40 protein-coding genes (1 of these 40 running past the window's edge) are annotated in these 57,671 nt (G+C 47.5%); 16 read left to right on the top strand and 24 right to left on the bottom strand.

Annotation, left to right across the window (positions count from 1 at the left end):
* The 5 genes from F8C67_RS04045 to F8C67_RS04025 form a co-directional block, all read left to right on the top strand.
* Nucleotides 1–1,641 carry the 3' portion of a serine/threonine protein kinase gene (locus F8C67_RS04045; RefSeq protein ID WP_151666532.1) on the top strand. 681 nt of this gene lie to the left of the window's left edge, so only the last 1,641 of its 2,322 coding nucleotides appear in the window; its start codon lies beyond the left edge, outside the window; it ends in the stop codon at nucleotides 1,639–1,641.
* 77 nt (nucleotides 1,642–1,718) lie between these two features.
* On the top strand, nucleotides 1,719–2,441 hold the full coding sequence (locus F8C67_RS04040) for a PP2C family protein-serine/threonine phosphatase (protein WP_170266354.1): 723 nt from the start codon (nucleotides 1,719–1,721) through the stop codon (nucleotides 2,439–2,441).
* A 358-nt stretch (nucleotides 2,442–2,799) separates the two neighbouring features.
* Nucleotides 2,800–4,605: an excinuclease ABC subunit UvrC gene (uvrC, locus tag F8C67_RS04035; protein WP_151666530.1), complete on the top strand. Its 1,806-nt coding sequence runs from the start codon at nucleotides 2,800–2,802 to the stop codon at nucleotides 4,603–4,605.
* Nucleotides 4,598–6,757 (top strand): patatin-like phospholipase family protein, encoded by a 2,160-nt coding sequence (locus F8C67_RS04030; protein ID WP_151666529.1) that lies wholly within the window; start codon nucleotides 4,598–4,600, stop codon nucleotides 6,755–6,757. The genes uvrC and F8C67_RS04030 overlap by 8 nt, the downstream gene beginning before the upstream one ends.
* Before the next feature lie 45 nt (nucleotides 6,758–6,802).
* Nucleotides 6,803–9,034: a patatin-like phospholipase family protein gene (locus F8C67_RS04025; RefSeq protein ID WP_151666528.1), complete on the top strand. Its 2,232-nt coding sequence runs from the start codon at nucleotides 6,803–6,805 to the stop codon at nucleotides 9,032–9,034.
* On the opposite strand, the gene cls is transcribed toward F8C67_RS04025, so the two are convergent.
* Nucleotides 9,031–10,470, bottom strand: coding sequence for a cardiolipin synthase (cls, locus tag F8C67_RS04020; protein ID WP_151666527.1), 1,440 nt, complete (start codon nucleotides 10,468–10,470; stop codon nucleotides 9,031–9,033). The two genes, F8C67_RS04025 and cls, sit on opposite strands and share 4 nt — an antisense overlap.
* A gap of 66 nt (nucleotides 10,471–10,536) precedes the next feature.
* On the opposite strand from cls, the gene F8C67_RS04015 reads away from it, so the two are divergent.
* Together F8C67_RS04015 and F8C67_RS04010 are read left to right on the top strand one after the other, a co-directional pair.
* Nucleotides 10,537–11,223, top strand: coding sequence for a class I SAM-dependent methyltransferase (locus F8C67_RS04015; protein ID WP_151666526.1), 687 nt, complete (start codon nucleotides 10,537–10,539; stop codon nucleotides 11,221–11,223).
* Entirely contained in the window at nucleotides 11,220–11,882 is a 663-nt protein-coding gene (locus F8C67_RS04010) for a nitroreductase family protein (protein WP_151666525.1), read from the top strand. Before F8C67_RS04015 ends, F8C67_RS04010 begins: the two co-directional genes overlap by 4 nt.
* Nucleotide 11,883: 1 nt before the next feature.
* Here the strand turns inward: F8C67_RS04010 and F8C67_RS04005 are convergent, their stop codons facing one another.
* The 11 genes from F8C67_RS04005 to F8C67_RS03955 all read right to left on the bottom strand — a co-directional run bounded on the left by F8C67_RS04005 (nucleotide 11,884) and on the right by F8C67_RS03955 (nucleotide 24,040).
* Complete coding sequence (locus F8C67_RS04005; protein WP_151666524.1) at nucleotides 11,884–12,990, bottom strand: T9SS type A sorting domain-containing protein; 1,107 nt, start codon at nucleotides 12,988–12,990, stop codon at nucleotides 11,884–11,886.
* 836 nt (nucleotides 12,991–13,826) lie between these two features.
* The gene (locus F8C67_RS04000; RefSeq protein WP_151666523.1) at nucleotides 13,827–15,374 is read right to left on the bottom strand and encodes a flotillin family protein; all 1,548 of its coding nucleotides are present in this window, start codon (nucleotides 15,372–15,374) and stop codon (nucleotides 13,827–13,829) included.
* Nucleotides 15,375–15,393: 19 nt separating this feature from the next.
* The gene (locus F8C67_RS03995; RefSeq protein WP_151666522.1) at nucleotides 15,394–15,975 is read right to left on the bottom strand and encodes an NfeD family protein; all 582 of its coding nucleotides are present in this window, start codon (nucleotides 15,973–15,975) and stop codon (nucleotides 15,394–15,396) included.
* Nucleotides 15,976–16,297: 322 nt separating this feature from the next.
* A complete protein-coding gene (locus tag F8C67_RS03990) occupies nucleotides 16,298–17,491 on the bottom strand; it encodes a hypothetical protein (protein ID WP_151666521.1) in 1,194 nt (397 codons plus the stop codon).
* A complete protein-coding gene (locus F8C67_RS03985; protein WP_151666520.1) occupies nucleotides 17,488–18,513 on the bottom strand; it encodes a DUF4421 family protein in 1,026 nt (341 codons plus the stop codon). The genes F8C67_RS03990 and F8C67_RS03985 overlap by 4 nt, the downstream gene beginning before the upstream one ends.
* An 18-nt stretch (nucleotides 18,514–18,531) precedes the next feature.
* A complete protein-coding gene (locus tag F8C67_RS03980; protein ID WP_151666519.1) occupies nucleotides 18,532–19,230 on the bottom strand; it encodes an ABC transporter ATP-binding protein in 699 nt (232 codons plus the stop codon).
* Entirely contained in the window at nucleotides 19,227–20,243 is a 1,017-nt protein-coding gene (locus F8C67_RS03975) for a DUF4421 family protein (RefSeq protein ID WP_151666518.1), read from the bottom strand. Before F8C67_RS03975 ends, F8C67_RS03980 begins: the two co-directional genes overlap by 4 nt.
* On the bottom strand, nucleotides 20,240–21,475 hold the full coding sequence (locus F8C67_RS03970) for an ABC transporter permease (protein ID WP_151666517.1): 1,236 nt from the start codon (nucleotides 21,473–21,475) through the stop codon (nucleotides 20,240–20,242). The genes F8C67_RS03975 and F8C67_RS03970 overlap by 4 nt, the downstream gene beginning before the upstream one ends.
* A gap of 9 nt (nucleotides 21,476–21,484) precedes the next feature.
* Entirely contained in the window at nucleotides 21,485–22,696 is a 1,212-nt protein-coding gene (locus F8C67_RS03965; RefSeq protein ID WP_151666516.1) for an ABC transporter permease, read from the bottom strand.
* Nucleotides 22,697–22,707: 11 nt separating this feature from the next.
* Nucleotides 22,708–23,457, bottom strand: coding sequence for an outer membrane lipoprotein-sorting protein (locus tag F8C67_RS03960; protein ID WP_151666515.1), 750 nt, complete (start codon nucleotides 23,455–23,457; stop codon nucleotides 22,708–22,710).
* On the bottom strand, nucleotides 23,444–24,040 hold the full coding sequence (locus tag F8C67_RS03955) for a TetR/AcrR family transcriptional regulator (RefSeq protein ID WP_151666514.1): 597 nt from the start codon (nucleotides 24,038–24,040) through the stop codon (nucleotides 23,444–23,446). The genes F8C67_RS03960 and F8C67_RS03955 overlap by 14 nt, the downstream gene beginning before the upstream one ends.
* Nucleotides 24,041–24,230: 190 nt before the next feature.
* Between F8C67_RS03955 and F8C67_RS03950 the strand changes: the two genes are divergently transcribed.
* Complete coding sequence (locus F8C67_RS03950) at nucleotides 24,231–24,644, top strand: BrxA/BrxB family bacilliredoxin (protein ID WP_151666513.1); 414 nt, start codon at nucleotides 24,231–24,233, stop codon at nucleotides 24,642–24,644.
* A 305-nt stretch (nucleotides 24,645–24,949) separates the two neighbouring features.
* On the opposite strand, the gene F8C67_RS03945 is transcribed toward F8C67_RS03950, so the two are convergent.
* From F8C67_RS03945 to F8C67_RS03935, 3 genes are all read right to left on the bottom strand, one after another.
* Complete coding sequence (locus F8C67_RS03945; RefSeq protein WP_151666512.1) at nucleotides 24,950–27,451, bottom strand: T9SS type A sorting domain-containing protein; 2,502 nt, start codon at nucleotides 27,449–27,451, stop codon at nucleotides 24,950–24,952.
* A gap of 30 nt (nucleotides 27,452–27,481) precedes the next feature.
* Complete coding sequence (locus tag F8C67_RS03940; RefSeq protein WP_151666511.1) at nucleotides 27,482–30,457, bottom strand: T9SS type A sorting domain-containing protein; 2,976 nt, start codon at nucleotides 30,455–30,457, stop codon at nucleotides 27,482–27,484.
* Nucleotides 30,458–30,605: 148 nt separating this feature from the next.
* Nucleotides 30,606–31,976 carry a T9SS type A sorting domain-containing protein gene (locus F8C67_RS03935; RefSeq protein WP_151666510.1) on the bottom strand — a complete coding sequence of 457 codons (1,371 nt, stop codon included), beginning with the start codon at nucleotides 31,974–31,976 and terminating at the stop codon, nucleotides 30,606–30,608.
* A 138-nt stretch (nucleotides 31,977–32,114) separates the two neighbouring features.
* Here F8C67_RS03935 and F8C67_RS03930 point away from each other — a divergent pair, with 138 nt between their 5' ends.
* Nucleotides 32,115–33,980 carry an alpha-amylase family glycosyl hydrolase gene (locus F8C67_RS03930; RefSeq protein WP_151666509.1) on the top strand — a complete coding sequence of 622 codons (1,866 nt, stop codon included), beginning with the start codon at nucleotides 32,115–32,117 and terminating at the stop codon, nucleotides 33,978–33,980.
* 29 nt (nucleotides 33,981–34,009) lie between these two features.
* Nucleotides 34,010–35,413 (top strand): ArnT family glycosyltransferase, encoded by a 1,404-nt coding sequence (locus tag F8C67_RS03925; RefSeq protein WP_151666508.1) that lies wholly within the window; start codon nucleotides 34,010–34,012, stop codon nucleotides 35,411–35,413.
* Here F8C67_RS03925 and F8C67_RS14390 read toward each other — a convergent pair.
* The 9 genes from F8C67_RS14390 to pfkA are packed head-to-tail and all read right to left on the bottom strand — an operon-like array spanning nucleotide 35,410 to nucleotide 47,217.
* The gene (locus F8C67_RS14390; RefSeq protein WP_223277507.1) at nucleotides 35,410–37,215 is read right to left on the bottom strand and encodes an MFS transporter; all 1,806 of its coding nucleotides are present in this window, start codon (nucleotides 37,213–37,215) and stop codon (nucleotides 35,410–35,412) included. The two genes, F8C67_RS03925 and F8C67_RS14390, sit on opposite strands and share 4 nt — an antisense overlap.
* Nucleotides 37,216–37,230: 15 nt before the next feature.
* On the bottom strand, nucleotides 37,231–37,605 hold the full coding sequence (locus F8C67_RS03915) for a methylglyoxal synthase (RefSeq protein ID WP_151666507.1): 375 nt from the start codon (nucleotides 37,603–37,605) through the stop codon (nucleotides 37,231–37,233).
* Nucleotides 37,605–39,023: an alpha-amylase family glycosyl hydrolase gene (locus tag F8C67_RS03910; protein WP_151666506.1), complete on the bottom strand. Its 1,419-nt coding sequence runs from the start codon at nucleotides 39,021–39,023 to the stop codon at nucleotides 37,605–37,607. Before F8C67_RS03910 ends, F8C67_RS03915 begins: the two co-directional genes overlap by 1 nt.
* Before the next feature lie 3 nt (nucleotides 39,024–39,026).
* The gene (locus F8C67_RS03905) at nucleotides 39,027–41,357 is read right to left on the bottom strand and encodes an alpha-amylase family glycosyl hydrolase (protein ID WP_170266353.1); all 2,331 of its coding nucleotides are present in this window, start codon (nucleotides 41,355–41,357) and stop codon (nucleotides 39,027–39,029) included.
* A gap of 10 nt (nucleotides 41,358–41,367) precedes the next feature.
* A complete protein-coding gene (locus tag F8C67_RS03900) occupies nucleotides 41,368–43,686 on the bottom strand; it encodes a family 65 glycosyl hydrolase domain-containing protein (protein ID WP_151666504.1) in 2,319 nt (772 codons plus the stop codon).
* An 8-nt stretch (nucleotides 43,687–43,694) separates the two neighbouring features.
* Nucleotides 43,695–44,345, bottom strand: coding sequence for a beta-phosphoglucomutase (gene pgmB / locus F8C67_RS03895; protein WP_151666503.1), 651 nt, complete (start codon nucleotides 44,343–44,345; stop codon nucleotides 43,695–43,697).
* On the bottom strand, nucleotides 44,342–45,217 hold the full coding sequence (locus F8C67_RS03890; protein WP_151666502.1) for an ATPase: 876 nt from the start codon (nucleotides 45,215–45,217) through the stop codon (nucleotides 44,342–44,344). The genes pgmB and F8C67_RS03890 overlap by 4 nt, the downstream gene beginning before the upstream one ends.
* Before the next feature lie 24 nt (nucleotides 45,218–45,241).
* Nucleotides 45,242–46,234 carry a type I glyceraldehyde-3-phosphate dehydrogenase gene (gap, locus tag F8C67_RS03885; RefSeq protein ID WP_151666501.1) on the bottom strand — a complete coding sequence of 331 codons (993 nt, stop codon included), beginning with the start codon at nucleotides 46,232–46,234 and terminating at the stop codon, nucleotides 45,242–45,244.
* Nucleotides 46,234–47,217 (bottom strand): 6-phosphofructokinase, encoded by a 984-nt coding sequence (gene pfkA, locus F8C67_RS03880; protein WP_151666500.1) that lies wholly within the window; start codon nucleotides 47,215–47,217, stop codon nucleotides 46,234–46,236. The genes gap and pfkA overlap by 1 nt, the downstream gene beginning before the upstream one ends.
* A 137-nt stretch (nucleotides 47,218–47,354) precedes the next feature.
* On the opposite strand from pfkA, the gene F8C67_RS03875 reads away from it, so the two are divergent.
* The 6 genes from F8C67_RS03875 to F8C67_RS03850 all read left to right on the top strand — a co-directional run bounded on the left by F8C67_RS03875 (nucleotide 47,355) and on the right by F8C67_RS03850 (nucleotide 57,501).
* Nucleotides 47,355–48,092, top strand: a complete 738-nt coding sequence (locus F8C67_RS03875) for an NUDIX hydrolase (RefSeq protein WP_151666499.1) — start codon at nucleotides 47,355–47,357, stop codon at nucleotides 48,090–48,092.
* A gap of 18 nt (nucleotides 48,093–48,110) precedes the next feature.
* On the top strand, nucleotides 48,111–50,924 hold the full coding sequence (locus tag F8C67_RS03870; RefSeq protein ID WP_151666498.1) for a DUF4961 domain-containing protein: 2,814 nt from the start codon (nucleotides 48,111–48,113) through the stop codon (nucleotides 50,922–50,924).
* Between the two features lie 702 nt (nucleotides 50,925–51,626).
* Nucleotides 51,627–54,731, top strand: a complete 3,105-nt coding sequence (locus tag F8C67_RS03865; protein WP_170266352.1) for a SusC/RagA family TonB-linked outer membrane protein — start codon at nucleotides 51,627–51,629, stop codon at nucleotides 54,729–54,731.
* An 11-nt stretch (nucleotides 54,732–54,742) separates the two neighbouring features.
* The gene (locus F8C67_RS03860; protein WP_170266351.1) at nucleotides 54,743–56,128 is read left to right on the top strand and encodes a RagB/SusD family nutrient uptake outer membrane protein; all 1,386 of its coding nucleotides are present in this window, start codon (nucleotides 54,743–54,745) and stop codon (nucleotides 56,126–56,128) included.
* Nucleotides 56,129–56,138: 10 nt separating this feature from the next.
* Nucleotides 56,139–56,624 (top strand): DUF5004 domain-containing protein, encoded by a 486-nt coding sequence (locus tag F8C67_RS03855; RefSeq protein WP_151666495.1) that lies wholly within the window; start codon nucleotides 56,139–56,141, stop codon nucleotides 56,622–56,624.
* Between the two features lie 4 nt (nucleotides 56,625–56,628).
* Complete coding sequence (locus tag F8C67_RS03850; protein ID WP_151666494.1) at nucleotides 56,629–57,501, top strand: hypothetical protein; 873 nt, start codon at nucleotides 56,629–56,631, stop codon at nucleotides 57,499–57,501.
* Nucleotides 57,502–57,671: the final 170 nt, after the last annotated feature.

The raw sequence follows: 57,671 nt of genomic DNA, 5'->3' as shown, positions 1-57,671 counted from the left end.
AACAAGCGCTCCGTGATTGGCAACCGACTCAATCAAGTTGGATTCCGCGAACTCGTTGCTTTCGGGGAGGCCGGTGGTTCCTTCCGTGCTCCGTTTGATCCTTCGCAAATAATCTATGAAGACGCCCGAGTAAAATCGATTTACGAAAGGCCAATCGTGTGGGCGGGCAATCCACTTTACAATGATTCTGCCCAACTCATCGGGTACTTTGGTGTGGGTCGATATGCAGATGAAGGCTTCTCCGACATCATTAGTATTGCCGAGGTAGGTAAGACAGGTGAAACCTATGCGTTCAATCGCAACGGACTCATGCTCACACAAAGCCGATTTGCTGAGCAACTGCAAACAATTGGAATTCTTCCCGAAGGAAACAATCCGAAATCGGCTCTGAAAGTGTCATTGCGAGACCCTGGCGGCAACCTATTGGAGGGTTATAAGCCAGACGGACCACGCGGAAGTCAACCCTTTACGCGTCCCGTAGCACTCGCCCTTGCCAGCATAGAAGATACCTCGGTTGCCACCATGGCCGTCGTGACTGAGCCCTACCGAGATTATCGGGGTGTAACCGTAATTGGCGCCTACCACTGGTTCCCCGAGTACAATTTTGGTCTTGTTACTGAAGTGGACTACGAAGAGGCCTTCTCGCCACTCGTTTATATCGATAATACCTTCCTAGTTCTCATTCTGATTTTGGCCTTGGTTATTACTTATTCCCTGTACTCTTCACTGCGCTTCTTAGGTTTGAAACGCAAAGTCGGTGAAGCCGTGCAACTAGGTCAATACACCTTGGTGAGAAAAATTGGCGAGGGTGGAATTGGCGAAGTTTATCTGGCAGATCATGCGCTGCTGAAGCGACCAACAGCCATCAAAATATTGAAAGCCGATCACGTTTCCTCTGAAGTCATTGAACGCTTTGAGCGAGAGGTACAATTGGCCTCGCGACTTACCCATCCAAATACCATTGAGATTTATGACTTCGGCAGAACGAACGAAGGCGTATTCTACTATGCGATGGAACTTCTGAACGGATTTACGCTCGCTCAAGTAGTTCAAATGCAAGGCGAAATGCCGGTGGCTAGAGTACTTCACATACTTCGTCAGGCTACGGCCTCCATTGCTGAAGCACACAGCATCGACCTTATTCACCGCGACATCAAGCCTCAAAACATCATGTTGGTACAACGAGGTGGTGAACACGACGTGGTAAAGGTTCTCGACTTTGGCTTGGTGAAAGACTTGACGGCTGATGAAGCTGAACAAACACGCACTACTCAGCTTACAGGAACCCCATTGTACATGGCACCGGAACGGATTAAATCTCCAACCACAAGCGATAAGCGGAGCGACCTGTACGCGTTGGGCGCAGTTGCATACTACCTATTGGCGGGAGAGGCTCTATTCCGGTATTCGACTGAAATTGACATTATGTACCAGGTGGTGAATACGGATCCGGAACCACTTCACAAAGTGAATAAAGAAGTACCTAAAGACGTCAGCAATTTTGTGCAGAGTTTGTTGGCTAAAGATCCAGATGAACGACCTCAATCCGCCAAAGAAATGCTTCAGGGTCTCTCGAAACTTTCGTCAAAACATACCTGGACGGAAGAAGATGCTGAAAAATGGTGGGCTAGATTTAAATGATATACGGAAATCGCTTTCACTTGTCGCGTTATATAACGAAGACTCAAGGAAGTACAACTTAGAACATAGTGCGTCTGGTGCATTACATACTCAGTCATCCCGGTAAAAGAAAAAGCAATGAAGACAGTGTCTTTCCCGAACACGTGAACGGTGTTGGGGCAAGGTCGTTTATTGTGTGCGACGGTGTTGGTGGTCATCGCAATGGCGAGATTGCCTCGGGTATTGTAAGCCGCGAAGTTGGACAGCGATTAGTGATGCACGAAGCACCTGGCGAGCGTGAGATTTTAGAGGCCATCGACCATGCCGAGAAGAAGCTTGCAGAGCACAGTGATGATTTTCCTGACTGCAAGGGAATGGCATCGACGCTAGTTGGATTTCACCCCATTGATGATGAAAAGGGCTATGCCTATTGGGTAGGAGACAGTCGACTCTACCACATCCGCAATTCGGAAATCGTTTTTAAAACGAAGGATCATAGCTTGGTTCAAATGATGGTGGATAGTGGCGAAATGACCGAGGCAGAAGCGCTAAGCAGCCGCTCCAAGAACGTCATTATGCAGGCCATTAACGACGGAAGAAGAAAAGCAGAGCCAGAAATTGCATTGTTAGAAGACTTGCGTGAAGGCGACTATATCCTTCTTCTTTCAGACGGCATTTTGGAGGGATGTACGGAGGATGACCTTATTCTTCACCTCAATTCCAACCCACTTAAAGAAGCGGTAACCGAAATCCGCAAGAAGTGCGAAGTTCACTCGAACGACAATTTCTCGCTCATCGCTATAGAAATTCACCACGCATAAAAAAAGGAGCTTCTACCTCAATTGGCTCCGCGGTGAAGAAAGGCTCGGTCTTTAAAAGGCTCAGAAAATCAAAGACAGATTCCGCAAAGTTTCCTAGGTATCAGCTCCTATCGCTTGCACAGGAACGCGCGCTTGACGATCCTAATGGACTGTCGCGCAGAACAAACGTATGCAAAAAATAGTAAGTGTACTATTTACACTTAGAAAAAATTTTTATCTTGCACCCGGTTAAGCAACGAATTCTACGGATTCGACTCATGGGTTAGAGAAAGCCGGGACACTCGGTTTTCTCTTTTTTTATTTCCGAAAACCCCATAAACCCTAGTGTTTGAGCCATCCTCTTCCCTATCTTTGAGTGATGAGCGCCAAATCTGAACACATTCAGAACCTTCTCAAGACACTACCCAATAAGCCAGGTGTTTACCAGCACCTCGATGCAGAAGGAAAAATTCTTTACGTCGGTAAAGCAAAGAATCTCAAAAAGAGAGTAAGCAGCTATTTCACCAAATCACATGACAATGCACGCACGTACATGTTGGTGAAAAAAGTGAAGGACGTTCGCACCATTGTGACCGAAACGGAATTTGACGCTCTCTTGCTCGAGAACAACCTCATCAAAGAATACCAGCCCAAGTACAACGTCAACCTTAAGGACGACAAGACGTACCCATGGATTTGCATCAAAAATGAGCGCTTTCCGAGAATCTTCTCGACCCGCAACCCCATAAAAGACGGAAGCGAATACTTTGGTCCGTATGCCTCCGTTCGCGTCATGCGAACCGTTCTCGACTTGATTCGTCAGCTTTACAAACTTCGCACGTGTAACCTGAATCTCGCTCGTGAAAACATCGAATCCGGCAAGTACAAAGTGTGCCTTGAGTACCACATTAAGAACTGCTTAGGCCCGTGCGAGGGATTAGAGTCGGAAGAAGAATACAACGCCGATGTAGAATCAGCCCGGGAAATAATCAAAGGCAACATATCGGCCGTGATCCGACACCTCAAGGAGCAGATGCAGAAACATGCGGAGGAACTGCAATTTGAGCTAGCTCAAAGTGTAAAGGAGCGCATCGATTTGCTCCAGAAGTACCAGGCCAAGAGTACGGTTGTGAACCCGTCCATTACGAATGTGGATGTATTCACTGTAATGAGCGATGCCGAATATGGCTATGTAAACTACCTCAAGATCAATGAGGGAGCCATCGTTCAGGCACACACTGTAGAGCTCAAAAAGAAATTGGAAGAAACGGATAGCGAACTCCTCGAACTGAGTATCCCAGAAATTCGTCAACGATACAACAGCACCTCAAAAGACATCTACTTGTCGCATGAAGTAGAACTCGAGATTCCCGAAGTGAAAATTCACATTCCACAGCGGGGTGACAAGAAGCAGTTGATTGATATGAGCTTGCGCAATGCGCGCTACCACAGAGCGGAAAGGCTCAAGAACATTCAAATTGTGGATCCCGATCGACACACCAACCGTATCATGCAGCAGATGAAATCTGACTTGCGTTTGAGTGAGGAGCCGCGACATATTGAATGTTTCGACAACTCCAATATTCAAGGTTCACATCCTGTAGCGGCTTGTGTAGTTTTCAAAGACGGCAAGCCCGCGAAGAAAGACTATCGCCATTTCAACATTAAAACGGTTGAAGGCCCCGATGACTTTGCCAGTATGGAAGAAATCATACATCGCAGATATAGTCGCTTGCTGCAAGAAGGCGAAGACTTACCTCAACTAATTATTATTGATGGCGGTAAGGGACAACTTGGATCGGCCCTCAAAAGCCTCGAATTACTCGGACTGAGAGGGAAGATTGCCATCATTGGAATCGCCAAACGCTTGGAAGAAATATACTTTCCCGGTGATTCGGTACCCCTTTACCTCGATAAGCGGTCTGAAACACTAAAAATCATTCAACAAGCCCGAAACGAAGCCCATAGATTCGGTATCACTTTCCACCGCAAAAAGCGGAGTAAAGCTGCGGTAAAAAGTAAGCTTGAAGATATACCAGGGGTAGGTCCCGCGACAATTCAGCAGCTCCTCAAGAAATACAAAAGCGCCAAGCGCGTTGAAGGAGCATCAAAAACCGAACTAGAAGAATTAGTTGGGACGTCTAAAGCACAAAAAATTTGGTCGTACTTTCATCCTGATGCGTAAGCTACTCGGCATACTTCTCCTCATCGCGCTCTCATACACTTCCCATGCTCAAGAGCGCCCAAAAATCGGCCTTGCACTCAGCGGTGGAGGAGCAAAATCGATGTGCCATATCGGCGTGCTTCGCGAATTAGAATCCTACGGAATTCGTCCAGATTACATCACCGGAACCTCCATGGGGGCCATTATTGGAGCGATGTACGCCCACGGTTTTTCGCCAGATCAAATCGAGCAAATGCTCGCCACAGTAGATTGGGAAGCTCTACTTAACAACAACATCCCTAGGTACCACAGGTCGTATCTCGACAGAAAAAGTGAAGATCGATATACCTTCAGTTTATCGGTCGACAGCAACGGAATTGGACTTCCAGATGCTTTGAATTCTGGTCAGTATGTTCTCTCTACACTCTCCTACCTCTTCCAAGAAGTACACGACGACACCCTCTTTACAGATTTTCAGATTCCGTTTACTTGCGTGGGAACCGACCTCGAAACGGGTGAGATGATTGTGTTCGACCACGGAGATTTGCCTGCCATTCTACGCGCTAGCTCCGCCTTCCCATCCATCTTTTCACCTTACGAAATCAATGGTCGCCTTCTCGTAGATGGCGGCGTGAGAAACAACATTCCAATAGAGCTGCTTAAAGATCGAGGTATGGACTTCATCATCGCTTCGGACGCCCAAGCAACGCTTTACCAAAGGGAAGAACTCAACGACATGGTCACCATTCTCGAGCAGGTAGGGAGCTTTCCGAACATGACCTACTTCGAGGAGCAGAAGAAATACGCGGATATCATCATCCACCCACCTTTAGAGTCGTTCAACATTGTGAGCTACGAGTTCACCGATTCCATCATATTACTGGGAGCATTAGAGACCCAGAAGTACAAGGAGATTCTGTTGCCTCTTGGCGCTTCAACGCCTCTCCCTCCTATGCGCCCACCTTTTCCAAAAGACAGTTTGTACATCTCTTCTATTTACATCACAGGTAACGAAGAAACGTCCGAACGATTCATCAAATCTACCTTGGGAATTGATGAAAATTCACCTGCAGAAACGGAAGACCTCCGGGCTGGAATTGAAAAGCTTTATGGAAGTAACTTCTACGAGCACGTCGATTATCGACTGCACCGAAACTCATCTGGAGGTCATGATTTACAAGTGATTCTTCATGAAAAAGATTCAAATCAAGAGGTTCATCTTGGCGTTCATTACGACGATGATTTCAAGATTGGCGTCCTCTTCAATCTTACCGTCCGGAACGCACTCCTCAAAAACTCGAAATTTTCATTCGATGCCGTGCTTAGCGAGAATCCAAGAGGTGAATTGAGCTATATTTTTGAAAGAGGATTTATCCCAGCTTTGGGATTGAAAGTGGACTTTCATCAGTTCGATTCAAGGGTGTATGCAGATAGAAATCCCATCACTGAATACACCTACACTGATTTTAGTACAGAGGTGTTTATTCACTCAACGCTTTGGGATGTATACACCATTGGAGGTGGTGTTCGCCTTGAGAATATCGACATTAGTGAACCTATTTTGCGTTCGGAGATTCAAGAGTCCAATGCCACATATCTCAATTACTTCGGATTCATTGAATTTGATTCATTCAACAGAACGTATAAACCCAATAGTGGATTTTCCTTAGAGGGTGAGATAAAGTTGATTTCCGAGCAAGTTGACTTTTCTACCTACCTAGAACCTACCTCTGTAGTGCACCTGTCTTACGATCAGGCGTATAAGTTTAGCGACCGCTGGGGAGCAAGAACGAGAGCCCTTGGCGCCGCAACGCTGGGTCCAGACGCTCCATTTCCCTACTCCATATTCCTCGGGAGTATGGGCGAGAATTACACACAACACATCTTCCCTTTCATCGGGTACAGATACATGGAATTGTTCGGTAGAAATGCACTTACGTTGAGAGCTGACCTTTGGTACGAAGCTTTCGACAACCACTTTTTTACCGTTCATGCCAACGTTGGAAAACTAGAAGCTACAATCAACGATTTGTTCTCGTCGGATGTCCTACTCGATGGTTACGGTCTCTCTTACGGCTACAACAGTGCCATTGGCCCGCTCGAGCTTTTCATTACCAAAAGTACCAACCACTCCGAGCTCTTCACATATGTGCGATTGGGATTCTGGTTCTAGTCGATAAGAATCAATATCTTCACGAGGCCTCCAAACTGACTATACATGACCTTGAGAAGAATACTATTCGTTTTCGGGATATTCCTCATCTCTGGATTATCTCTATCTGCACAGGATCGCCCAAAAGTTGGACTCGTGCTCAGCGGCGGTGGGGCCAAAGGCTTCGCTCATATAGGCGTACTTGAAATCCTCGATTCATTAGGGATTCCGGTTGACATGGTTGGCGGCACCTCCATGGGCTCCATCATGGGTGGATTGTACGCCATCGGGCATAGTCCAAATGATCTTGCGGACATTGTTACCAACACGAACTGGACCTTCATTACGAACCCGAATCCAGAACGAAAGTATCTTTCGGCCTACGATAAGAACACCGACGAACGATACATTCTCACCCTCAACGTAACTAGACATGGGCTGGTAATTCCATCGGGGTTGAACCCTGGGGAACAGATTATTAACCTACTGAGCGATTACACAATTGGCTATCACGACGAGCTCGATTACACCACGGACCTCCCTATCCCTTTCGTGTGTATTGCCACCGATCTAAATACAGGTCAGGAAATGGTTATGCGCGAAGGTGTTCTTCCCTTGAGCATGCGCGCAAGCATGAGTATCCCATCGTTGTTCAATCCATTTCGATACAGGAATAAATACTTGATTGACGGGGGAACCGTAAACAACTTCCCTGCGGATCACATCGCCGATCTTGGTGCAGATATCATTATTGGCGTTGACGTACAAACCACCTTCGCAGATTCGCTTTCGAACCCTACTTTCTTGAAGGTTTTGGAGAAAACGAGCATGTATGTAAACGCCATGACCACAAAAAATAGGGAGAACCTTTGTGATCTAATTATCCATCCAGATATGACGGGCTTCGGCGTAACCTCTTTTGATGATGCAGCCGCCATCATAGAATCAGGTCGGCAAGCCGCTAGACTCCACATGGATAAACTTCTGGCTATTAGAGAACAACTGGGAGGTCCACAACCCAAGCCAATGGAACCGTACTTAGCTCCATCTAAAATCCGAATTGATGACTTGGAGGTTAAGGGAATCTACGATACCAGAGAATCGATTTTGAGAGGTAATCTCGGGTTTGAAATTGGAGATACCGTAACCTTCGATGAAATTGATGAAGCCATGCTGCGCTTACACGGCACGAGACTTTACAGCTTGGCGAATTACCGTGCCGTTCAAAGAGGCGAGAATACCGTTCTGGTAGTTACCGTAGTCGAGAAACCAAGTCAAGTGAAAACGCGTGTAGGCCTCCGATACGACAGCGACTTCGAGACCTCCGCTATGATAAACCTGACCTCTAGAAACCAACTCTTTAGCGGGTCATATTTTAGTCTGGATCTAGTTGCCAGTAGCAACCCGAGGCTCACGGCGACCTATCTATGGGACTATGGTAATCTGCCCGGTTTTGGAATGGACCTCCGCTATTGGTACTATCAAAGCGACTTACGTCTGTTGGACGTGAACTTAGGTCAGCTCAACACCAGCGATTTTAGAGCGAGAGCTTATTTCACGAAATCTGTTAAAAGATCGACCTACTTTAAGCTGGGTGCCGGCTATCACGAGGTTGGACTATCAAGCCCGGTAACATCATTGGAAAACGTGCTGGATTCCGAGGATGCATCACTTAAAAACCTAGAGATCTTCTTCTCGGGCACATATGACGATCGGAATCGCTCCAACTATCCTACGAGTGGAGCATTTTTGGAGCTGGAAGCGATGGCCTATGCTACCACAGACAGAAGTCTAGATGAACTTCCATTGTGTGTCGATTTGAACTATGAGCACAACATCCCCCTATCCGATAAACTCACATTGAGGAACACGATGTATCTCAATGCCAACATGTTTACACCAGCTGCTTCGTATCCTTACATGGCAAATTTTGGAGGGTACGGACAAAACTACATCAACAACAACATCAAGTTTTACGGATATCACTTCTCGTCCTTCACCTTGGCTTACAACAGTGCAGACAGGGAAGCGCTCTTCTTTGGAAACCATTCCGTAATGGAGCGCATAGACTTCCAGTATGAGCTATTCAAAAATCAATTCATACTAGCTGGAATCAATGGCGCCTATGTAGTGCAGGACATCACACAACCTTTCGATGATCACATTGCCACGGCCATTGGCGGATTTGCCTTCGAATACGGTTTAAATACATTGATTGGTCCAATTTCCGTTGCCGCACACAAGAGCACGGAACGCAACGATTGGCAATTGTATTTGAACGTCGGGTTCTGGTTTTAGAGCAGCGGAGCAACCAATCTGGCCAAGCTTTCAGAAATACGTCTCCGCCACACCCGACGCTCCCAACGCTCCAAGGTAATTTGCCTGCATTCCTTTAGGTCTGTGTAGAAATCGTTTCGCAATTGTTCGGTCACCTCCGGGTCATACATCATTGCATTGATTTCGAAATTGATATCGAAAGAGCGATAGTCCATGTTTGACGTGCCGACCGTACAAAGACGATCATCAACAACCATAGTTTTGGCGTGTATGAAACCTTTCTCGTACAGATACACTTCTACCCCGGCAGATAAGAGTTGTTTCACGTAACTCAGTACAGCGGCTTGTACAACTCGGTTGTCGGACTTTGCGGGTAAAATAATCTTAACCTTCACACCGCTTAAAGCTGCGGTTTGAATGGCAAGTAAAATCTCATCGTTGGGAATGAGGTAAGGTGTGGTGATAAGAACCTCTTCGCGAGCTGAATTAATGGCCGCGAAAAAGGCACCCATGATATTGGACCAATCCGAATCTGGACCTGATGCTGCGATTTGCATCAAGCTCACATCCTCAACATCTGTTTCTGGGAAATAATGCGGATTGATTTCTGGATCGTGTTCGGTGACAAACTTCCACATCAGGAAGAAATTCATCTGAAGAGATTTGACGGCATCTCCCTCAATCTTCAAATGGGTATCACGCCAATGGCGGCCTCTTTCAATATCATTCGTGTATCTAAATGAAAGGTTGATGCCTCCAAGGAAACCGACTTTTCCGTCGATGATCAAAATTTTACGGTGATCGCGGTAATTTGCTCTGCTGGTTAAGATTGGGAAGAGAACCGGCATGAAGGGACGGACCTCTATTCCCGCTTCCTGCATGGGTTTTAGAAACCTCTTCTTCAACCCTGAAGAGCCTACGTCGTCATATATAAACCGGACCTCTACACCTCTCTTCGCCTTGTCAATCAATGCGTCGCGGAACTTCCTTCCCACCTCATCATCTTCTACAATGTAATATTCTACATGAATATGATGCGTTGCCTCAGTAATGCACTTTAGCATCTCAGGGAACGCCTCTTCTCCATTTCGAAGCAGGGTGGGCTTGTTTCGAAAAGTGATGATGGATTTGTCGCTGTTGTACAAAACCTTAACCACCTTCAGCTTCTCCTCAAGGAAATTGCTCGCCACATCCTCAACCTCGCGAATAGATTTCATGAGCTTATCTTCCCACTCGCGCACCCAAATGTTATCTCGAACTCCCTTCCGTGAAAAAAGCTTTCGCTTGCGGTGATTTTGCCCAAACATGAGGTAAAAGACCAACCCTCCCACCGGCACGAGATAGATGACGAGTACCCATCCGGCGGTCTTCATCGGATTCCGATTTTCCATCAGAATTCCAATGGCGATAACGGTTACCAGTACGTAATACGCAATGAGGAGAATGTCATACCACATATTTAAAGATACTCAGAATTCCAGGGGATTGATAGATAGTCCGAAGCCTTTTACGAACTTGTGGTCATGTCTGGTCTATTTCAGAAACTAAAGTCGTCACTAAAGAAGCTAAAAGGCGATCCCTATAGAGGGTTGAGCACGGTGGAACGGTTCGAGAAAATCTATCATTCAAATGACTGGAATGACGATGAATCCGTATCGGGACCAGGTTCCAACATGGAGCAAACTCAGGAAGTGATTCGGATAATCAATAGCGTCATTGCAGAGTATGCTATCGAGCGAATTGTAGATATACCGTGTGGCGATTTTGGATGGATGAACCAAGTGAACCTCGCGGGTGCCACGTATGTTGGGGGCGACATTGTGAAAGACTTAATCAATCGAAACATTTCGAACTACGGTCACCGTCGAGACCTTACCTTCGAATTTTTGGACCTCCTTATCGATCCCATCCCAGAGGCTGATCTGTTGCTTGTACGAGACTGTCTGGTTCATCTAAGCCATGCACAAGTCAAGCTCGCATTAGATAACATACGGCGATCTAACGTAAAATATCTTTTGACAACTTCGTTTGTGGAGGTTGACAAAAACACGGACATCCACACTGGAGATTGGAGGCCATTAAACCTCACTTTACCGCCGTTCAACCTGCCGAATCCGACTGCGGTATACAACGAGAAATGTACAGAGAACGGAGGCAAATATGCTGACAAATCTTTGGTTTTGTGGGATATAGCTAAACTTAGAACATGAGTGATTTTCCGACCATAAAGTATCAGCCAAGAGAGCTGAATGAGAACACGATAAGTGAACGCGTGCGAGCGCATTATGAGATGATGGATGCCCGTCGCAGTGTTCGGAATATTAGCGACAAGGCCGTTCCGAGAGATGTGATAGAAAATCTCATTCGCATTGCGAGCTCTGCGCCTTCAGGGGCTCACAAACAGCCATGGCATTTTGTCGCAGTTTCGGACGCTGGGTTGAAATCGAAAATCAGAGAAGCGGCGGAAGAAGAAGAGAAGTCGTTTTACGAAACTCGGGCTCCTCAAGAATGGTTAGATGACTTGGCCCCACTTGGAACGGATTGGAGAAAAGAATTCTTGACCAAATCCCCTTGGTTGATCATTGTTTTTAAGAAGGTTTACGACAATCATCCCGAGGGGAGAAAAAAGAACTATTACGTTCAAGAGTCGGTTGGGATCGCCTGTGGCTTCCTGCTCCAGGCTATTCACGAGGCGGGTTTGGTAAGTCTAACCCACACGCCAAGTCCGATGAACTTCTTGAGTGAAATTCTCGAAAGACCTGAAAATGAGAAGCCCTTTCTGTTGATTCCGGTTGGCTACCCAGAGGAGGGTGCCGAAGTTCCGGATATCAAGAGAAAGGACCTCTCTGAAGTATCTACCTTTCGGTAATCTATTCGATTGTAATTCTGATAGTTTGATTCGCCGCTCGCAGTAGGTATACTCCACTTGGCAATGCTGAAACGTCTAGACGAGCGCTTTCAGTAGCTTCGAATTCTCGCTCAATAACCACCTGGCCATTGAGGTTCAATACTTGTACGGCACCATCTACATTACCCATCAATTCGATAACATCGTATGCTGGGTTCGGGTAAACAACGAGTGGAAGCGCCGCGCTTTCATCCACACTGATGTTTGACGTTCTATAGAACGTAGGAGTCCCTTGTTGTCCGTCGATCTCCGAATACTCATATGCCGAATAGTTGAGGCCTTTGGTGTAGAATGCCATTCTGTTAAAGCGGATGGTATCGTTCTGTGTAAACCCGAATTGTTGCGCGAGTACGGGATTCATAGGCGCACCATTGAAGTACGCTGAATCTACTCGGATACCGGTTGTTTGAACCAAGATGGCGTCCATGCTCTCGCCAGTAGGAAGAATGATGGTTCCCCACCCCTTCACGGTGTCGTGTAATACTACGTCTTGACGAAGTGCGATGGTATCTCCGTACCAGGCAGCAGACTCCACGGTGATGGTAAATGGTACCCAAATATGAAAGTTACTGGTCCAGTTATCTCCCATTGTAGCCGGGAACTGAAGGATCTTCGCATCGTAATTAAAGATGGTATCAAGGGTTTTGATGGTATCATTCATGTCGCCAGTCAAGTTCCCAATACTAAAACTCTTTCCTTCAATCTCGAACCCTACTTCTGAATACGAGTTTCCATTCACACCATAATAGGTATAGAACTCATCTAGAAAGAGGCCATTTCCCAGGTTTGCAGGTATGTCAATTCGTCCTTGTGCATTTGGGTGGTTAGGATCGCTTACCGATTCGAGGACATAGTCCAGGTTAGCTCCGCCAAACAGACCTGATTGATCCCAAGTCATATTAGTGCCGGGGGTGACGGTTGAGTTCCCTGCTGCTACCACTTGCAGGTAAGCGGTATCTGCTCCGACAGGAAGGCGAAAATCATAACTTTCAATTGTGATCTGTCCAAATGATGCGAGAGGCATCAAAGCGAGTGCAAAAACAGAGATGCTGAGTAGTGTTTTTTTCATGGCTGGTAGAATTATTTGCTTCAAAGGTGCAGTGGAAGTTAAGAATATGGAAGGAGAATGGAGTGAAGTTGGGAAAAATGGGAGTGAAAGGGTTCCGCCTAGCGGCGGAAAAGGATGCTGCGCATAAAACAATTCAATTCCATTTGAATTGTAAGACTCCCAGCTTTCAGCTGTGAGTAAGGCCCGCTATTCGCGGACAAGAAGGCTATAGTCTACAAATCATTCGTTGCGCATAACCCCCATCTTTAAAGGGCAAACTTCACGATTTAATGCAAAAATATACCTCGAAGCCAAAAGCTCCGAGGCATATCATATTCACGTTGGCTTTTACATAAAACATCTTGCGCGAAGCGCACTTATGCGCAGCATCTTGCACAAAGTGCCTTGCCGCAGGCATTGCGCGAAGCGCCCTTATGCGCAGCATCTTGCACGAAGTGCCTTGCCACCGGCCTTGCGCGAAGCGCCCTTATGCACAGCATCTTGCACAAAGTGCCTTGCCACAAGCCTTGCGCGAAGCGCCCTTATGCACAGCATCTTGCACAAAGTGCCTTGCCACAAGCCTTGCGCGAAGCGCCCTTATGCACAGCATCTTGCACAAAGTGCCTTGCCGTAGGCATTGCGCGAAGCGCCCTTATCCGCAGCATCTTACACGAAGTGCCTTGCCACAAGCCTTGCACGAAGCGCCCTTATGCACAGCATCTTGCACGAAGTGCCTTGCCGCAGGCATTGCGCGAAGCGCCCTTATGCGCAGCATCTTGCACGAAGTGCCTTGCCGCAGGCATTGCGCGAAGCGCACTTATGCGCAGCATCTTGCACGAAGTGCATTGCCGCAGGCCTTACTTCTCCCCCATCTCATCCTCCACCTCAACATCACTCACAAAGTCGTCCTGCTTAGGTGCTTCTTTGCCCATGAATTCTGGGAGGTTCATGCCGGCCATTTCGAACATATCCTTTAGAGGAGGGACGCTCTTGTAGAGGTTTGACATGAAGTTCGCGGTTGAGCTGCTGTCGCCTTTACCGCCGCCTGCGCTATCCCAAACAGTAACCTTATCAATCTTGATATTCTTGATAGCTTCTGCTTGAAGTTTAACGAGTTCAGGGAGTTTATCCGCTACGAGGAGCATAACGGCATCCTTCGGATCGTTGCCAGCTGCTTGTACGAGTCTTTCTAGACCTTCAGCTTGCTTGGTTAGAGTTTCGAAGATACCACGAGCTTCAGCTTCGAGCTTCGCATAAATGGCATCTGCTTCACCTTTCGCAAGCTCACGCTTCTGTTCTGCGTCGGCCTGAGCCTCAATGATGAGCTTCTCTTTCTGAATTTCTGCGCTTACAACCACGTTCGCTTTTTGCGAAGCGCGTTCTCTTTCGGCACGAGCAACTTCGGCAGTTCGTTCAGCCTCATAGGCTTCTTCGAGTGCTTTGGCCGATTGTACTTTCTCTGCTGCTGTCGCTTTTCTCAGCGCCTCGGCTTCTCTTTCCCTACGAGCTGAATCTGATTGGGCGATTTGTACTCTAGAAACGTTTTCCCCCTCAACAGCGGTTGCATTCGCTTCTGCTGTTTTAATACGGGTGTCTCTATCTGCATTCACCTTACCGATGCTCTCATCACGAGTCGCCTCGGCAATGAGAATTTCACGGTCTTTATTGGCTACAGCAACGTTTGAATCTCGGTCACGAATCATCTCAGCAACGCGGATATCACGCTCCTTATCTGCTTCTGTCTTACCTACCTCACCAAAACGCTCTTGTTCTGCAACACGCACTTTTGCGTCGTTGATTGCCTTCGCAGCAGCCTCTTTACCGAGGGCTTCGATATAGCCAGACTCATCTTTAATATCGGTAACGTTTACGTTGATGAGCTTCAAACCAATCTTCTTAAGCTCGGCTTCTACGTTGGCAGCAACGTTGGCCAAGAACTTATCTCTGTTGTTGTTGATTTCCTCGATGTCCATAGTAGCAACAACGAGACGAAGCTGACCAAAGATGATGTCTTTTGCGAGGTCATGTACTTCTTGGCGACCCAAACCGAGGAGGCGCTCAGCTGCGTTGTTCATCGTTCCTGGCTCGGTAGAAATTGCAACCGTAAATCGCGAAGGAACATCCACACGGATGTTCTGGCGGCTCAGGGCGTTTGTAAGGCCAACCTCCAACGAAAGTGGCGTGAGATCCATAAACGCATAATCCTGAATGATAGGCCATACGAAGGCCGCACCACCATGGATACATCTTGCAGAAAGCGAACCTTCGGCATTGCTGCCTACTTTACCGTAAACGACAAGAATTCTGTCGGACGGACAACGCTTATAGCGACGAAGTAAGAGGGAAATAATCGCGAAAATGGCGAGTACACCGCCTACAATCGCAATGAGAATAAAGTTATTCATCTAGGAGAGCAATTTGGAGTTAATTAAGTTTTTGAACAACGAGTATGTTTCCTGGCTTCACGTCTGTAACCTCAACGGTTGCACCAGTTGGAAGATCTTCACTTTGCGTAGTAACCGCAGAAAGCTCATGGGTACTTCCTTGGATCGGAATCTGCACTTTTCCTGTACCTGCGCCATTAGCCTTAATGGGCAAATACACCGTGCCTACCTTTCCAATGGCGTTGCTGATTTTCATTGAGCCGTCCTGCTTCAGGCTTCCAATCTTTTTCATCAACCAGGCCATGATAAATACCATGAGGGCTCCGGCTAACGTGGCCCAGAGAATAGTCACCCATTCGCTATTGCCTTCAGTATAAACACCTAAGCCAACCCAACCGAACATCATGAAGAAGGTTACTGCATTTCGGAAGGTGAAAAATTGATATCCCACGCCTGTGTCGGTATCGACGAACTCATCGGAATCACCAAAGGCAGATTCCGTATCACCCATCAACAAGGCACTTGCCATTTGCAAGACAAACAAAAGGGAACTAATGAGAGCGAGAACCCATAAAACTTGGGCGAAACTGTCGTACGACGCCCACCATTCTGAGAAATCCATAGAGAGAATTATTAGAAAGGGAAGATAGGGGTTTCTCGCAAAATCACTAGAGGCAAAAACGCAAAAAATAAATAACGTCCTATCCCATGCCCGGCACGGGCTAAAGCACCGAGCCTATTGCTGGGAATTCAGAGCCTGCCCGACTACCGGCGGGCGAACCACATCCGATGATCCACCAAGCTCATCCCATAATATCCTCGGGAAACCCCACCATATCCCATGCCCGGCACGCGCTAAAGCACCGTGCCTATTGCTGGGAATTCAGAGCCTGCCCGACTACCGGCGGGCGAACCACATCCCATGATCCACCACGTTGTCCCCCTCAAAAAGACCACTTCAACCTCGCGAACAAAGCCGAATTAAAAAGCGCAATTGAATTCGAATCTCCGGTCGGACGTACCGTAAAAATTTGAGCAATCAACATCGCGTCCCAATCATTTGAGATACTGTATGTAACACCAGGAACAAAGGCGGCTTGATCGAAGTTGTGGGATTGAAACCACGCCAGATTCACGTTCCATATTGGATTTATGGGATACGATGCGCTCACCATAATGGTATGTCGGTATGGAAAGATGTTTTTCGAACTCAACCGAGCTTGCCTCAAGCTAAGCTGATCTGCGATAGTTGGATTCAGCTCACCCATTCCGTTATAGAGGTAGCTCACCATTCCGTAAATGCCGGATGAAAACATGTAATCAAGTCCGACTGACGCGGTAAAATTGTTTTCACTTTGGGTCGAATCTGTGCTGTAATAATAAGCGGCTTCTCCCTTGAAGCCCGCTCCGCCTAAACTTCCAGCCCAGCCTCCTCCAAGAACTACGTCGTAGTAAGTATAGCCTATCAATGCTTGATAATCGTAGCCGTTCGCGTTCGACTTATAAATCAAGCCCGCCGTGCTTCGCTCAAGTTGCTCAAAGTTGGGAGAGAAGGCCAACTCGAGCGAACTGAAGCCATCGCCCAAGTAGTATTGTGCAAAGACTGCATCCGCGCCAGGCCTTTCCTCATAATCGAAATCGAAATAGTTGTATTGATTGAAGATGTCGTTCGGGTTGAAGACATCGTGTATGCCCCAATTAATTCTTTGGCGCCCAATTCTGAGGGTGAAGTTCTTTTGTCTAAATGTGAAGTTCAAGCGGTCAATTTCCGTGTGAAAGAGAACATCCCCATCAGTCCATAGCCAACGCATATCCACCAAGCCCGGATCTTCGCGAAGGGACTCAATGAACGCAGGTTGAGAAGCCGTGTATCCGTAAAAAAGTCGGTTTCTGATTCCGGCCTCAAAGGCATAGCTCCCACGATCTGTCTTGTTCGCCCAATTGATATTTAGTCGGTTATGGATGACCTGATCGGTATACGATTTTGGCAGAAATCCTTGAAACTCGGGAGGTAAAACCCCCTCATTGATGAAAGTTTGCGAGGGCAAGTATTTCAAGTACCCTCCAAATTGCCAATTCTGACCTAGTGCGAAGAGAGAAATCGCACTAGCAAATAGCGTATATACTACTCGTTTCATGAGTCACTTGATAAACCGAACCTGCCCAAGAATTTACTCTTCGGCATATTGATGCGGTACCCGATATTGAATCGGATGTACGTGTGTAAGTTGTTGTAAAAATCGCCCCTAACTGGCTTCGTGAGCATGTAAGCATTTGCGGCTATGCCTCCGTACCACCTGTCGTGGTGATAAGATAGAATAGCCCTCCCTTCAGCCATGGCGGCCAATTCGAAATCGATGCCTCGGTTTGTGCCATTAACCTCTTCTACCACTCCATATGTACCTGCAATTCCGGGAGCGAACATCAATCCAAAAGACCAGCGGTCCCAAAAAGCCCAAGAGTACGTGTATCCCACATTTATGGCTCCGTTCACGGTCTCATAGCCCGACACATTCCTGATCTCGTAATAGTCAATTACTCCCTCTACCGGAACGATAGATGTGTCTGAGAAGATGTGGTCATAACCCAATGAAACCCCCATCAGCCAGCTGCCTGCAGAACGGCGTTGCTCCTGACTCTGCCAGAGCATTGCGCGGTGGGAATAGGTTTTTTCATTAAATCCATAGTAGACGTTCCCATAAAGTGTGCGTGAACGCAAGTCTGGAATCAAAGGATAATTGTCATTCTCCGCAAACCAATTGGGTGCGAAAGACTCTGGGTTGGCAATGTGATAGCCGCGGTATTGCTCGTAAAAGATTCTGGCCCACCAGTGGTCACCAGTGTACCCAACCGCCAATCCTAAGTTGTTGGTGGAACCCTTCTGCTCATTCGAATACGTGAGTGGACCGAGCTTTGTGGTTGCCCAAACGTTCAACCACTTATAGCTAAACATGACTCCATAAGTGGGCAATCCGTTGTTGGAGGACAAACGGAGCGCTCCCCCTCGCCGGCCAAAGATGGTAATGTTATTTGCCTTGGCCTCCATGGCAAAACTCAAGTTGCCATAGTCCCGGAAATCTCTGATGTACGTGGTATCCTGCTGCGCCTTTAGCGATAGGCAGCCTAGCAGAAATGTAGCACATAGGAGACTCAGCTTCATGGTTTGGTTTGGGAGAGTTTAACTGCGGATTTCGTCCGTAATCACTTTACCATCCTCTAATGTAATGACTCTTTTCGCCTTATCAATGACTCTTTGGTCGTGAGTCGCAAAAACAAAAGTCATTTGTTCTTCTTCATTCAACCGAGCCATAATGTCCAACAGATTAGATGTAGAATGGCTGTCGAGATTGGCTGTCGGCTCATCTGCAATAATGAAATTCGGCTTTGACGCTAACGCTCTAGCCACGGCCACACGCTGTTGCTGACCACCGGAAAGCTGCGCTGGCTTATCGCCTTCCCTTCCTTCGAGTCCCACATTCTTAAGCAGTTGTCGAGCTCTTTGCGAACGCTCCTCCTTGCTCTTGCCTTGCAGTTGCATGATGAACGAAGTGTTCTCCTCGGCCGAAAGAACCGGCAAAAGGTTATAGGCTTGAAACACAAATCCGATGTGTTTCAAGCGAAAATCAATGAGGTCGCCTTCGCTCAAAGAGCCGATGGATACCTCTTGAACGTATACGTCGCCCGAGGTCGGTCGATCTAGACCACCAATCATGTTGAGCAGCGTGGTTTTACCGCATCCAGAAGGGCCTACAATTGCCGTAAACTCGCCTTTTTCTATGGAAAGTGAGATTCCATCAACAGCATGTACTGCTACGGCATCCGCGTTGTAGGTTTTGCGGAGGTTCTCAACTTTAACAACGGTTTCTGTTGATTTCATAGTCCTACTTTTTCAAGTGCGTTTGTAACTTTCTTTGGTAATGTGAATCGGTAACCGAGATAGAATCGGTTGTATACGTTGTGATTGGCCAAGGGATTTAGATCCGAGCTCAAATCTGAAGTTGAATAGGAAATGGCACTATATCCGAAATACCATTTGTCACCATTGTATCCAACTACAAACCTGCCCTCACTGGAGAATGCCAAGTTTGAATCATAGGAGGTGACTTCATCCGTTACTTGATCTAAGCTCGAAGCCCAGATCGTCCCGATACCAGGCGTGAGCCCAAGGTGGATGAACCACTTTTTGCTATTGCTCAGCACAAAGGTGTATTGGTAGCCTCCATTCAAAGTAAAAACGGTTGCACCAACTCCTCGGACGTCCTTTATTCTGTCGAAGTTCTCCTCCTGTGCCTGAGGCACAAAGCTGCTATCGCCAATCACGGCGCTAATTCCAAATGTTGCGCCGGCCACCCATGACCCCGCACTCTTTTCCTGCCTTTCCAACTGCCATAAACTGGCCATACTGGAGTAGTTTTCATTGTTGAAGACCCAATAGAATGAGGCAAAGTATCGGAAAGTGGAGATGTCTGGACGATACGGATAACTTCCAGCACTATCGAGGTACCCAAACTGCAAGAGATCAGGAGTGGTCAGGTGGTAACCATCATAGGACTCCAGAAAATTTCTGAAGTACCACTTCGGCATGGTAAAGCCAAAGCCAATCCCGAAGTTCTCCGTGTGGCCATATAGTCCGTCGGTATTCGCAGAATTGAGTCTTTTCGTATACTCGAATGTGAGCCACTTGTAATCAATTCCAAACCCAAAACCTGTGATTGGTGCAGTGCTGTACTCTAGCGTTTGCCCAATAGAATTGGTGAAATCGAAGCGCTCCGACTTTGTGTTTAGTACGGAAGTTACGACGAGGTTATCTCGGAAGCTCGTAATGTTCTCACGTTGCGCGAAAAGCATGGTGCTGAGCAGAAATAGTGCTATGAATATCCCCTTTCTCATACGCTTCTGATGGCCTGAACTGGGTTAAGACGAATCGACTTGTAGGCAGGGTAAAGCGAAAAGAGCAACGTCATTACAACGACAATCACCGCAATCCCCAAATAGTATTCTGGAACTGCAGATGGGTACACGATGGCATCCATTCCATAAGCGTTCAATCCTTCGCCTACGGAGCTTAAATCGAAGCCGTTCACGCCGCTCCAAATCAATGAAAGATGTCCAACCAGTATTCCAATAGGTGCGCCTACTGCCCCCAGAAAAATCGTTTCAATCATCACCATAAAAAAGGTGCGCCTTTTGTTCATCCCTACGGCCATGAGCATTCCTAGCTCACGGCGACGTTCGAGAATGGCCATGAGCATCGTATTCAAGATTCCAAAGCTTATCGCCATGATGATAATTCCAATGAAGATGTATAAGCTCGTAGCCATCATATCGTCTGCGTATCCCAGCTCCGGCGATACTTCCTTCCACGACATCACCTCGGCGTTTGGAAAAGCTGAACTGAGTTCACCTGCCCAAACAATCGCCTGTTCTTTTGAACTTATTTTATAAACGATTTCGTGCGCTGCGCTTGGATCAACACCAATCAAGCCGGCCATATCTTCTCGTCTGATTAGAATGGTAGACTTATCATATTGTGAGGATACAGTCTTGAAAATACCTCCCACTCGGAAAAGGGCTTGGGTGGCATATCCTGAAACGTCTTGAAGTGTAACTTGAAACTTGCTCCCCACTTCCAGTTTCAACTCTTCCGCTAGGGATTCGCCAACATAGGCTCGCGGAACACGGCGAGATTCGGGCAAGAATTCGCCCTCAATCAAACGGGTTTGCAAGTCGTAAACAAGGGTATCCATGGCAGGATCTACGCCCTGAACTTGAACACCGAGTGCACCATAACTCGAGGCGGCCATTCCCGTTTCAACAAGTCTAGAAGCATGAGCAACGTATCCGGGAATTTCCTGACTCTTTGCTATGACCTCTTCGAGATTGGGGATCAGCAACTCAACGGAGCGCTCATCTTCCCATCCGTTGGCATGAACTTGAGCGAAACCGACATACGTTGACAAGGCGGAATCGGTGCGTTGGTCATTCATCCCCACACTGAAGCCCGCTAAGAAAATACAGGCCCAAATGCCCATGGTCATAGCGAGTACAACAACACCGCTTCTCACCTTATTTCTCCAAAGGTTCCTCCAGGCGATTGTTACAATTATCTGTAGTGTTTTCATCACATTGAATTAAGAACGCATGGCATTAACAGGCTGAATTCTCTTGATGGACACAAGCGAATACAAGGAAATCCCCAAGGTCAACACAAGTAAAATGGCCCCGTGAGTTAACGGTATTGACCAATCGATTGAAGCCGGCATGGAGGGTTCCATGCCCATTTCTCGGAGTGCCTCCATCGCTTGGCCCGTGAACTGAATTGGATTGAAGTGGAAATACAAGGTGAGTGGTCGGGTGAGGACAACGGCTAGCAATACGCCTAGTACGGCGAGAGCCGACGCTTCCAATAAGGCGAGGCGCATGAGCTGACCTCTGCGCATACCGAGACCTATGAGCATTCCATATTCTCGCTTTCGTTCTGCAGCCAGCATGATGAATGTGCCGAGCAAACTGAAGCCAACTACAATGTAAAGCACACCGGCCATGAGAATTCCTCCTGCAGAATCCGCTTGAATGGATTGCACAAGCTCGGGAAGCATGTCTTGCCAATTCATGACTTCCAGCTCACCCTTGTTGAGTGCTTCGCGAATCTTGGATTCTACTTCGTACAGGTCAGCATCCGGTTCGGTATTGATGGCATAGGCTGTTATTCGATTGTCGGCCGCGAATACATATTGCGCCATCTTAAGGTTGATGAAGGCCGTATTCTGATTGAGCATTGGGCTCGACAGGCTTACAATCCCTTCGATGGGAAGGAGAGCATTTGCGCTTTGCCCGTGGTAGCCCTGCCCCAAGAACACGAGCGAGTCGCCGACTTCCACTTTAAGATATTCGGCGAGATCCGAGCCAATCACGGCCCCGTACTCTGGTCGGCCTGTACCTGCCACTACGCGCTCTTCCAGTTCGAGTTGTGCTTCGTAGTCGGGGTTAAAACCTTCTACTTGCACACCTCTCGTTTTGAGTCCGTAGCTCAGTAGACTAAAGCCTGTTATTCGCGGAGACACACCGCTTACCCCCTTCTGTTGAAGAATGGTTTCACGAATAGATTCGGACTCTTCGAAGCTGTTATCGATAATTTTCTCGTCCCAATATCCGTCTTGATGAACCTGTAGAAATCCGGTATAGGTCCCAACGGTATTGCGAACCATATTGTCATAGGCTCCCGTTTGTAGTGAGCGCATGGCAATCACAAAGAAACCTGCAAATGCAACGGCAAATACGGTGATGAGCGTTCGCCGACGGTTCCTCCACAAATTTCTCCAGGCTAGTCTTAAGTATAGCATAGTGAACGTGTTTAACGTACCCGTTTCATGTTTTGCACTGAGAAGAAGTTGTCGTCGAACTCTACTCCAAACTCTAGGCTTTCATATACCATTTCGGTGTATTCACCTTCGGCGTCTTGTGGTGTCATTCGAATTCTTGCGGGAAGCTTTCTATCGCCGAACTCTTTAGTGTCGAACCCTTCTAAGGTTTGAACTAATGCTTCATCTTCATCGTAAAACTCAACCTTCCACTGGAGGTAATCCTCAACCGTGATGTAACTGATGAGCTTCCCCCAAACTACAGGGGCATCGTCATTTGGTATACTTTCAATCTTGTAGCACTCCACTCCACGGATGGTTTCTTTGCCCAATAAGGTGTGTGTATAATCCTTTACCATGGAGGATTCGCGCACGAGATCGTCATTGTTAAAATCGGAACCCATCCAACTCTGGCTCATCATGCTTGGGGGCATTTTAACCTGTCGGTTGATGGTTGGTACGTAGTTCCACATTTCGCGCTCGCGTTTTAAGAAGACGGTCCCGCGATCACGGGCAGGAGCCTTAATGAGGATGAGGCTGTAATCGCTTCCCTCGCTCCACGATTCGGCTGTGATGTTTCGCTCCCACGTAGGGCGAACGATATTGATGCTCATTACGGCGTGGCTCGACTCTCCTCGGAGGTTCTGCTCGCTTTTTCGGATAATCTCATCAACATCTTGCGCGAGAGCTACTGTGCTCAATGACAGTGCGGCAATTACGGCGGTAAGTTTATTCAGTTTCATCGATATGGATATTGTATTCTAGTTTCAATCTATTGATCATTTGTTGCAGTGGGTACTCGTCACCCAAGGCCAGGAAACCCATAGAAATGCCATCCATTTTGGCACCGAAGTACATGGCCTCTTCGGCAGCATTTTCGTAGCCCAAAGCTTCGAATAAAGGCTTCACTTGAAGGATCTTGCCTTCTCGGAGTTGGTGAATGTGCTCGCTCAATCCTTCCATCACGTCTTCTTGTAGTGCGAGGTGAATAAGGAGTCGTACCCAACCTGGACTCTGCTTCATGAAAATGAGCGAGAAATCGATGATGGTGTTCAGTGTATCTACAGGCGATGAATTCTCATCTTCTTGCAACCAAACATCGGCGGTTTCGGCGATGAGATTGTCGAAAACGGCTTTTAAGACATCTTCTTTACTTTCAAAGTGATGGTATATCAAGCCCTTTGAAATTCCCGCTTCCTTGGCGATGGCCGCCATACTCGTTTTGCTGAAGCCATCTAATGCAAATAGCTCAAAAGCCGCATTCAGAATGGCTTTTCTGCTTTGCGTTCGAATTACTTCGTTCTGTTCTTTTGTCCGTGGTGACATTTTATATTGACTTAACGGTCAGTCAAAAATAATACAAAAAGTATTTCCCTTGTAAGTTGTGATGAAAAAATTTGATGTTGAGGTATTTACGGATAATATAGAGTGGGTCGATTAAAAGTTGAACAGAGAGATGGGTTGCTTGGTTATAGGGGTAATACTGTTGTACTTTTGCTTTAAATAATCATTGACTATGTATCCAGAAGATCTCATCGCCCCGATGCGTCAGGAGTTGACCGCTGTAGGTTTCAACGAGGCACGCACTGCTGAAGAGGTAGATAAATATCTTGCCAACGAAGGCACCACGCTAGTAGTAATCAACTCGGTATGTGGATGTGCGGCAGGAAGTGCTCGTCCAGCTGTACGCATGGCGTTAAACGACACAGACAAGAAGCCAACTCAACTTGTAACGGCTTTTGCGGGTAACGACGTTGACGGTGTTAACCGTGCTCGTACGTTGATGGCTCCATTCCCTCCATCATCGCCATCTATGGCGTTGTTCAAGAATGGCGAGCTCGTACACATGATTGAGCGTCACCATATTGAAGGTCGCACTGCAGACATGATTGCAGAAAACCTTAAAGGTGCGTTTGCGGAGCATTGCTAAGCGGCGATCAAACGAAGAACGAAACGGCTGGGAGAAATCCTGGCCGTTTTTTGTTTTACGGTGCGTGTTTCTCCCGCCGGCTGGCGGGCAAGCTGCAAAATCGCAAAGGGCAAAACCGCAAACGAACAAACGTCGTTGTTCTCCCGTCGGCTGGCGTGAGAACCAAGTCACGCTCATCCCCCGCGTTCTCTCCCCACCACGTATATCCCTCTTATTCTCTGCGAGAGAATTTTCCACGCAAACACACCACAAAAAAAGCCCCGACGTTTCCGTCGAGGCTTTCCCCTTAATCTGTTCGAATCACATTAGCGAATCACAAACTTCGTGGTGTTTGTTTCGCCTTTGTCGTTAGTAAGAACAAGCATATAGATGCCGTTGTTCAAACCGTCGCGCTCGATTACAAGCTCGTTTGAAGCGTTGTCGATTGAGCGTACAACACGACCTGAAAGATCGATGATGTGTCCGTTGAATGTTCCTTCTGGAAGTTCAATCACTGACCTATCCTTCATAGGGTTGGGATAAACTTGAGGGAACGCGTTTCCAGGGTTATCGTTTTCAGCAACTGAAATCCCTGTAGCTGTATTCCTGTAAAGCTGTGTATATCTCACGTAGAAGTTAGACTGATAGGCATATACACCCGCGTAGAATATGTCATCATCTGTGTCGCCATCAAAATCTGCCGCCACACCAACAGCTCCGGAATTGTTAGCCGTACGAATTCCTGTATTGGGTTCAAGTGTGAAGGTGAAGTTTCCAGCACCGTCATTTAAGTGGACTTCACCTGATTCGACGATGTCTGGAAAGCCATCGTGATTCGCATCGCAGATAATGATCTGATACATAGGTCCGAATCGGTTTCTGTAGGAAAAGGTTCCATTTCCGAGGTTTTCGTAAATCGTCGCATTAGGCGTTGAACTACGGCTGGAGAAGATGTCCAACAATCCATCCCCATTGAAGTCCACCAATTCACAAAAGGCTAGAAAATACGTAGTTGTGAATGGGACTGGCATAGATGTGAATACCCCTTGTCCATTGTTCAAGTAAATATTGTTACCCGGGCCTCCGGTAATGATCAGGTCAATGTCTCCATCTAAATCAAGGTCACCTGAAGCTAATGTAGGTCTCCATGTAGGTGGAATACCAATATTTTGAGCCGAGGTAAATTGGCCAGTTCCGTCATTCAAATAGAGTGCGGTTAGAGCATCATCATCATTCCATGCACCGGTCACAAAAATGTCCAAATCAGAATCTCCATCCGCATCAAAAACCTCAATCTTTGCTAATTGGAATATGTCGGCCAGACTTGTGGGAGTGCCCGAGAAATCACCTGTGCCGTCATTCCAAAAGATTTTTGTCGCACCCCAAGAACCAGCATAAACGATGTCTTCATGCCCATCGTTATTAAAATCGCCAGTTGCAATATCTCCAAAAGTACTCGCAAAGTGATCTAAACCTTGTGATGTTGGGAATTCTCCGCTGCCAGAATTGTAGTATACACGAGTGGAATCGCTATTCATTATGACGATGTCCAAGGAGCCATCGCCATCAAAATCGGCTACGGCTTGATCAATCGCGATGATAGAGCCGAATGATGAGAGAGACGAGTAATAGAACTTATGATCGACGGTGCCATGGTACAAAGACCACGGACCATTCTTGCTGCCGACGATGACGTCTAAGTTTCCGTCGCCATTCAAATCTTCCATCACCGCTGCTGAGTGGTCTGCGTAGTGATTTGGCTTTAAATCTAGTTCATGTCCATCGGTCAACGAAAAGCTTCCATCACCGAAATTCTCATATAGCATGTAGTGTGTGGTCACGCCTTGGCGATTTCTTCCAGTAATGAACAAGTCTTCATCACCGTCATTATCCCTATCGTACACATGCATAACTGGAAGAATGAAGCCTTGAGGATAGATGTTCGACTTCACTGTAAATTGACTTATTGAATCTTGAAGCAAGAGCACGCCAGAAGGAGCATCACCTACGTAGAGGATATCCATGAGACTGTCGCCATCGAAGTTCGCACATACGATACTGCAATCTTCAATAAACGTTGCTTGTGGAATTGTAAAGGCCGAAAACGTCCAGTTCGAGTCGTTATAAACCACCTGAAGTTGACCGTTTGACGTCCCCGGCACTTTGCCCATGTAAACGATATCGAGGTGATTGTCGTAATCAATGTCTGCAATCTCAATATCGCTAGCGACTAAGCTTGGAAGCGAAACGTTAGTACGGATTGAAAAGAATGCGCTTCCGTTATTTTGATAAACACTTACAGCGGATGATGTTGAAATAACTAAATCTAAGTCACCATCATTGTCTAAATCGCCAAACTCCGCATTCTTGACATTGGTAGGAAGCGCTCCCGAATTTGCAAGCGTGAAGTTGCCGCTCCCATCATTTAGACGAACCTCTGTAATATATTGTCCATTTGCTTGCCTTCCCGACATGAAGATGTCTAAATCAGAGTCAGAATCAAGATCGACAAATCGCAGTGCTACTGGAATTATCCCGGGAAGCCCTTGACCGGGAAGTGTATCGTAACTGTCTGATCCATTGTACATGTATATTTCCGTGTGGCGAAGGTTTGACCCTGCCTCTCCAGCAATAATCAAGTCTATATTTCCATCACCGTCAATGTCGCCCGCATCTATCTTCGAATAGGAAAGATGAGACAATTCGAATTTCACTTGCTCATGTGGACCGAAACTATCCATGAGTTCGAAGTTCACGCCTTGAGCGTGGGCATTTAGTGTTCCCACGGCTATCATAGCTGTGAGTAAGAGTGTAATGCGTTTTATCATAATTGAGAGATTAAGGATTCAAACTTTGTATTAGCGGGTTAAAATAACCCTATGCGTTTCTCGCAATCCAGACTTCCGGTCAGACAAGTGAAGGATATACACCCCCACCTCTGATGTTACAAAGAGAATGCTGTTCGAACTTGGTTCCACTGCCCCTCGCTGGATTAGAGAGCCTCGGATATCATAGATTTCATAAGTACATTCTTCGTCCAATCCTTCGATTAGGATTTTTCCATTCGTCGGGTTCGGAGAAACAATCAATTGATTTGCAGCATATTCTGTGTTCCCAACATAGTTAAACTGAACACATTCGGAAGTATCGGAACAAATTCCGTTGCTGACCACCAAGGCATACTGACCTGTTCTTGCGGGAGTGAAAGAACGCAATGTATCACCGATAAGGGGAGTAATTACACTATCACATGCCAACCATTGATACGAATCAAAGCTTCCTATAGAAGATAGGCCCGTATCGGGGTGCAACTGGATTTCCGCTTCAACACCTTCATATGTGAATTCCAATGACTCAGAAACATAACAACCATTGCTATTGAAGTAGGCGTACGTGTAGGTTCCACTCTCAAAATAAGTACAACCTGTTACAGGCCATTCGTAGGGTTCACAGACCGAAATCTGGGTGACCGTATTCGACGTTGAACATGACCTGTTCTCTAATACGGCTCCAATCTCAATGCTCTGTGCAATATCTCTACCGGCTTGGACAATATCTTGATCTCCATCATTGTCCGTATCCATAAACCAGCTATTATGTACAAACTCTATGTCGACGAATCCACCAGGACTGAATGTTCCTGTACCATCATTTATATGTACGTCGCGGATGTAGGTTCTCGTAGGGTCAAAGTAACCGATATGAAGGAGGTCTAAATCACCATCTAAATCAACGTCCGCAGTATCCAGAGTTCCCCATTCTAGAACAGGCAAGTTTGATGAATAATGCGCGGAATAGTAGCCAATTGAATCTTGAAGAATCACATGGCACAATCCTCCACCCGTGCCGCCATTTAGGTCACCGATAAGCACAACATCTAGTAGACCATTTCCATCGAAATCTCCAATGGCGCTTTCCGCATTGGAGGCTGGCACGGACGGAAACGAAAAGGCTGTGTCAACGGTAAATGCAAAGGAATCTTGAAGGTATAAATAGGCCTCTCCTGTATATGCCAATCTACTTGATACAAATACATCGAGCTTTCCGTCTAGGTTGAAGTCTGCATACTGGACCTCAGCATCCAAACGATCGATGATTGGAGCATTAACGGTTGTAGCTTTCGAGAATACACCTGAACCGTCATTCAATAAGAATGTAAGTTCAAATGGATTATTAAAGCCTACCTTCTCGAAATAGCAGATATCCATGTGACCATCCAGATTGACATCTTCAAGGTGTAAGTCGCCTTCATAATCATATAAGGCGTAATCAATAGGATTGGAGTAAACGCCGATAGAAGACGTTCCAAGGAATACGCCGAGTCTATCATTACCCGTACGAATGGATGCAACAAGATCTTGATAACCATCTCCATTAAAGTCAGCGGCCCATACTTCATCAACGACGTGCGAGATGTTTGTGGTTGCTTCAGAGAAAGTATTATCCTGATTGTTCAGGTATATCGATACGGAATGATGATTTGGAAGAACTTGCTTGGATAGAATAAAATCCATGTATCCATCCCCATTGAAATCGGCAACGGACTTATGCGCAGCGTATTTGCTATCGAACTGTGTTCCGATGGCTAGGGAAAACGTTCCATCTTGGTTGTTCATGTACTGACGAGTAATTCTGCCAGCATTTGCGGAAACATGAGGCGTTCTGTAGTTTCCTGATGAGAAGAAATCTAAATCTCCATCATGGTCAATATCATGCATTGCCGAGATCCCTTGTTCAAGAGCATCTAATCCAATATTAGGTAAAGGGGACCATCCTGTAGGGGTCTGTTCTAAGGCGAAGGCTTCGTCATTCCAATAATCGACATGACCTCGAACAACAATATCATTTAAGGCATCTCCTGTTACCTCAACGATATATATTTCACCACTTTCCAGGCCCGTTAAATTTGGAATGGACAACTCCGTGAAAGAGTTGCCGAAGTTGCTGGTGTACACAGAGGTTCTAGAATCGCCATTATGATCGAGTCCAAGAACTGCCAAATCGAGATATGCATCACCATTCACGTCTCCGAACTTCACATCTGCTCTTTCCAGCGGGTTATTGCTTTGCGGCGATTCGGCAGGCCACATGAAGTGGGTCATTTCCGAAAAGCTGAAATTCCCTTGATTAAGGTAAAGCTTGAGGGAGGGTGAGCCATTGACTTCACCTACGATGACTATATCGTTGTCGCCATCCGCGTCAAAATCCGCAACATCGATAGCACCGCGATAGTGCGGGGTTAGACTGTTTGTGAGTTCTGTGAAGTTGCCACTTGCACTTCCGGAATAAAGCTTGAATACGGTGTTTCCTCCATTTTGATTTTGAGCACCTGTGATCAGGACGTCTTTTTCACCGTCACCATTTAGATCTTCGACAAATACCGTTGCGCCATATAAAACTGGGAAAGTGGTTGAAGTATCGAGATCGAAGTAACCGAACCCATCATTCAAATAGAGTTCAGCAGAAACGCCATTCACAAGGTTACAGACGAGAAGGTCTATGTCTCCGTCATTGTCGACATCCCAAGTAAAATGAGGTCTTCCCCAAGCGTCAGGTAAACATTGATACGGCCCTTCTCCTAGACCTCCATTTCCGTCATTAAGGTATATGGTGGTTGCAAAAGTGAGGTTATATCCTTCCCCTTGACCAGAGATTACGGCATCATCAAAACCGTCCCCATTGAAATCACCGAAGCCAAAACCACTCACTTTGGGAGTAGCAAATCTAGAGAGGGGTTCTCCAGAAGGTGATACTTTCCCGAATGTACGTTGTTGAGCGTGAAGTGTAGATCCTAGAAGTAATACTATAGAGCTGCACAATAAGATCCTGAGCATGAGAGAAGAGTTTCGCCAAAAATAGCAATCTAAACTGTCATTGAAGGGGAGTCATTCAAAAATGTTAGACGGTTTAAATCAATGAGGCACAACAAAAAAAGCCCCGACGTTTCCGTCGAGGCTTTCCCCTTAATCTGTTCGAATCACATTAGCGAATCACAAACTTCGTGGTGTTTGTTTCGCCTTTGTCGTTAGTAAGAACAAGCATATAGATGCCGTTGTTCAAACCGTCGCGCTCGATTACAAGCTCGTTTGAAGCGTTGTCGATTGAGCGTACAACACGACCTGAAAGATCGATGATGTGTCCGTTGAATGTTCCTTCTGGAAGTTCAACAGTTGCGCGGTCAGTCATCGGGTTAGGGTTAAGGAAGATGGTTTCGTTAGAGAACTCATCTACGCTTACACCACCCTGAATACCGTTACACGTGTTGAAAGCAAACTCAACGATTACATCGTTTCCGTCCATCGGACGCATGAGGTAGCGGTTGTCAGAGAAAGAACCGTTGTCTACACCACATCCACCGATGTCAGAGAAGTCAGCACTTTCTTCGATTGTACCTGTACTATCTGGAGTACCGTTGGTAAACTTCCAGTAAATTTCTGGTGGGCAGAAGTTAGGAACTACTACTTCGTATACTCCGTCGCCATCTGGATCGAGCATCTCGAGTGCTCCAGCTTGCCACTGAGTGAAATCACCAATGATGAATACTTTTCCGTCTGGAGCAGGAACTTCTGCGTTCATGTCAACACGGAATGTTACTGTTGCCGGATCAGGAATTGGAGTACATGCCCCGTAAGCGAAAGCACCGTAGCAACGAACCGCCAAAATGGTATCTGTTCCGAATTCAAATACGCGGTTTGCACCACCTTCTGAAGAACCCCAATCAGAGTTGATACGACACTTACCCTGGAAGCTTGCAAGTCCAGAAGCAATGTCAACCTGAACCGGAAGGTCCAAGTAAGTCACTTCGTAAATCAAGTCACCGTCAGGGTCAGCCATTGTGTCTCCACTCCAGCCGTTAGGCTCGCCAGCGAAATCAACGATGTCACCTGCAGATGGATCGAATCCACATACCGTGCTCATGTCAATTTGAATAGTCACATCCAAAGTGTCCGCATACGTAGAAGGACATAATCCAGGTGTAACAACGTCATAACAGAAAGTGTCAAGCTGTACCGCTCCACCACTCACGGTGAATGTTCGGTTAGCAACACTCTCCCATCCTCCGGCATTCGCCAGATACTTGTACTGGTAACTTCCATCTGGCAAGTTCGCAGTGAACGTCCAAATACCATCCATGTCAGGATCAGAAGCAACAACGGCTGAATCGGGATTTCCGACACCGTCGTTCCAGTTTGTGTAGAGTCCAGATGCGTCCGCCGCAGCGAAATCACCTGCAATGATTGCAGAGTCCGCGCCTGACGCGTTCAAGTCAACTGCAAAGTCAACAGCATACGTCTGCGCCATAGCGAAGGCCGAACTGCCCATCAACAATGCAAAAGCGTAAAGTTTTTTCATAGCCTAAAAGTTGTAAGTGTACTTTTTACAATTAGTGCTAATTTATAATAAAAACCTTTCACTCGTAACTTGTTTCTGAGAAAGTTGACGTATCTGAATGGAATTCGTGTAATTTGTACACTTATTATTTTTGATCACATGTATCGGAACGCACTATTCATCAGCATTTTCACGCTATTACCCGCATTTTTAACGGCGCAGAACTTTTTTGTGAATCGCATCGACCCCCCTTCTTGGATGCCGAAACCGAGCGGAGATACACTCGAACTTCTCATCCGTGGAAGTGAATTGAGCGATGTAGATGAAGTGACTTCCGACAATCAAAACTGCACCATCCTCGGGTTTGAGCATCCCGAAAATGCTAACTACCTATACGTATCCGTCTTCGTCAATGAAGTCGAATCCGAACAAAACCTATCCCTCCAGTTCAACGGAGGGCGTCAGAGCATTTCGGCCAATTGGAAAATCAATCCATGGCAAGAGCGCAAACACGGATTGACCGCCTCTGACTATCTATATCTCATTACCCCAGATCGTTTCGCCAATGCAAATCCTTCAAACGATGTTTTTCTTACCATGAACGAGGATTCCATTGCCCGAGAGGAACCTTATGCACGTCACGGTGGAGATATAGAAGGCATTACCGAACGACTCGATTACATTCAAAACCTAGGAATTACAGGTCTTTGGGTGGGGCCCCTCCTCGAAAACAACGAATTCAAAGCCTCATATCACGGTTACGCCATTACAGATCACTATTTAATCGACCCTCGTTTTGGGACGCACGAAGAGTACCTAGATCTCGTAGACCAATTGCACGAACGCGACATGAAGATGGTTATGGACGTGGTGTACAATCACTTCGGAGATCAACACTACCTCTTCCTAGACCCTCCATCTGCTGATTGGTTTAACCAGTGGGAAGAATACACGCAAACGAACTACCGAGCGACCGCGCTCATGGACCCATATGCTTCCGAAACAGAACGCAAACGAATGTCTGACGGATGGTTCGACAAGCACATGCCCGATGTAAATCAGCGCAATCCGCACGTCGCTAAATGGCTTATCCAAAACAGCATGTGGTGGATTGACAATTTCGGAATCGACGCTTTTAGAATCGACACCTACGCGTATCCCGATCAACGATTTATGGCAGATCTCGACCGCGAACTGCTCGAGCGTTATCCCGATTTCTTCATTTTTGCCGAAACATGGGTACACCACGAGCCTACCCAGTTCTGGTTCATGCAGGAAAATGAAAACCGCGAATTCAATTCACATCTGCAAAGTGTTACCGACTTCCAGTTCTACTTTGCCTTAAAGGAAGCCCTGACCTCCTCTACCGGATGGGCGAATGGATTGGCCAAAGTCTACTACGTGCTAGCCCACGATTATATGTACGAAGACCCATACCGCCTTGTCACCTTTGTGGACAACCACGATGAAGGCCGATTCTACGGAATGATTGGTCAGGATATGAGAAAGTACAAGATGGGGTTGGGCTTGATGCTTACCACACGTGGCATTCCATGTACGTACTACGGGACGGAAATTTTACTTCGTGAGACCGACGGCCATGGAAAAATGCGCCAGGATTTCCCAGGCGGATGGGCGGAAGACACCGTTAACAAGTTTGAATACGACAACCTAACCGAAGAAGAAAAGGAGGCCTTTGACTTTGCATACAACATTGGTAACCTACGGTCTTCATCACCCGCACTAACAACGGGAAGGTTGATGCAATGGGCAGTGACCGACGGAGTTTACGCATACGCTCGCACAGATGGTCAGCGTACCTTCCTAATCCTAATCAGCGCGAGTGACAAAGATCAAAGCGTGGAACTCTCGGTGTACGCGGAAATGATAGGCGACAATCGCCAATTCCTCGTTCACGGCTCTACGGATCTCCCAACTGGAGATATCGTTCATTTTGAATCCAGCTTGAATCTAGCACCAAACACTATTCACATTTTGGAGGTGAGCACTGTGCCTTTCGAATAATTCTAGTCTGAATTCCTCACCTTTGTGGCGTGAAAAGAATCTTTACGAACGGACCCGCACTTATCACAGTAGGCATTTGCCTCATTCTCATACTCCCCCTTCTTGTTATGGATGGGATGTTTATGGATGCTGTGATGTATTCTTCAGTTGGTAGAAACCTCTCTGAAGGAGTTGGCACCTTTTGGATGCCCTACTTTACCGAAGCACATATGGCTACTCCTAGCTTCCATGAAAATCCGCCCCTGGGTTATGGATTCATGGCCGTGTTTTACGACGTACTAGGACGAGGCATTCACACCGAACGCATTTTCACCGGGCTAAGCTTCCTCATCACAGCTATACTTATTGTTAAGTTTTGGAGGATGATTTGGCCTACTCACTACAAGATGGCCTGGTTGCCAGTCCTGCTGTGGGTTCTAAACACAGGCGTTCAGTGGTCATTCCAAAACAACATGATGGAGAATACCATGGGCATCTTTGTACTAGGTGGCTCCATGGCGGCATACCGCGCATTTAAGGCGGAAAACCGACACATCTACTGGGCCATTTGGGCTGGACTATTAATTGTCTGCGGCTTCTTAGTCAAAGGCTTGCCGGCCTTCTTCGTTTGGATTACACCAATTGCATTGGCGCTTGCGGAAAGACACAGCTATAAAAAGGCAATCGTTCAATCGGTGGTTATGGTTGCCGTTGCCGGAGTGGCGGGAGTCGCTCTATACCTCTACCAACCTGCCCGTGAAAGCTTGGAGATTTACCTGTTTGAAAGAACGGCCAACCGTCTTGCCGAAGGGGCCACGACCGAAGACCGATATTTCATCCTACGTGTTCTTGCGGAAAGCCTTGCCATCCCTGGAATTCTGACCTTCATCGCTGGACTTATTTTCACTCGAGTGAACAATGAGCGCATGCAGTGGGAGCCTCTCATCACATTCTTAGTGATTTTGGGCATCGCCGGTAGCTTACCGTTCGTAGCGACTTTCGTGCAACGCGGCTTCTACCTCGTCCCTGTCTATCCATTCTTTGCGCTGGCCTTTGCAAGCATTCTACGTCCGGTTATTGAGAAAACAACCAGCAAATGGAGGCGATCTCCATATTTGCAGGTGACGGGCTGGGTACTCATCGTGTTAGGGGTAGGAACCTCCATTTACACGGCTGGAAAAATCAAGCGAGATGAATTCGTCATTCGAGATGTTCGATTGCTTGATGAACAATTTGAATCACGCACGCTCATGCAAACCAATGCAGAGCTAAATTCGAATTGGGTATTCAAATCTTACCTCGAGCGCTATGCACGAATCGCCATCAGCGATCGCCAAGGGGCGGATGACGCGAAGTTCATCATCTTACCGAAGGGAACGCGCTACAGAGATGGCATCAAGCTAGATGAGCTCTCTGAGAAACTCAAGGTTGTCGATGTGTATGAGAAGCGCTAGACAGCCGCTGCTGTTTCAGGCTCCGAAGGGCTTCTAAACAGTGGTTCGCGAATTCTCAACGTAAGCAAGCTAGCCAAGAGCATGAGTGCTCCACCTAGGGCCACATAGTAAATGCTATAGTTACCAAAGATGTCTTGGATAACCGCTCCACTCATCAAACCGTTGATGATTTGAGGGATTACGATGAAGAAGTTGAAAATCCCCATGTAGATTCCCATTTTGTTCAATGGGAGCGAATCGATGAGCAAGGCATATGGCATTGCTAAGATGCTCGCCCAAGCCACCCCAATTCCAACCATCGAAATCCAGAGCAACCCGGGATCTTTAATCAACATCATGCTGATAAGTCCGAGTCCTCCTAGGAGTAGTGCAAAGAAATGTACAAACTTACGACTGGTGCGCTTCGCCAACGTGTTCAATAAGAACGCGAAAATCAGGGCTACAAAATTGTAGATGGTGAAGAGTAAACCCGTCATATCCCCGGCCTTTTGATGGTTCTTCGCCACCGCTTTCAAGCGGGCCACGAAGCTTATATCAGCATCATTCGAATGCTCTGCAAGGAAGGTCGAGAGGCTGCTGTTCAGCACAAACTCCTCGTCATTCAGCTTGCCTTCAGCCTTCTTAAACTCTTCGGTCATTTCCTGAGTGAATAAGTTCGGCTGTGCGGTACGCAGCTCGCTCAAGCTCGCGAACAAATCGCGATCATTAAGGATCATGTTCTGGCTGAGCATGGTTGCCGGCTTATTCTGAATGAAGTACATGCCGTCTTTCGGACTCGTTTCAAGCAATGAGCTCCGCATCTTCTCAAAGTCCTCACGATCTTCTTCAGACACCATCCCTAGTTCGTCCATCTTATCAATCTCTGCCAAAACGCGGTTGTACTCGACCTCTGAGATGTTTGTATCGTAGTTATTCTGAGCGATTGAAGGCGTTGTGAATGCCCACATGGTAAATAGCCCAAACCAAGAGAAAAACTGCACCCACGAAAGTCGTTGCATGCGGCGTGGCATCTTCATCGTATCGTGAAAGATGGCACTGAACATATTCTTTTCCCTCTTCTCAATCTTTTCACCTTGGAATTTGGCGAATTCTTCTGGCGGATACTCTTTGATGGTCACGATTGTGTAGAGAATCGTAATCATGAGAATGGCTGCTCCCACATAGAATGACCAAACCACGTTCGGCGCCACACTGCCGGCAATAGGTTCGTTTGAAACACCCACATATGTCAATAAGGTTGGCAAAAAAGAGCCTAGAATTGCACCGATGCTAATCAAGATGGTTTGCACACTAAAGCCCAAAGCGCCTTGTCTCTTCGGAAGCATATCTCCCACCAAAGCTCGGAAGGGCTCCATACTCACGTTGAAGCTGGCATCCATCATGGCCAAGAAAATCACGCCCATCCACAGAATAGCCGATAGGCCCATGAACTCCATAGCTTTCATGGATTCACCAGCGAGGATGTTGGAGTTTGGCAAGAAGATGAGACCGAGTGCAGCGAAAATTGCCCCAATCAGAAAATATGGTTTCCTGCGTCCCATTCGCCCCCAGGTATTATCTCCGAGGTGACCAATAATAGGCTGAACGATTAGCCCTGTGAATGGCGCCACTAGCCAGAATAAGCCCAAATCGTGAACGTCTGCCCCAAAGTCGGTCAAAATGCGACTCGCATTGCCATTTTGCAATCCAAAGCCCATTTGAATTCCCAAAAAGCCCATGCTCAAATTGATCATTTGCTTTAATGAAAGGGCAGGCTTTTTCACAGATGAAGGGTTGTCCACAATAGGAGCTTGATTAGCCATATTCGTTCTGTTAGGTTAGTCTTTCAATAGCTGCAGAAATACAAGCTCTGCAGTGGCTGGGTTTGTCGCCAACGGTACGTTGTGCACGTCACACAAACGCATCAACATGGCGATATCCGGTTCATGAGGGTGCTTGTCCAACGGATCCCTGAAAAAGAACACAGCATCTATCTCACCTACAGCGAGTCGAGCTGCGATTTGGGCGTCACCGCCACGCGGACCACTCAGCACGCGCTCTACTTTCAAACCGGCCTTCTCCACGTGACCACCCGTAGTTCCCGTGGCCACCAAGGTGATATCATCTCTGTGAAAAAGCTCGATGTGATTTCGCAGAAAGGTGACCATATCGGCCTTCTTCCCGTCGTGCGCTATGATGGCAATATGAAACATTACTCTACCCCTGTAATTTCCGTGCTAAACAACATGAAGCCCCAAGGAGAGAGGTCCATGATTCCAGCCGGATCTAGGTTGATGATATTCCCAGAATAAACCTCTTCGTATACCCCAGATGGCATTCCTGAGTACTCAAAGGACACCGCTTCGCCGCTAAAGTTGAAGAATGCAACAACCGTATTTCCTTCTGCTTCACGATAGAAAGCGTAAACCGCCTCATCATTACTCGTTGTAATCTTTACCATGTCGCCTCCATACGGTGCATTCCATAAAGCAGGGTTCGACTTCTTCAAATGAAGCGTGGCCGCATAGAAGCTCTCCAGACTTTGGTTCTTCCAACTCACGGTATCCTTGTAGAAGAATCTCAAACGGTGATCGAGCCCAGCTTCCTGACCTGAGTAGACAAGTGGCATACCCTGCTCATAAGTTGCGCATAGCACGAAAAAGGCTTTGTGTCCATCACCGTAACGCTCGTAAACGGTGCCGTTCCAAGAGTTCTCATCATGATTCGTGGTGAAGAGCATTTTCATCGCATTCTCAGGATACAGGCTATCCAAAACCTCGGTCTTGTAATCGTCGAACGTCGTAGCCGACTGTTCGCCTTTTGCTACCTCATTCGTGCGGTGGTGGAAGTCCCATCCGTAAGTCATGTCAAACACATCGTGCAGGTAGGGCTCGTCCCATTCTGCCAACATGAATGTCTCTTCCTTCACCTCGCGGATTCTAGGAATAACCATTTGCCAAAACTCGTGAGGAACGAATCCCGCCACATCACAACGGAAGCCGTCGATATTCGTCTCCGTCATCCACCATAGCATTTCTTGAGCCATGGCTTCCTGCATGTCCGGATTGTTGTAGTTCAAATCGGCAACATCCGTCCAATCCGTAAGGTTGCCGTCGTTGTCCATGGCTACACTCGGTACACCGTCTTCCGTAAGTGAATAATACTCCGGATGCTCAGATACCCAATGGTGGTCGAAAGCCGTGTGATTGGCCACCCAATCGAGGATTACTTTCATACCTCGCTCATGGGCTTTATCAACCATAGCTTTGAAATCCTCTACCGTTCCATACTCACTCGCAACGGCGGTGTAATCGGAGATAGAGTAATAACTGCCCATTGCCTCTCCCGTTTCGTCTGGGTCCTTTCTTCCCTCGACGCCAATAGGTTGAACCGGCATAATCCAAAGAATCTCAATGCCCATGTCCGCAATGCGGTCAATGTCAGGAGTAAAAGCATTGATTGTGCCTTCAGCCGTATGCTGACGAATATTCACCTCGTAGATGGATGCCGTTGCCTCCCAGCTCGGAATCTCTACAGGCTGTTTTTCGTCACCCTGTGATTTATTGGAGTTGTTCTGACAAGCCGTAAGGATCAGAGCCGAAGCAGCTAGACCGAAAATGAACTTATTCATAGGTTATGATTTTTTAAGCATGATGGCAGACAATGCCGGTAGCATGTTGTTTTCTAGTTCTTGTCCGAATAATACTTCTGCACCAGCTTCCGCTGGAATTTCAACCGCATCTTTTGAGCGATTGATGTAGATATCGATTGTTGTTCCCAGATATTCTCTTCGAATGTGAAGAAGTGATTCACTGATAGCTTCAATTTCTGCCGATCCGTAAATGAGTGCCATTTCGCTGGCGCGGACATCCTCGAGGACCGATACCTCATCGCGCAGCGACTTCTCGTCAGAATCGAGTTCGCCAAACTTCATCATCCTTCTATTGTCTGGGTCATTCGCGCCTGGCGAACCGTATTCATCACCGTAATAAATCACCGGAATTCCTGGAATCGAATGGTTAAATACGTGCAGCAATAGCAGTTGTTGATATGCTGTGGATTGTGGTTTGCCAATGTCGCGAGTATACCCCGCGAGCTTTTGATCTTCACTTAGAAGAACATCTCCACTGGCGATAGAAATGAATCTTGAACGGTCTTGGTTCCCCGAAATATACCCCATGGTATTGTGCTGCCCATACCAGTCCCAGCTCGCGTTCATCACATCTACAACGCGCTCCATCGGTATGCTCTCATCGGCAATAACATTGAGGATAGCATCGTATGCGTTGAAGTCAAACTGAGCATTCAACATGCCGGTAGACAAGTAACTCGCGATGAGCTCGGCAGAGCCGTAAGTCTCACCAATTTGGTAAATCGGACGGTTTACACGCTCGTGCACTTTGTGGGTTAACGTCCGCCAGAAGATCAGGTCGATGTGCTTGGTTGCATCATGACGGAATCCGTCGAACTCAAAATCTGTAAGCCAAACCAATGCCGAATCCGTCATGGGCTCAACCACCTCTGGCTTTCTAAGGTCAAGGGTCGGAAGGTGGTTGTCGAACCAAGTCGTCAAGCGATGGTCGTCCCATCTTTCCGTATTAAGGCTTCCGTCGGGCAAGTACAGGTCGGTCGCCCACTCCGGATGTTCCTGGTAAATAGGGTGACTTTGATGAACGTGATTTGCCACATAATCGAGCAACACGTTGTAGCCCTTCGCGTGGGCTTCGTCAATAAGCGTTTTGAGCACCTCGGGGTCTCCAAAACGGTAATCGATTTGTGTGTTTGAAATAGGCCAATAGCCGTGATATCCTGAGAATTTCGTGCGAACGCCACCCTTGTCCCAAAGTCCCCAAGCATCCGTTGGGTTTTGCGTAATTGGGGACAGCCAAATGGTGTTCACTCCAAGCTTGTCAAAATATCCCTCTCTCAATTTCTCTAATACGCCGGCGATGTCTCCTCCACGGTAATCGCATTGAGGCAGAACTTCGGGGTCGTTTAGTGGCTCGTCGTTCGCCGTATCTCCATTGGCAAATCTATCGATCATGATGAAGTACATGCGCGCGGAGCTCCAATCCTGACGTTTCACGTTCTGTGCGTTCATGATCGGTTTTCCTGCAGCAAGAGGAATGCGGAGTTCTCTAGCCCACTCTGCTTCATTTGATGAGAAAAAGCGCAGCGTCGATCGGTTGATCTGCGCGGCGTTGGACGGAATTCTCACTGCAATGGAATCTGCACCGTGATGGATATACTCTTCTGGAAGAAGCTGATTATCCCAAAGTACTTTCAAGTCCTGACTTTCAGGAAGGGCATTGAGATAAACGGTCCCTTCTTCGTAGCCAATTGCGCGAATTGGTTCGGGTTTTTCTCCCCTTGGCTTCACTTCGAGAACGGAATTAAAACCGCCCATGCCGTTGGACACCTGCTCCGCATTGGGATCAGTGTATTCTACATCGTTTACGAAGAACTTGTACTCCTGAACGCCAGGTTGAAATTCGCTTCGATACACAAGATCGTCTCCTTCTAGAACCATCGTATCCGATGTGCGATTCCACGCATTGAAGCTACCGAAGATGGTCACTGTCCCATCGAACAAGTCGGCTGGAATTCTCACTTCAACTGGCACCTTTCTAGAACGGTGAATGATGATGTCGTACGGCTGCCCATCCGCGAAAACGCGCATGAAGGTTTCCATACCGAGTGTTGGCTCCGGCTCTATTCCAATAATGCGTTGGTCTGGATCAATATTCGAAGCGCTCACCTCTGCAGGCAGGTAGAACGAATCAATTTTTTCCGGATTGATGTAATCGCCCAGGTGCACCTCGGTCACCCCTGTTCCACGCAATTGAACTGGTGTAGCTAACCCAACAATTGCTGACTCGGCAGGCTGATTTACCGCCGGGAGTTTGGGTTCAGATTGACACGCTGCAAGCGCAAGAACTGGAAGTATGAGGTAGGCCTTTTTCATCATTCAGATTTTATGCACTTAAAGCAATGGATGTGCTGCTATTCGCGGAAATCGTGTGCGCTTCATTTTTGAAATAGAATTCCGCTGAAGCCTCAGAAACATTCTCCACAGAGAAATTGTCACCATCAATGGTCACTTTGAGTACCGCATCACGCCAACGAATGGTAAAGTTCAACGAGTTCCATCCTTCTGGCAGCAATGGCTCAAAGTGTAGCTTTTCATCTACGATTTTCATCCCACCAAAGCCCTGTACAACAGACATCCAAGTGCCGGCCATACTGGTAATATGCAAGCCTTCGTGCACCTCGCGGTTGTAATCGTCGATGTCAAGTCGAGAAGTACGCAAGTACAATTCGTAGGCTTTCTCACCATAACCAATGCGGGAAGCAAGAATTACGTGTACACAAGGGGAAAGCGAGCTTTCGTGAACCGTCATTGGCTCGTAGAAGTCAAAGTTTCGCTTGAGTGTATCTAGATCGTATTCATGCTCGAAGAAATACAAGCCTTGCAAAACATCGGCCTGTTTGATGAAACAAGACCGCAAGATTCTATCCCAACTCCAGTGCTGGTTAATCGGGCGCTCACTGTCATCCAACGAGTCGGCCGAACGAAGTTCTTTATCCAAGAAGCCATCTTGTTGCAGATATACCTCTCGCTTCTCGTCAAATGGCAGTTCAATCTTTTCAATCACATTTGACCAATGTGCGGTCTCCGTGCTTTCGTCGAAGTTCGTTTTAGCAACAAGTGCCTCGTATTTGTCGGCGTGGTTAGCCTTCAAATACTCAATAACCTCAAGCGTATACCCCATGGTCCAAATGGCCATTTTATTGGTATAGAAGTTATTGTTGATGTTGTTTTCATACTCGTTTGGCCCTGTCACCCCAAGCATCACAAATTTGCCCTTCGCTTCGCTCCAATTCACACGTTGTGCCCAGAATCGGCTGATGCCGAGAAGCACTTCGAATCCGTATTCCTGGAGGTATTCTCGGTCGAGCGTCTGACGAACATAGTTGTAAATCGCGTAGGCGATGGCACCGTTTCGGTGAATCTCTTCAAAAGTAATTTCCCACTCGTTGTGGCATTCTTCACCGTTCATCGTCACCATCGGATAAAGCGCCGCTCCATTTGTGAAGCCAAGCTTTTGGGCATTTTCGATGGCCTTATTCAGGTGTTTATACCGATAGATGAGAAGATTTCTCGCCACTTCGGGTCCAGTGGTGCTGAGGTAGAATGGCAGACAATAAGCCTCCGTGTCCCAATAAGTTGAACCACCGTACTTCTCGCCTGTAAATCCTTTCGGACCAATGTTCAATCGAGGATCTACGCCTGTAAAGGTTTGAAAAAGGTGGAAAATGTTGAATCGAATGGCTTGCTGAGCGGCTGGATCACCGTCAATTACGATATCGGCGGTTGACCACTTCTCAAGCCATGCGTTTTTATGTTCTTCTAGAAGCGTGGAATAGCCTCTTCTCATAGCTGTGCTCGCACGCTCGTCGGCCGTAGTTGAGAGCGTAGCCACCGCATAATTCATGCTGGAAGTAATTCCGGCATACTTGTAAATCGTGTAGGTTTTGCCCTGCTCTACCTTGAGGTCGACCGTGTTAGAAACGAACTTTTCGCGCTTTTCAGTTTCTGGATAAAGTGTAATGTGATTACCGCCCTCGTACACTTCAAAGCGCATAGCGGCACTTACGTGGAAGTCGAGTTTTTTGGTCTTTGCCGTAACCGTGCCTTTTTGAGCGGCAACTTTTTCCTCTACGGGTGCCCAGAACTTTTCTTCCCAGTTGGCATCGTGGTTTTCAACATCAAAATCGAGGTATGGAACCACGGTAATGGTGCCCACGAAGTTCAGGGGAGTGATGGAATATGAGATGGCGCCGACCTCATCAGCGACTAGGCTAAGGAAGCGTTGAGCCTCCACGCGAATTCGCTTTCCGGTGCTAAACTCGGCTTCGAAAGAACGCGTAAGTAGGCCGTGTTGCATGTCGAGCTCGCGGGTAAACTCGCTCACTTTACAGGTATTGAGGTCGAGTGATTCTCCCTCCACTTTCACGTCCATACCAATCCAGTTTACGGAATTGAGCACTTTGGCGAAGTACTCTGGGTAACCGTTCTTCCACCAACCCACTTTGGTCTTATCTGGATAATAGACGCCGGCCACGTAGCTTCCTTGAAGGGTTTTGCCGCTATAGTTTTCTTCGAAATTGGCGCGTTGGCCCATTCGGCCATTACCGATACTGAAGATACTTTCGCTCTTCATGTGATTGTCGGGATTCCATTCCTTCTCAACAATCTTCCATTCGTCGATTTCGAGGTAACGCTTCTCCATGAACTGGATTAGATTTTATCGATGATGTCTTCTTTGAGTCTTACATTCTCCAAGTTCGGAAAAGTAAGGGTTGCTTCTGCAAGGATTGTGGAGTCTCCCACGCCTATCACCTTCATATTGCCATTGTTGGCGGCTTGAACGCCGGCCACGGCATCTTCAAAAACAAGGCACTTGCTGGGTTCCAGTCCAAGTTGCTTGGCTCCTGTGAGGAACACCTCTGGATCTGGTTTAGAAGCAGACACCACTGTACCGTCAACAATGGCGTCAAATTGATCAATGAGATTGACCTTCTCGAGAATAAACCGAGAATTCTTTGAGGCAGAACCGAGGCTGACCTTTAGTCCAAGCGATTTCGCTTCTGCAATGATTCTATCGGCACCCGGGAGTATCTCGCTGGGTTGCATTCCCGCAACATACTCGAGGTACCATTCATTTTTAATGCGCATCCATTTCTCGATTTCCTCTTCGGAAAGTGAAATTCCTCCCCAATTGAGAATCTTATCGATAGATCCGCGTCGGCTCACGCCTTTCAGTTGTTCGTTTTCTACTTCGGTGAAATTAACGCCGAGTTCGGCTGCCATGCGCTTCCATGCTTGGAAGTGGTACTTGGCCGTATCGACAATCACACCGTCGAGGTCGAAAATAATTCCTTCTATCATACCTTGTTTAGGTCTTCGAGCACTTTTAGGCGTTCGAGGTGATATTTGACAAGAAGGTTTACGGGTTTGGCTTGAGTTCTGCCGTAGGTGAATCCGGCTTTTGACACCTCATTTCGGAGGATATCCTCGAACTGTTTGGCAACAGAGCCTACGAAGTTCACCTCCGCATCGGCAGCTTCTTCGAAACAGCCAACATGAATATCGATGAACTTGGCGAAGCCGTTGGCAACGATGGCTCTAATCCACTGGTGACCTGCATGATCCCCGGCAAATCGGGAATAACCTGCTAGGTAAACGTTGGCGTGAGGCTCGTTGTAAACTTTGGTGATGATTTCGTTCTTGGACGTTCGGTAGGTGTCTTCAAAGGCGTCGTGCAAATCTGCAGGAAGACGCTTGTACAGAAAATCGGCTACAAGTCGCTTTCCAATCCAGCTTGCAGAACCTTCATCGCCTAGTACATAGGCCAATGCGGGAACTTCTTCGCGCACGTTCACCCCGTCGAAATAGCAACTGTTGCTTCCCGTTCCCAGAATACATGCAATTTCTGGCTTGCCGTCGTAAAGCGCGAAAGCCGCAGCATTGAGGTCATGGTCTACATTCACATCTGCATTTGGGAAAACCTGTTGTAATCCCTCAATCACCACTTGTTGCAATTCGGCGGTGGAGCATCCAGCACCGTAGAACCACACCTTGACTATATCTAAGGCGTGGGCAACCATTCCTTTTTCTTGCGACAATTTATGTCGGATCAAATCTGAAGAATGGAAGTAGGGGTTGAAACCCATTGTGTTCCAACGCCCAACTTCTTCACCTTCGCGATTGATAAGTACCCAATCGCATTTCGTAGATCCGCTCTCTGCGATAAAAATCATGCGGTATCTGTTAAATTAAGGCGACTATAAATTAGCCGCGCGCTCTACCATATCGGCCATTCTCGCAGAATAGCCCGCTTCATTATCATACCATCCTAGCACTTTCACGAGCTTGCCGTTGGCAGAGGTGATATCACTGTCAAAGATGCATGAATGTCCGTTGCCAACAATGTCTGCAGACACGATTGGATCGGTTGTATACTCTAGAATACCCTTAAGTGGACCCTCAGCCGCAGCTTTCATAGCCGCGTTGATTTCCTCTGCCGTAACTTCTTTTGCCAATTCTACGGTGAGGTCGGTGGCACTACCTGTAATTGTTGGAACGCGCATCGCGTATCCGTCTAGCTTACCTTTTAACTCAGGCAAAACTAATCCCACGGCCTTTGCAGCTCCGGTGGATGTTGGAATAATGCTCTGTGCTGCGGCACGTGCTCTGCGAAGGTCTTTGTGTGGACCGTCTTGCAGGTTTTGATCGGCCGTATACGCGTGAACCGTGGTCATGTACCCGCGTACAATTCCAAAGTTGTCGTTCAACACTTTGGCCATTGGAGCGAGGCAGTTTGTGGTGCAACTCGCGTTTGAAAAGAGCGTATCCTCTGCGGTCAGCTCTTCGTCGTTTACTCCAAGTACAACAGTTTTCAAAGGTCCGCTTGCAGGCGCACTAAGCGCTACTCGTTTCGCTCCAGCTTTGATATGCTTACCCATACCTTCGGCATCTCTAAAAATGCCGGTTGATTCGAGTACCACATCCACTCCTAGCTCACCCCAAGGCAAGGCTTCGGGATCGCGTTGAGCATAAACGCGGATAGACTTACCGTTTACGATAAGACTGTCCTCTGTAGCTTCTACCGTTCCAGGGAATTTACCATGGGCGGTGTCGTACTTCAACAAATGTGCGAGTACGGAGGTAGCCGTTAGGTCATTGATGGCTACTACTTCCAATCCATCCTTTTGGAGGAGGTTTCTGAATGTCAGTCGACCGATACGACCAAATCCATTGATTGCAATCTTCTTCATTAGATAGCTAAGATTTTAGAGATTCGTAACATTTCAGGATCGAGCTGAGCCTTATTCATTACTGCTTGTTGCAGGAATGTGTAGGTGAGTTCACTGTCTACTATTCCGACCATCACGTCTGCTCTTCCGTTCAGCAGGCCTTCCACTGCTGCCAGGCCGAGCTTACTGGCCGTTACACGATCGAAGCACGAAGGCGCTCCGCCGCGTTGTAAGTGTCCGAGTATCGTCACCTTGGTATCGAGTTGAGGAAAGTGCGCTTTCACCTTTTCGGCTATTTCGAAGCTATTCCCCAGTTTATTTCCTTCTGCCACTACTACGATGTTCGAAGTCTTTCTTCGACTTGCACCTCGTTCTATTTCACCGAAAAGATCGTCAAACGTCTTGTTCTCTTCCGGCAAAATAACGTCGAGTGCACCCGTAGCAACGGCGGTATTCATGGCGATAAACCCAGCATCTCTTCCCATCACTTCTACGAAGAAAAGACGGTTATGTGAAGAGGCTGTATCGCGAATTTTATCAATACAATCGACAACCGTATTCGTCGCGGTATCAAAACCCAACGTGTAATCCGTGCCGAACAGGTCATTGTCAATCGTCCCCGGAATTCCAACAACAGGAACACCGAACTTTTCATAGAAGCGATGCGCGCCCGTGAACGTTCCGTTACCTCCAATGACAACCAACGCATCGATTTCGTGCTTTTGAAGTTGCTCGTAGGCCTTTTGTTGACCTTCATCGGTTCTAAACTCTTCACTTCGGGCAGACTTTAAAAACGTACCGCCGAGGTTCAGGATGTTTTTTACCGACTTGGTGTTGAGCTCTTCCATATCCCCTTCAATCAATCCGTCGTAACCACGACGAACCCCAAACACTCTCTTTTCGTAGAAAATGGACGTGCGGACCACTGCGCGAATGGCAGCGTTCATGCCGGGTGCATCCCCTCCAGATGTAAGTACAGCGATTGATTTAATTGCTTTGGCCATAGGGTTGATTTGTTCGAGGAAAGACAAACTTAGTGTAAAATTGACACTTATTGCGTAACTTGGTCGAAATTTGATGTTATCTGTTCTGGTTCTCAAGGCACAACTGAGGTTGTATCTTAGCGGAAATTCCAGGAAAAATGTCTGAGCACGTGATAAATCCTAACGTATCGGTTGACTGTGTTGTATTTGGTTTCGACACTCAATCTCTAAAAGTACTGCTGATTGAGCAAAAGCCTGTAGATGGCAAGCCAGGTCATCTTGCGCTTCCGGGCGACCTCGTCTTAAACGATGAGAGTCTCGACGATGCCGCAGCACGTGTACTTCGAGAGCTTACCGGTATTGAGGGGATTTTCCTTCGTCAGTTTCACGCTTTCGGTGATCCGAATCGTGTGAAACAGGTGGAAGACCTCGACTGGCTGAAGAGTTATCGCGACAATCCTGAGGCGCGAGTTATCACCATCGGATATTATGCACTTGTAAAGATGGACGACTTCGCACCCGAAGCATCCAGCTTTGCCGAACGTGTTTTCTGGAAAGACATCCACGAAGTTCCATCACTAGCCTTCGACCACAACAGTATTTCTGAATCCGCACTTGTGCGTCTCCGCGAGGAGTTCGAAAACCGAAAAGTTGGTTTCGAATTGCTTCCTGAGAAATTCACTTTGAGCCAGCTGCAAAGTCTTTATGAAGCTATTGAAGACCGCGAGCTCGACAAGCGAAATTTCAGAAAAAAGGTGATGAAAGAGAAGCTGGTTGTTCCACTCGACGAAAAGCAAACGGGAGTGGTACACAAGCCGGCTCGACTATATGAACTCAACCTAGAAGTCCTGTCGCAAGCCCCCGTACCAGGAAGTTTTGTGACCATGAAATTCTAGGCTAATGATGTAAACTCAATGCGCAAACGACTGTCCCTTGTACTCGCTTTAGGACTCACCATTTCGGGATTTAGTCAAGTTACACTCACCCCCACCTTCGTTACTCAAAACGATACTGTGACGGTGACCTTTGACGCCACCCAGGGCAATGCTGCACTCGTCGGGGTGAGCCAAGTTTATGCCCATACCGGTGTAATCACGAACCTCAGCACTTCAGCCACAGATTGGCGTCATGTTCAGGGAACCTGGGGCACCGATGATGCGCGCATGAAGATGACCAACATCGGTAATAACAAACATACGCTCAAGTATCACATCAACTCGTTTTACAGCGTACCGTCGAACGAAACGGTCTCTGCCTTAGCCTTTGTATTCAGAGATCAAGCGGGCAACACCGTGGGGCGCGCCTCTGATGGTTCAGATATTTTTGTGCCGATTTACACGTCCGCTTTTGCCGCGGCCATCATCTCCCCTTCCGACCCTAACCTCCTCTTAGAACAAACCGACAGTGTAGAGTTGGAGGGTCAAGCTTCGCAAAGTGCAGCACTCGATTTTCTTGTTGATGGAAATTCGGTCGCCACAACAAACGGCAATGTGCTAAACCATACCCTTCAATTAAACACGCTGAGCCCCGGTTTACACACTATCGTGTTCTCTGCCGACAATGGAAGCACAACGATTTACGACACGTTGGAAATTACCATAAGAACGATGACCCCAACAGGTTCGAAGCCGAGCTGGGGAAAGCCGGGTATCACGTGGAGAAACGACTCTCTCTACCTTGAGCTTCGAGCTCCGGGCAAAGAATATGTGTATGTGATTGGCGATTTCAACGATTGGAAGTTGGACGAGCCTTATCAGATGACCAAAACGCCTAACGATTCAGTATTCTGGATTATCCTAGACAATCTCACACCGGGTCAACCTGTCAAGTTCCAATACCACGTTGGAGCCGACGCGATTCGAGTGGCTGACCCCTATTCCCGAGTTGTGCTAGACCCTTGGAACGACCCTTGGATTCACGATTCAACTTACGCCAACGTACCCGATTACCCCGTAGGAAAGGCGAGCAACATCGTTTCTTATAGCGACCCAAATCCGGCTCAATACACTTGGGACAACAGCTACACCTATCAACGTCCAGATCAAGAAGAACTCGTGATTTACGAATTGCTCATTCGCGATTTCCGCGAAGGGCACTCCTATAATTCAGTCATTGAAAAACTGGACTATTTGCAAAACTTGGGCGTGAACACCATCGAGTTGATGCCCATCATGGAGTTTGAAGGAAACGAGAGTTGGGGATACAACCCGAGCTTCTTCTTTGCGGTAGATAAGTATTATGGTGAAACAAATGAACTGAAGCGCTTCGTGGACAGTTGTCACAAACGAGGCATCGCGGTGATTCTAGACATTGTATTGAACCATGCCTTTGGACAAAACCCAATGGTTCGCATGTATTGGGACGGCGCCAACAACCGCCCTGCTGCAAATAGCCCGTGGTTCAACCCTGTTCCGAAGCACGACTTTAACGTGGGCTACGACTTTAACCACGAGAGTTTCGACACCCGCAAGTTTTGTCGAGATGTCCTCACCTATTGGATGGAAGAATTCCAGGTTGACGGCTATCGAATGGACTTGTCGAAAGGTCTGACGCAAAAAAACACGCTTGGGAATGTCGGCTTATGGGGTCAATATGACCAAACACGTGTAGACATTCTAACGGATTACGCGAACACCGTTTGGTCGGTAGACCCGGGAGCCTACTTCACGCTCGAGCACTTTGCGGACATTTCAGAAGAAACAGCGCTGGCCAATGGCGGAATGATGCTTTGGGGAAATGAAAACCATCAGTATAATGAAGGGTCGATGGGCTATCCATCGAACTTCTTCGGCGTCACACACAAGAGTAGAGGTTGGGCAGACATGCACCTCATTGGTTACATGGAAAGTCACGATGAAGAGCGATTGATGTATCGAAATATCAATTTCGGCAACCGGAATGTAAACTACACCACCAGGGAAATCGATACGGCGCTTCAGAGAGTGGCCTTGGCATCAACCTTCTTCTACACGCTGCCGGGACCTAAAATGCTTTGGATGTTCGGGGAGGTTGGATACGACTATAGCATCGACTACAACGGTAGAGTTGGAAACAAGCCAATTCGTTGGGACTACTTCCAGGATTCTAACCGAAGAGCATTGTACAATCACTTTGCAATCTTGAATGAACTCCGATCTCAGCATGAAATCTTCCGTAAGGATGGCAATTTGCAGTTGGGACTTTCCGCTTACACGAAGCGCATTGGCTTGAGTGATGCCAATATGAATGTTATCATCCTTGGTAACTTCAATATTGTTGATGCTACAATCAACCCGCAGTTTAGCCAGACTGGTATGTGGTACGAGTTCTTCACAAATGACAGTTTGAACGTTACAGATACTGATTCAATCTTATCCCTGAAACCGGGTGAATACCGCTTATACTCAGACGTGCGATTGCGTCCTGCTCCGATGGAACCGGGTGACACATCTGAACCAGCTGACACACCTACAACCAATCAGGTGAGGGTCTTCCCAACAATTGCTGACGAGAACGGCGTTCACTTTGAAATTGAAACGGTCACAAACGACTTTGTAGAAATCTACATCTACGACCTCCAGGGTAATCAGATTTGGGATTACACCTCCTACGGCATGACGGAAAGCATCCGTGATGTAATCTGGAAGGGAACGACCAACGCCGGTAACTACGTCTCCAACGGAGTATACGTATACCGCATCCAGAGGTTGGGCGGAGTTACGGAGGGGAAGTTGGTGTTGTTGAGGTAGCGATCATCCGCCAATTGGCGGATGAAAGGATTGCTCTCCTATCGTCGATCAAAAGGATCCTCCGCCTATCGGCGCAGGAAAGCCAAGACAGCCCATGTCCATATCCCATGCCCGGCACGCGCTAAAGCACCGTGCCTTTTGGTGCAATTCCAGAGCAGCCTTGGAGTTCAATCCTCAGCTCTTGATTTCAGCTCAATCCATCGCACCCTTTTCGCGGTTTTGATACGCGCTCCAATGATTTTGATTTTAGCGATTTTGCAGCCTGCCCGCCAGCCGGCGGGTGGACCACGTCCGATGATATTCGCGGCTTTGCTTTTTGCGGTTTTGCGAGGAAAACGTCCGATGATCTACCAAGCTCATCTCGCGATAGCCCAAGCCCGGCACGCGCTAAAGCACCGTGCCTTTTGGTGCAATTCCAGAGCAGCCTTGGAGTTCAATCCTCAGCTCTTGATTTCAGCTCAATCCATCGCACCCTTTTCGCGGTTTTATACGCGCTACAATGTTTTTGATTTTAGCGATTTTGCGTTGACCACGCCCGATGATCTTCCAAGCACATCCCACATTTCTCTACGAGCGAAGTCTCTGTGTCCTCCGTGTCTCTGTGTGAGGCACTCAACCCGCTCAAAATTAATAAGTGTAAAAAGTACACTTAACAAATATTTTGCTACTTTTGAGATTCCACGAACACTCAATAACCGCAGTATGAAGCAACTGTACTCCGCTGTAACATTACTGTTATTCAGCGTATTAACCACCCAACTCTCCGCACAGAGTATTACTGGGGTGGTTACCGACGAATACAACGAACCTCTGCCAGGGGTGGCCGTTGTCGTCCGAGGAACGGATAAATCCGACGTAACCGATTTCAACGGTATGTATGAAATCAATGGCTTAGAAGCCGGTAGTTATGTCGTGAATTTCGACGTGCTCGGATACATAGAAAAACAACAAGGAGTTGACGTTGCCGCTGGTGGTGCCGCAACACTCAACGTGAAAATGGAACCTAGCAGCAATGAGCTCGACGAAGTGATCATTGTTGGTTATGGTGTTCAACGTAAGAAGGAAGTGACCGGCTCCATCGTTAGCTTGGATTCACGCCAGCTTACCGACATGCCTACTCCGAGCTTTGAAACCGCCATCCAGGGTAAGGCCCCAGGTGTGCAGGTTGTGACAGGCTCGGGTATTGCAGGATCTGGTTCGGTAGTGCGCGTGCGCGGTATCGCTTCCATTTCTGCTGGCGGTGACCCACTCTACGTGGTGGACGGAATTCCGATCACGCAAGACTACTTCCTCAAAGGAAACTCGGGCGCGATGAACAATAACCCGCTCGCCTCCCTCAACCCAGAAGACATTGAGAGCGTAGAGATTTTGAAAGATGCCTCCGCCACAGCCATTTACGGTTCTCGTGGATCTAACGGGGTTATCCTCATCACCACTAAAAGAGGCGCCAACACCCGTCCAGGGGAAATGAACTTTGAGTTCAGCACCCGTGTAGGTGTGGGTCAGCCTACGGCCATGCCAAACATGCTCAACTCTGAGCAGTACATCCAGATGTACGAGGAAGCATGGTTCAACGACCAAGCACTCTACCTTACAAATCCCGAGCTCTTCTCTACACCCCCTCCTACCGGCGAACCGGTATTTCCAGGGGGTATTTCATTAGCAGAAGCTCGTGAAGTAAACACCGACTGGGCCGACGAAATGACGCGCATGTCTGTGAATCAACAATACGATTTTGCTGTAGGTCAGAATGGCAAAGGATACAACTACCGCGTTGGCCTTACGTACGACAACAACCAGAGTTACCTCACACAAAACAACTACCAACGTCTTGGTGCTCGTGTGAACGGTGATATCAACATTACGGATAAGATCAAACTAGGAATCACATCTAGTGTATTCCAAGGTTTGAACAACCGTGTTGACGAAGGTTGGTCAGGAGGTCTCGGAGCAGCAATGTCAACCGCCCTGCCTATCTACCCGATCTACAACGACGATGGGACCTACTTTAGTGGTGGTAACAACCCAGTTCGCCTCCGCGACTTGAAAGATTGGCAACAGCGCGAAATCCGAAGCATCAACAGCGCGATGCTTACCTACAACGTTACCGACAAACTCTTCCTCACCGCATCGGGATCTTACGACTTCATGCAGCTCGTGGAAGACATTTACGAGCCACAAGAGCTCATTGGAACAACGCATGCAGGTGTTGCTAAACGATTCCCGCTTCAGGTTAGAAACTGGAACGTGAATGCAACCGCAACCTATCTCTACCAAGCGGCTGAAGGCCACAACTTCACCTTCCTCGCCGGTACGGAATTCCAGGAGCGCCGCCAGGTAAACGGAAACTACTTCAACCCAGTTGATAGCTCGTACACCAACGAAGTTACCGACGCACAGGGTCCGTTTTTCACAAACCCTGAACTCCTCGACCAACTTGAACTCGATTACACGAACCTTCCGGGTAGCGGAAATACGTTTGCCAGCTTCTTCGGACGTGTGAACTACAGCATCAAAGACAAGTACCTCTTCCAAGCGGTAGTTCGTGCAGATGCCTCTTCAAACTTCGGTCCTGAAAACAGATGGGGTGTATTTCCTTCATTGGGAACGGGCTGGGTAATGTCTGACGAACCGTTCTTGTACGACAACGAGGTTATCAGCTTCATGAAGTTGAAGATGAGCTATGGTATTAGTGGTAACGCTGCCATTCCAAACAACCAATGGCGCGCAACCTATGGTCAGAATGGTAACTACTTCGGCCAGCCGATTACGTACCAGCTCATTCGTGAAAACCCAACCTTGAAGTGGGAAGAATCACAAATCTTCGACGCAGCCCTTGAATACGGTTTCTTGGATGATCGTATCACAGGTGAAATCGCATACTACTACAAGTACACTACTGACGCCCTCTTGAGCGTTCAGCTTCCGAGATACCAAGGTTTCGACAACTATTGGGATAACCTCGGAGAAATCCTCAACACAGGGGTTGAATTCAGCATTACAGCTCGCCCAGTTGTGACCAACACCTTCTCTTGGAAGGTTGACTTCAACATCGCCTACAACTACAACGAAATTACGAGCATTGGCGGATATTCTGAAGATGCCGTATCTGGTGGTACCAACGACACGCGTGTAGTAGTTGGATCTCCTGTGGGAACGAACTTCCTCGTTCGTTGGAGCCATGTGGACCCAGCAACTGGACGTCCGGTTTACCTCGACATCAACGGAAACGAGACCATGACATGGACTCCGGATGATCGTGTAGCCGTAGGTAAAGTTCTTCCTGATGCGATTGGTGGTATCACCAACTCATTTACTTGGAACAACTGGGACCTCAGCTTCCTATTCGTATACAGCCTTGGAGGTCAGGTTTACGATTCTTCATCTAAGCGTCAGCTTGGTGTAGTAACCGACTGGAACATGCGTACTGAAATCTTCGACCGCTGGACTCAGCCTGGAGATGAAGCGACGTACCCACGTTTGACTCGCGACCCAGGTGTTTACGGATCTAACACTCCGTGGATCAATACCGACCTCTGGTTGCACGATGCGGACTACCTACGCCTACGTAACTTCACAATTGGGTATAACCTGCCGAAGTCAACTATCGACTCTTGGGGTATCGACCGCTTCCGCGTGAGCTTCATTGCAACGAACGTATTCGTACTCACTAACTATCCGGGATTGGATCCTGAGATTGCGCGTGACTTCGAGAATGCGACTGATAGAAACATGAGTGTGAACATCACGTACCTGACGCCGCCACAAGAGCGAACGTTCAGCCTCGCACTAAACGTTAACTTCTAATCCTCCAAATGATGAAAAAGCAGATTGCAAAATTCGCAGTGATCGGTGCCCTCATTCTAGGAGGAACCGCTTGTTCTGATTTCCTTGATGTAAAACCCGAAGGAGTACTTCTCGAAGGTGAAGCCATCTCAAATCAGCAGGACATCGAAAACGTGTTGAACTCGATTTACGACGTTACCGCAAACGTGTACAATGGTCGTATGCAGGCGTTCAGCACCGCCCTTGGTGATAACATCAATCGTCCACGCACCTCAACCTTCCTTCAAGAAGTATATGGTCGCCAGACGAACATCTTCAACTCCGACGTAAGTGCGGTGTACCTCGATGCGTATCGCGCAGTTTACCGTGCGAACTGGTTGCTCGAAAACATCGACCTCGTTGATGTGGAAGCGAACCGTCGTCAAGAGATTCTAGACGAAGCCCGATTCCTCAGAGCCCTCATGCACTTCGAAATGGTACGCTACTTTGGACAGCCTTTCGGATTTTCGAGCGACAATAGCCACCTCGGTGTAGTGAACAAAACGGCTACTATCCGTGAGCTTGTTCCGCGCAACACGGTGAACGAAGTGTACAACTTTGTCATCTCCGAATTGGAAGCAGTTGCACAAAGATTGCCAGAAAGTAACGGCATCTACGCAACCAAAGCGGCCGCTCATGGCGTACTGGCTGATGTGTACTTCCAAATGAATCAATTCTCAAGCGCTGCAGCCTATGCGGATAGCGCTATTTCAGGTAGCACGACTACTTTGATGCCAGGGTTTAACCGCTATGAAGCAGGCATGAACACTGAAATTGTTTTCGGTGGATATAGCTTCGCTTCCTTGAATGACAACCGCGGAGGTTCATTTGCGGGATTCTTCCGTTGGGACAATCAACCGAATCCAAATCCAGAGTTGACCATTGATGCAAATACATATGCGTTGGTGACTAGCAATCCGGATGACATTCGCGACAGCGTTTGGTTCTCGGTTTTGAATCAAGGGAATCCGAATGAAATGATCGTATACAGCAAGTTCAACTACGACTTCATGGATGTGCCGATTGTTCATTTGACTAAATTGAAACTCACACGTGCAGAGGCATTGGCTATGACGGGAAGTGATCTCGGAACGGCTATTCAGGATGTGAACGACATTCGTGAGCGCGCTTACGGTAGCAACGCGTACAACTTGGCGCCAACTGCAACGAGCACTGAAATTCTAGATGCAGTTCGTTACGAACGCCGAATTGAATTGATGTGTGAAGGAGATAGAATTCACGAACTCAAGCGCCTAGGCGTATTGGGTGAGATCCAAACCATTCGTGGCGCGGATTGGGATTGCCCAGGTCAGGTTCTTCAGTTCCCAGCTGTAGAGCGTTCTGACGTATTTGTATTGAATGAAGAAGGTGGTTGCTAAACTTTAGAAGATGAAAGCACTAACAAGAATATTCGCATTGGCTCTACCGATTGCATTGGCAATTTCGTGTAGACCAGATCAGCCGACCGATCCAGGTCCGGCTTACGGCGCCGGCGACGGTGTTCCAGGCACTTGGAAGCAATCCAGTGCGACGATTTACGACATCACACTCCCGGTTCCGGAGGCAGAAGACATTTCCGGCTACGCAACCATCCCTGGAAACGAGTGGATCATCAGCTTTAGCTCAGATGGGACATACACGGTGGATCAGACAGGAAAAGGTGAGAACCCTTTCGGAACGGCTGGAACATTTGCGTTCGACACCGCGTATTATCCAACTGAAATGATGATTACTCCAACTGGAGGAACCGCTAAGATGGTGAACATGCTTAACGCGCCGAGAGAAACGGATAAGTACTTCGGATTGAGCTTCGAGGTAGAGCAATGCGGCGAAGCGGTTGCCAGATATGAGTATACATTCACCCGTCAAAATTAATATCATGAAAAAGGTAGTATCACTTTTTGCAGTATTGATGGGCGGATTTGTAGCCAATGCACAGGTTACGACAGACCCACCTGAGAACATTAATCCTGAGGACAGCCTCAAGATTATGGTTGACATCAGCGCCCTTGACATGAGCTTGGACCACAACCAGCTTTTGATGGATGCGGTTGATGCAGGAGAGGACATGTACATCTGGACATGGAGTCCCGTTGAGCACCCTGTAGGGCACCCGTATGTGAACGGAATTGGTTCTCAGGCATGGAAGAACTCGAATGACACGTTGATCATGAAACACGAAGGTGGTTACGTCTTCAGCTGGTCGATTATTCCAGTAGACTTCTACGAGACTAGTGCCGCTAACGTATATGCAAAGGACATCTCGTTCTTGGTTAAGCCGAAAGACGGTGGAGGTTATGGAGATCCGGACATCAAGAGTTCTGACCTCACGGTAGCGGTTGACCCACCTACAACCACGAAAGATCCGGTATACCAGTTCCCTAAGTTCGTGAACGACAGTTCGATTGTGACCATCGTTTATGACAACAATCGCGAGCCGAAAGCAACGATGCAGGACTTGCCAGAGGGAAATGTGTTTGTGCACATTACGTACTGGACGGACAGTGACGATCCGATTGGTCCGGGTCAGCAATACGCCTTGTGGACACAAGTAGGAAACACACCGGAATTGGCTTTGAGAGAAGTTGAGCCGGGCATCTTTCACTTCACGTTTGTGCCGGGAGAATTCCTGAATGATGGCACGACGGATAGAATTGAGCGCTTTACGGCCATCATCAAACGAGGAGATCTAAACACCTCAGCTGGAAGAAATGACCAGTCGTTAGAGGTTGATTTAGAAGAATGTCCGTAACTTATAAGACTTCTTCAGAGCCGCCTTACCCTAGAAGTTAGTGCGAAAACGTCCGAAAAGCTCTGAGCCGCGACATCGGACAATCCACCTAATGAGCCTCTGAAGTATAGGCCCCGACAAGACTGTGCGTTTGTTGGGGCTTTTTTTATGGGTGGTCGCGTGCGTAGGTT

The sequence above is a fragment of the Phaeocystidibacter luteus genome (assembly GCF_008933115.1).
Taxonomy (GTDB): Bacteria; Bacteroidota; Bacteroidia; order Flavobacteriales; family Schleiferiaceae; genus Phaeocystidibacter; species Phaeocystidibacter luteus.
Note: the sequence above shows the minus strand (reverse complement) of the source record. Positions and strands in the feature narration are given on the sequence as shown.

Bases quoted from the DNA above. Each gene is read 5' to 3' on its own strand.
- uvrC (WP_151666530.1), top strand. From the start codon at position 2,800: ATGAGCGCCAAATCTGAACACATTCAGAACCTTCTCAAGACACTACCC.
- F8C67_RS04030 (WP_151666529.1), top strand. From the start codon at position 4,598: ATGCGTAAGCTACTCGGCATACTTCTCCTCATCGCGCTCTCATACACT.
- F8C67_RS04025 (WP_151666528.1), top strand. From the start codon at position 6,803: ATGACCTTGAGAAGAATACTATTCGTTTTCGGGATATTCCTCATCTCT.
- cls (WP_151666527.1), bottom strand. From the start codon at position 10,470: ATGTGGTATGACATTCTCCTCATTGCGTATTACGTACTGGTAACCGTT.
- F8C67_RS04015 (WP_151666526.1), top strand. From the start codon at position 10,537: ATGTCTGGTCTATTTCAGAAACTAAAGTCGTCACTAAAGAAGCTAAAA.
- F8C67_RS04010 (WP_151666525.1), top strand. From the start codon at position 11,220: ATGAGTGATTTTCCGACCATAAAGTATCAGCCAAGAGAGCTGAATGAG.
- F8C67_RS04005 (WP_151666524.1), bottom strand. From the start codon at position 12,990: ATGAAAAAAACACTACTCAGCATCTCTGTTTTTGCACTCGCTTTGATG.
- F8C67_RS04000 (WP_151666523.1), bottom strand. From the start codon at position 15,374: ATGAATAACTTTATTCTCATTGCGATTGTAGGCGGTGTACTCGCCATT.
- F8C67_RS03995 (WP_151666522.1), bottom strand. From the start codon at position 15,975: ATGGATTTCTCAGAATGGTGGGCGTCGTACGACAGTTTCGCCCAAGTT.
- F8C67_RS03990 (WP_151666521.1), bottom strand. From the start codon at position 17,491: ATGAAACGAGTAGTATATACGCTATTTGCTAGTGCGATTTCTCTCTTC.
- F8C67_RS03985 (WP_151666520.1), bottom strand. From the start codon at position 18,513: ATGAAGCTGAGTCTCCTATGTGCTACATTTCTGCTAGGCTGCCTATCG.
- F8C67_RS03980 (WP_151666519.1), bottom strand. From the start codon at position 19,230: ATGAAATCAACAGAAACCGTTGTTAAAGTTGAGAACCTCCGCAAAACC.
- F8C67_RS03975 (WP_151666518.1), bottom strand. From the start codon at position 20,243: ATGAGAAAGGGGATATTCATAGCACTATTTCTGCTCAGCACCATGCTT.
- F8C67_RS03970 (WP_151666517.1), bottom strand. From the start codon at position 21,475: ATGAAAACACTACAGATAATTGTAACAATCGCCTGGAGGAACCTTTGG.
- F8C67_RS03965 (WP_151666516.1), bottom strand. From the start codon at position 22,696: ATGCTATACTTAAGACTAGCCTGGAGAAATTTGTGGAGGAACCGTCGG.
- F8C67_RS03960 (WP_151666515.1), bottom strand. From the start codon at position 23,457: ATGAAACTGAATAAACTTACCGCCGTAATTGCCGCACTGTCATTGAGC.
- F8C67_RS03955 (WP_151666514.1), bottom strand. From the start codon at position 24,040: ATGTCACCACGGACAAAAGAACAGAACGAAGTAATTCGAACGCAAAGC.
- F8C67_RS03950 (WP_151666513.1), top strand. From the start codon at position 24,231: ATGTATCCAGAAGATCTCATCGCCCCGATGCGTCAGGAGTTGACCGCT.
- F8C67_RS03945 (WP_151666512.1), bottom strand. From the start codon at position 27,451: ATGATAAAACGCATTACACTCTTACTCACAGCTATGATAGCCGTGGGA.
- F8C67_RS03940 (WP_151666511.1), bottom strand. From the start codon at position 30,457: ATGCTCAGGATCTTATTGTGCAGCTCTATAGTATTACTTCTAGGATCT.
- F8C67_RS03935 (WP_151666510.1), bottom strand. From the start codon at position 31,976: ATGAAAAAACTTTACGCTTTTGCATTGTTGATGGGCAGTTCGGCCTTC.
- F8C67_RS03930 (WP_151666509.1), top strand. From the start codon at position 32,115: ATGTATCGGAACGCACTATTCATCAGCATTTTCACGCTATTACCCGCA.
- F8C67_RS14390 (WP_223277507.1), bottom strand. From the start codon at position 37,215: ATGGCTAATCAAGCTCCTATTGTGGACAACCCTTCATCTGTGAAAAAG.
- F8C67_RS03915 (WP_151666507.1), bottom strand. From the start codon at position 37,605: ATGTTTCATATTGCCATCATAGCGCACGACGGGAAGAAGGCCGATATG.
- F8C67_RS03910 (WP_151666506.1), bottom strand. From the start codon at position 39,023: ATGAATAAGTTCATTTTCGGTCTAGCTGCTTCGGCTCTGATCCTTACG.
- F8C67_RS03905 (WP_170266353.1), bottom strand. From the start codon at position 41,357: ATGAAAAAGGCCTACCTCATACTTCCAGTTCTTGCGCTTGCAGCGTGT.
- F8C67_RS03900 (WP_151666504.1), bottom strand. From the start codon at position 43,686: ATGGAGAAGCGTTACCTCGAAATCGACGAATGGAAGATTGTTGAGAAG.
- pgmB (WP_151666503.1), bottom strand. From the start codon at position 44,345: ATGATAGAAGGAATTATTTTCGACCTCGACGGTGTGATTGTCGATACG.
- F8C67_RS03890 (WP_151666502.1), bottom strand. From the start codon at position 45,217: ATGATTTTTATCGCAGAGAGCGGATCTACGAAATGCGATTGGGTACTT.
- gap (WP_151666501.1), bottom strand. From the start codon at position 46,234: ATGAAGAAGATTGCAATCAATGGATTTGGTCGTATCGGTCGACTGACA.
- pfkA (WP_151666500.1), bottom strand. From the start codon at position 47,217: ATGGCCAAAGCAATTAAATCAATCGCTGTACTTACATCTGGAGGGGAT.
- F8C67_RS03875 (WP_151666499.1), top strand. From the start codon at position 47,355: ATGTCTGAGCACGTGATAAATCCTAACGTATCGGTTGACTGTGTTGTA.
- F8C67_RS03870 (WP_151666498.1), top strand. From the start codon at position 48,111: ATGCGCAAACGACTGTCCCTTGTACTCGCTTTAGGACTCACCATTTCG.
- F8C67_RS03865 (WP_170266352.1), top strand. From the start codon at position 51,627: ATGAAGCAACTGTACTCCGCTGTAACATTACTGTTATTCAGCGTATTA.
- F8C67_RS03860 (WP_170266351.1), top strand. From the start codon at position 54,743: ATGAAAAAGCAGATTGCAAAATTCGCAGTGATCGGTGCCCTCATTCTA.
- F8C67_RS03855 (WP_151666495.1), top strand. From the start codon at position 56,139: ATGAAAGCACTAACAAGAATATTCGCATTGGCTCTACCGATTGCATTG.
- F8C67_RS03850 (WP_151666494.1), top strand. From the start codon at position 56,629: ATGAAAAAGGTAGTATCACTTTTTGCAGTATTGATGGGCGGATTTGTA.